The sequence below is a fragment of the Corallococcus sp. bb12-1 genome (genome assembly GCF_026626765.1).
In the GTDB taxonomy this organism is placed as follows: domain Bacteria; phylum Myxococcota; class Myxococcia; order Myxococcales; family Myxococcaceae; genus Corallococcus; species Corallococcus terminator.
The window spans coordinates 171,674-229,081 of record NZ_JAPNJZ010000024.1; the positions used below are offsets into that span (position 1 = coordinate 171,674).

Consider the following 57,408-nt stretch of genomic DNA (forward strand, 5'->3'; position numbering starts at 1 on the left):
CGCGGCGCTGGCCACGGTGTACCCGACGCGGGGCGTGCGCGGGGCGAAGCAGGACCCCTTCAGCCTCATCCTGGACGTGGGCGCCACGGTGGAGGCCACCGCGGAGGACCTGGTGGCGTTCGCCGTCATGGGCAGCGCGTACGCGCGCATCATCTCCCGCAACGAGCGGCCCAAGGTGGCGCTGTTGTCCAACGGCATCGAGCCGCAGAAGGGCCCGCCCCGGGTGGTGGAGGCGCACCAGCGGCTGTCGCAGATGACGGGGCTCAACTTCACCGGCAACGTGGAGGGCATCGACATCCCGCGCGGCACGGCGGACGTCATCGTCACGGACGGCTTCGTGGGCAACGTGTGCCTGAAGATGCTGGAGGGCGTGCACGACACGGTGATGGAGCTGGCCCAGTACGCCTACAAGGAGAGCCTGCGCTGGCGCGCGGGCCTGGCCATGCTGTCCTCTGGCATCGAGCGGCTCAAGGACATCACGGACTGGGAGCAGTACGGCGGCGCGCCCATCCTCGGGTTCGACCGCATCTTCATCAAGGCGCACGGTCGCTCCAAGGCGCGCGCCATCGCGAACGCGGGCAAGGTGGCCGCGAAGGCGGTGGCGAACGAGCTGGGCACCGCCATCCAGGAGGGTTTGGCGCGGTGAGCCTGCCGGACCGCATCGACCCACGCCCACCGCGTCGCATCTACCGGTGGGACCTGGACAAGACGTACCTCCAGACGGACTTCGAGTCGCTGCGCGACCTGTTCCGCACCGCCTTCCAGAAGGCGCACGAGAAGGTCGCCGTGCCGGGCGCCTCCGCGCTCATCCGGGAGCTGGCGGAGCAGGGCGACTCGCGGCTGTGCATCGTGTCCGGCAGCCCCAAGCAGATGCGCGCGGTGCTGGAGGAGAAGCTCAAGCTGGACGGCGTCCAGTGGGATGAGTTCGTCCTCAAGGACAATGTCAGCAACCTGCTGCGCGGGCGCTTCCGGGCCCTCAGGGGACAGGTGGGCTACAAGCTGCCCGTCATCCTGGAGAGCCGCATCCACGCGCCGGTGGAGGCCGAGGAGGTGCTCTTCGGCGACGACGCGGAGGCCGACGCGTTCATCTATTCGCTCTACGCGGACCTCATCGCGGGCCGGGTGGACGAGCGCGTGCTGTCGCAGGTGCTGGAGGCGGGCGGGGTGTACCCGGACGACGTCGCGCGGGTGCACGAGGCGTGGAAGAAGATTCCGGTGGCGGACCCGGTGCGCCGCATCTTCATCCACCTGGACCGGCTGACGCCGCCCGCGCACTTCTCGGCCTACGGGCCGCGCGTGGTGCCCATCTTCAACTACTTCCAGGCGGCGCTGGTGCTGCTGGCGGACGGCCACCTCACGGCGCCCCAGGTGCTGAAGATCGCCGTGGAGATGGTGCAGACGGCGGGGCACAACATCATCACGCTGTCGAACTCGTTCCAGGACCTGCTGAGGCGCGGGCTGCCGCTGCAGCAGGCGGCCATCGCGCTGTCCCAGGCGATGGAGGGGCCCAACGCGCTGCTCAAGGCGATGCGCCCCGTGCCGGACATCCTGGCCGCGTTCAGCAAGCGCCTGGCCGCGCTGGGCACGCAGCCGCCTCCGCCCCGCGTGCAGGCGGTGGACTACGTGTCGCTCATCTCCCACGCGCTGCCCCGGACGCATAAGGGACGCTCGACGAAGCCCTCGACCTGAGCTTCTTCCTCCTGTCGGGGCCTTCCAGGGCTCCCGGGACAACTGAAGCCTGCCTGCCCATGTGGCAAGCGAGAGACCGGGGGCCTGCCCGGAACCGGGGGCCTGCCCGGATGGGGTGGGCTCTGACTGTTACCCCTGGCAGGGCGCCTTTCGCGGGCAGCGGGGCGCCCTGGGAGGGCTCTGGGCACCGGGTGACACCGGGAGCCAGGAGGGCGGGCGGGGGGCCCCTGGTGGACCCTCGACGTCCTTGAAGAATGTCCTTAAGCGCAACCCCCATGGGTGGGATGATGCGTGATAGACGGCTGCCCTTCCGAGGCGAATGACGCGAGACCCGACCCATCCCCCGCCCCCAGGCGGAACGCTGCCAGCCGCGCCCGGAGACGACGCGCGCGGAGAGGCCTCCTTTGAGGCGGCAGCGGTGGAGTCCTCCGGGTCCGCGCACGAGGTTTTTTCTATGTCTTCCCCCCTGGACCTGACGGGCCAGGAGGAGCGCACCGCGGCCACCGAGCCGGCGGACTCCTCCGCGCGTCCCAGTGAACCTGAAGCCCGGGCCCCCGAGGCCCCTTCCGACAACGGCACCGAGCCCTCCTACTCCGCGGACGCGGGGGACGACGAAGGCTTCGATGATGACGACGACACCGAGGAGGCAATCCCGGTCGACCCCGAGGTGAGCGACGAAATCCGGCGCGCCACCGAGGCCCTGAAGGCCGCGGAGGCCGAGGACGCCCTGGCCGCCGCTGAAGCCGGCGACGAGGCGGAGGAGCCCGAGGCCGTCATCTTGGAGCCGGAGCCCGCGGCGAACGAGCCGGAGCTCCAGGCGCCCACCACCACGCGCACCGGCGAGCCGGCGGAGATCGACCCGGACGAGATGGATCCGGACGCGCTCAAGGTGGTGCTCCGGCTGCACCAGCACGGCCACCAGGCGTACCTGGTGGGCGGCTGCGTGCGCGACCTGCTCCTGGGCAAGAAGCCCAAGGACTTCGACGTGGCGACCAGCGCCCACCCGAACGAGGTGCGCGCCGTCTTCCGCAACTGCCGGCTCATCGGAAGGCGCTTCCGGCTGGCGCACGTGTACTTCAAGGGCGGGAAGATCGTGGAGGTGTCCACCTTCCGCGCGAACCCGACGGAGCTGGAGCCCGCTCCGGGCGCGGCGACGGAGGAGGCGTCGGGTGAGGACCTGCTCATCACCCACGACAACGTCTTCGGCACCGCGCAGCAGGACGCGCGCCGCCGCGACTTCACCATCAACGGCCTGTTCTACGACGCCGCCGAAGGTCGGGTCATTGACTACGTGCGCGGCCGGCGCGACCTGGACGAGCGGTTCATCCGCACCATCGGTGACCCGGAAGTGCGCATGCGCGAGGACCCGGTGCGCATCCTGCGCGCGGTGCGCTTCGCGGCGAAGCTGGACCTGGACATCGAATCGCGCACGTACGCGGCGATGGAGGGCGCGGTGGAGGACCTGCCGCGTTGCGCGCCCGCGCGTCTGCTGGAGGAGACCTTCCGGCTCATCCGAGGCGGCGTGTCCGCTCCGGCGCTGAAGCTGCTGGCGGCGCTGGATGCGCTGAAGCTGCTGCTGCCGCCGGTGGACGAATACCTGCGGGAGAACGGCAAGGAAGGGGAGAAGACCTTCTACGCCTTCGCCCAGGCGCTGGATAAGCGAGTGTCGGCGGGCGAAGTGCTGGACGACGCCATCCTGCTGGCGACGCTGCTGGTGCCCATTGGCCGCACGCAGCCGGCGGAGGAGTCGCAGGACGAGGGCCGCGCGTCAGTCGCGCACGTCATCGAGGACCTGCTGGCGGGCTTCGTGGAGGCCGCGAGGCTGCCGCGCCGCATCGCCGAGCGCTGCCGCATGTTGCTCTTGATGCAGCGCACGCTGTCCGGGGAGCGCCGCAAGAAGACGGGCGCCTTCCGCCGCCATCCGCTCTTCAACGAGGCGCTGGCCGTCTTCGCGATGACGGTGGAGGCCACGGGCGAAGGACGTGAGGCGCTGGAGGCGTGGCAGTCCGGAGAGGTGCCCCCGCAGCGCGCGAGCGCGAGTGGCGCGGCGGACGCGGAAGGCCCCCGCCGCAAGCGCCGCCGTCGTCGTCGCCGTCGCACCGGTGGTGGGAGCGGCGAGGGCGGCTCCGGCGCGGAACGTCCGGCGTCGTCCTCCGGTTCCAACGGCGGCGAGGGGTAGTCGTAAAGAGGCCGGAGCGCTTGATGCGCTTCGGCTTCTTCCGTTGTGGGTCGGAGCGGTGAGCAGGGCGCTGATGGTTCGCGCCCTACCGCTTGGGCTTCTCCACCGGCCGTTCGGAGCGGTGGTCGTCATCGTCCGGTGCCTCCGCGCCCGCGATGTCCGCCATGGTGATGGCCTTGCTCCCGAAGCGCGCGGCGATGCGGTCCATCGCTTCATTCAGCTTCGAAGTCTTCGGCGCCGCTGCCGGAAACAACCCGAGCTGCGCCTCGTCCTCGTCCAACTGCACGCTGACGCCTGTGAGCCGCATCGCCTTGCCCTCGTGCGCGCGCTCCAGCAACTCCAGCGCCGCGCGGTAGAGCACCTGCCCGTCGTCCGTCGCCTCGCGCAGCGTGGTGCGCCGGGTGATGAGCGTGAAGTCCGCGAACTTCAACTTGAGCTGCACCACGCGGCCCTTCAGCGCTGCCCGCCGCAGCCGCCGCGCCACCCGCAGCGCCTGCGCGTGCACGTGCGGCTTCAGCGTCTCCAGGCCCGTCAGGTCCTCCTCGAACGTGTCCTCCGCGCCCACGCTCTTTGCCGCGCGGTCCGGCACCACGTCCCGCGCGTCGATGCCGTGCGACAGCTCCCACAGGTGCCTGCCGCTGGAGCCGAAGCGCTCCTCCAGCCACCCCATCTCCCGCGCCGCGACGTCCCCGATGGTGGACAGCCCCGCGCGCTTCATCGCCTCTTCCGTCTTGGGCCCCACGCCCCACAGCCGCGACACCGGCAGCCCCGCGAGGAAGGCCACCGTCTCCTCGGGGCGCACCTCGCGCTGGCCGTTGGGCTTGGCCAGGTCGGAGGCAATCTTCGCCACGAACTTCGCCGTGGCGATGCCCGCCGACGCCGGCAGGTTCAGCTCGTGGGCGATCTCCTTGCGGATCCGCTTCGCGATGTCCGCCGCCGCGCCGAACAGCCCCACGGACGCCGTCACGTCCAGGAACGCCTCGTCCAGGGACAGGGGCTCGATGAGCGGCGTGTAGCGCTCGAAGATGGCGAACACCTGCTCGCTGGCCTCCGCGTAGGCGGAGAAGCGGGGCTTCACCACCACCGCGTGCGGGGCCTGCTTCACCGCGCGCGCCATGGGCATCGCGCTCTTCACCCCGAAGGGCCGCACCTCATAGGAGGCGGCGACCACCACCCCCCGCTGTGCATGCCCGCCAACGATGACGGGCTTGCCCCTCAGGGACGGGTTGTCGCGCTGCTCGACGGACGCATAGAAGGCGTCCATGTCCACGTGGAGGATGGCTCGCATGGCGTGAGTCACTCTAGTGGCCCCCTCTGACAGTGCGGCCCATGAAGACCCTCACCGAATACCTCTGGTTCGAGACGAAGTCCCGGCGCGAGCTGGTGCGCCTCACCGACACCGTGGCGGCGCTGGTGAAGAAGAGCGGCATCCAGGAGGGCATGGTGCTGGTGTCCGCCATGCACATCACCGCGGGCGTCTTCGTCAACGACGACGAACCCGGCCTCCACGAGGACATCTGGGACTGGCTCCAGCACCTGGCGCCCTCCGGCCCCGACTACCGCCACCACCGCACCGGCGAGGACAACGGGGACGCGCATCTGAAGTCCATGCTCGTCCACCATCAGGTGCTGATTCCCGTCACCGCCGGCAAGCTGGACCTGGGCCCCTGGCAGCAGGTGTTCTACGCCGAGTTCGACGGCCAGCGGCGAAAGCGCGTCATCCTCAAGGTGATGGGGGAATAGCCCCGGCCCCGGCTCCAACCTCGGGCGCGGGAAGCGTCAGGCCATGCCGCCCCAGCTCCGCCACCAGGTCCTGGGGCAGGGGGCTCTCCACACGCACGGGCTCCTTCGTGACGGGGTGGGGCACGGTGAGCGAGCGGGCGTGCAGGAAGAAGCGGCCCAGCTCCGGCGCCTCGCGGCCCCCGTAGAGCGCATCCCCCACGAGCGGCGCGCCGATGCCGGCCAGGTGCGCGCGCACCTGATGCAGCACGCCGGTGAGGATCTTCACCTCCACCAGGCTGTAGTCCCCTGAGCGGCCGAGCACCCGGAAGTGGGACAGCGCCTCGCGGGCATCCTCGGCACCATGGGGCGCGGGCTCCACGCGGTCCGGATGGCGCGGGTGGTGGCGCAGGGGGACCTCCACCTCGCCCTCGTCGGCCAGGGGCCCCGTCACCAGCGCGATGTAGCGCTTGTCCACGGCGCGCTGGCTGAAGGACTCGCGCACGGCGGTCCAGGCTTCGCGCGTGCGGGCCGCGGCCACCACGCCGGAGGTCTCCACGTCCAGGCGGTGGCACAGGCCGCCCTCGCGCGGGTCCAGGGACGCCTGCGCGCACTCGGGGTAGCGGGAGACCAGCGCGTTGGCCACGGTGCCCGTCTCGCCCGGTTGCAGCGGGTGCGAGGCCCGGCCGGCGGGCTTGTCCACGAAGAGCAGGGAGGCGTCCTCGTGCAGGATGACCAGCGGGAAGTCCGCGTCGGGCACGGCCTCGCGTGTGGTTTCTTCCACCGTCACGGAGATCTGCTGGCCGGCGGCGACCATCAGGCCCTTCTTCGCGGGGCGGCCGTTGACGCGCACCTGGCCCTCGTCGAAGAGGCGCTTCATGCGCGCGCGGGACAGGCCCAGGGCCTCTCCCACGAACAGGTCCACGCGCTGGCCCGCCTTGGCGGCGTCCACGGTGAGGGTGTGCGTCGTCGCGGTGCTCACTCGGAGAGGGCCTCGTAGACTTCCTCGGCCGTCTGGAACCGGTCGTCCGGTTCCTTGCGGATGAGGCGATGGGCGACGCGCGCGAGCTGCGGGTCGCCATGCAGGTTGAGCGCGAGCAGCGGCGGTGCCTCCGTCTCCAGCACCTGACGCCACAGCTCGTGCGGCGTTTTCGCGTCGAACGGCGGACGCCCGCTGATCAGCTCGTACAGGATGACGCCCAGGCTGTACAGGTCCGAGCGCCCATCCAGCGGCTCCCCGAGAATCTGCTCCGGCGCCATGTACCGGTAGGTGCCCACGAGCTTGCCGTCCGCGGTGATCCCCGCGTCGTCGGCCAGGAACTTCGCGAGGCCGAAGTCCATCAGCCGCACCTGCCGGTCGTCGTCCACCATGATGTTGGACGGCTTCAGGTCGCGGTGCACCAGCCCGTGGCCGTGGATGTACGCCAGCGCCTCGCACACCTGGAGCATCGCGTCCTTCAGCCGGCCCATGCGCTCCGGGCGGTTCAAGTCCGCCATGCGCGGCGGGGCGGCGCGCGCCGGGGTGGACGGCTTGCGCGCCAGGTCGCGCCGCGGATCCACCGGCACGTCGTCCGAATCCGAGTCATCCTCCGCGCCTGCGCCGTGGAAGCTGGCCAGGTCCTCGCTAGGGGCTTCCTCCGCGAAGGCGTTCAGGCCGAACGTGCCGTCGTCGTCGTCCACGACCGAGTCGTCTTCCTCGTCCGGCCCGTCCACGCTGCCGAAGTCGTCGTCCTCGGTGCGGCGGATGGACAGCGGCGCGCGAGAGAGCGGCGTGGCGGAGTGCAGCTCGCCCGCGCTCACGTCCAGGTAGTGGCGCAGGGTGAGGCCTTCGATGAGCTCCATGGCTAGGTACGGCCAGCCCTCGTGGACGCCGGCCTCGAAGACCTTCACGACGTTGGGGTGGGCGAGGTCCGCGAGGGTCTCGAATTCGCGCACGAGTCTCCGTGCGGCGCGGTCGTCCAGGGACGGACCGGTCGACAGGAGCTTCAGCGCGACTTCGTCGTTCGTGCGGCGGTCCCGGGCCCGATAAACGGTCCCGGCCCCGCCACTTCCGAGCGTCTCCAACACGCGGTAGGGACCAATGGCCTTGGGGGGCATGGGAGCGCGGATCCTACGGAGCACGTCACGTCACGGTCAAACACCAGCGACACCTTGCGGGCCGGCGGACGCTCGACCCTCAAGGCCGTTTCACTTTTCCGGAAAACCGTGGGAAACCTCGCCGCCAATGCAACTCGGGAAGTACCAGCTCGTTCGCAAGCTCGCCTCGGGGGGCATGGCGGAGGTGTTCCTCGCCAAGGCCGCCGGGCCGCGTGGTTTCGAGAAGACGCTGGTGCTCAAGCGCATCCTGCCGCACCTGGCGGAGGATGAAGCGTTCGTGGAGATGTTCCTGGGCGAGGCGAAGCTGGCCGCGCAGTTGGACCACCCGAACGTGGTGCAGATCTTCGACTTCGGCGAGGCGGACGGCAGCTACTTCCTGGCGATGGAGTACATCGACGGGCCCACGCTGCGCCGGCTCATCAAGCGCTCCACGGAGCTGAAGTCGCCGTTGCCCCCGGCCCTGTGCGCGAAGATGGTGGCCGCCGCGGCGGAGGGGCTGGCGTTCGCGCATGAGCTGACGGACGCGGAGACGGGGACGCCGCTGGGGTTGATCCACCGCGACGTCAGTCCGGAGAACGTGCTGCTGTCCCGGCAGGGCGCGGTGAAGGTGGTGGACTTCGGCATCGCGAAGGTGGCGGGGCAGAGTCACCGCACGCAGACGGGCGTGGTGAAGGGCAAGGTCGCGTACATGCCTCCGGAGCAGCTCCAGGCCCGGGCCATGGATGCGCGCGTGGACGTGTACGCACTGGGGATGGTGCTCTACGAACTGCTCACCGGCCGCCGCCCCTTCGATGCGGCGACGGAGGTGGGCATGATGCAGGCCATCCTCTTCGAGCCGTTCGTGCCCGCAGTGGAGCGCCGGCCCGACCTGCCCCCGGCGATGCAGCGCATCCTGGAGCGGGCGCTCGCGAAGGACCGGGACCAGCGCTATCCGGACTGTCGGGAGCTCCAAGCGGACCTGGAGCGGTTCGTGCTGTCGCTGGGCGAGCCGGTGGGCGCGTATCAGATCGCCCGGCTGGTGGCGCAGTTGACGGAGAACGCCTCGACGCCGCCCATGTCCACGCCCGCGCGCGTGGACGCGAAGGTGCGCGAGACGGCGGTCCTGGGCGCGGAGGAGCAGGGGAAGGCGAAGCCCCGGCCGGAGGAGGCGCCCCGGGCGGCGGAGGGGTTGACGACGCCGATGCCTGTCCGGCAGGGCGGGGCGGGGAGGGAGGAGGCTCGTGGACGGGACCCCATGGAAGCCCCCGCGATGACTGCGGAACGGGCGCTGGAGCTATCAGGTGCTCCCGACGCGGCGACCGATCCCGCGACGCCGTCCGCGGGCAATCTGCTGCCGCGAAAAGCGTCGTCCGCGCGACCCGTGGTGGTGCCGCCCGTCGCCGCACCGGTCGAGGTTTCGGTGCCCGCGAGCCCGGTGGGGAAACCCCCTTCGCGTCGTGGGGTGGTGGTGGCCTCGGTCGTGGCCCTGGGCGCGCTGGTGTCGGTGGGCGGATGGGTCGTCCTCGGTTCGGATTCGAAGCCCGTGGAGCCCAAGGTGAAGGTCGCGGCGGCCTTGAAGGACCCGACGCCGAGCGAGCCTCCTGCTCCAGTCGCGGTCACGAGGTTCGCGGCTGTCGAGGACGCAGGCGCTCCTGCGATAGACGCGGGTTTGATGGATGTCGTCGCGGACGCGGGGCTGGCGCCCATGGCGCTGGATGCAGGCAGTCCCCGGACGCAGACGAAGCCTCGCTCCCTGGGGGGGAAGCCCCCGGTGGCCAGGGGACGGGTGGAGTTCCGGATCCGTCCGTACGCCACGGTGTTCCTGGATGGGAAGAGCCTGGGGCAGACCCCGTTCGGCGCCGTGGAGACCACGGTGGGGTCGCACCAGATCCGGCTCGTGAACGGTGACTTGAAGAAGGACGTGACGCGGACCTTCGAGGTGAAGGCCGGACAGGACAACGTCTTCAAGCTCAACCTGCTGGCGGAGTGACGGGTGGGTTCAAGAGGTCGTCAGTTCCAATCCCCCGAACCCGCGATCCGCTTCGGTACGTAGATGTCCATGCCCGAATCGTCGATCAGTCCGTGGGCATTGAACCCCCAACTCCAGACGCTTCCGTCTTTCTTCACTGCGAGCGAATGGTCATTGCCCGCAGCCAGGGTGGCGACGTCCGAGAGACCTGTGACTTGCACCGGGACCTCTCGTTCCTGGGTCGTCCCGTCTCCGAGCTGGCCACTGCCGTTGCGCCCCCATGCCCAGACGGTGCCGTCCTGCTTCAATGCGAGCACATGGGCTCCACCGGCGGCAATGGCCGTGACAGCCGACAGGTTTGGCACCTGCGTTGGAACCGGACCGGCGAAGCCGTCCCATTGCCAGACGCTTCCGTCCGCTTTCAATGCCACCTTGCGACTGTATGCTGATTCGATAGCCACGACTCCCGTCAGGCCTGGTATCACGGCTGGGATGCCACCGGCCCCCTCGTCACTGAAAAGCCAGACGGTGCCATCCGCTCTCAATGCGATTGTATGGAAGCTCTTCGCTGCGATGGCGATGACACCTGTCATGCCTCGGGCTTGGACTGGCGCCAGGCGGCGCTCGTAGGTTGTTCCATCACCCAGTTGGCCCTCGGTGTTATCCCCCCAGCCCCATACGGTACCATCGCGCTTGAGTGCCACCGAGTGAAACATCCCGGCGGCAAGGGCTGTCACATCTTCAAGTCCCGGTATTTGTGCTGGCGGGGATTCTCCCCCCTGGAAGCCATGCCCGAGTTCCCCGTGGCCGTCCGATCCCCAGGAGGTGACCTTTCCGTCCTGCCGCAAAGCCAGGATGTGGGTCTCGCCGACGGCCAGTGTCGTGACGTCTTCGACCTCTGATGCGAAGATATACTTGGGATATGAGTGGTCGGATTCATCGCCAAGCTGATGGCTTCGGTTGATGCCCCACCCCCAAAGCGTCCCGGCGGCGGTGATGGCGAAATTGGTCTCCAATGCTGAGAACATGCGCGGGCCTGGGTAGAGCCGCTCGTTGATGGCGCCGTTGCAGTTGTTGTCCTTGAGGTCCAGCAACTCCGCGACCCCGGGGTGGATGGTTGCATCGGCATCATTGCAGTCAGTGGGTTTCGCCACATGGCCGGACGGCGGCGCGCAACCCGAGACGGCCTGCGTCACGTCGCCATATTCGTCCCCATCCGCGTCCCGGTACCACGTCAGGATGGGCAAGCCTTCGTCCGCCGTGCCGTCGCAGTTGTCGTCCTGGCCATCACAGCGAAACTCGCTCCGGCCTGGATGGATGGATGCATTCGCGTCGTTGCAATCGCCCCCTTCACTGAGGGTTCCGGTCGGTCGTGTACAGGTTTTGAGGGCGGAACCGCCATATCCGTCCCCATCCTGATCGATGTACCAGGTCCGATCATCCAAGGCGTCCTCCTCGCCGTTGACGCAGTTGTCATCCACGCCGTCGCAGCGTTCCGTGGCACCTGGATGGATGGCGGCGTTCGCATCGTTGCAGTCGGTGCCGCCGCTGCTCGTGGCGACATAGCCGTCGTCGTCCGCATCGGTCGCCGCCAGCTCCAGTCGAACCTGGCTCACGCGTCCCTTCGCCGCAGGTGCGGCATCGAGCGACTGCTTCGTCACCGCGACCGCGTCGCAGGTCTGCTCGAAGGCTTCCGCTCCGAGTCGCAGGTTGCCCTTCCATGCCTCGGACAACTGCACACCGACGCGGAGGGTGTTTCCCGCCACCGTGGAGGGCCTGCCACTCACGAGGGTGGAAGCGCTTCGGGATCCGTCGGGCGTTCCCACGGTCACGCGGACGCAGCCGGGCTTGAAGCCCGTGGACTGGACCGTGAGCTCCATCCCCCGGTCGCACGCCTTCGGATCCGCGCGCAGCACGCCATCCAAAGCCTGCGCTCCCCGCCCCGCGCACAGCCGCTCCACCGCCACCTGCTCCGCGCTCGGCACCGTGCAGCCCACCCCGAACCAGAGACCGAAGGCCACCGCGACCCAGGCCCTCACGGCGTGCCCGCCGAAGTCATGGGCTCGCTCAGGAAGTACGCCGTGACCGCGCCCGCCGCCGCCGCGAACGCCGTCCCGAAGAGGACGTTCGCCACCACCGCCTGCCCGCGAGCATCGTCCAGGCGCCCCTCCACGGACGTGGACAGCTCCGCCTCCCGCGCGGAACTCACGTTGCCGCGCGACTGAAGCCCGAAGTAGGTCCCCACGCCTCCCGCCGCCACTCCCGTCCCCAGCAGCGCCCACGACAGGGTCGGCACCTTCCGCACGGAGGTCCGCTTCGCATCCACCTTCAGGTCCACGCCGGGCGAAGCCACGGGTGCGGAGGCCACAGGCCACGAAGGCAACGTCGGAGGAGCTTCGACCGTCGGCTGCACCGGCGCATCCGCCGGACGGGGCGGAACCTCAATGACCCCAGGAGGCGGCACCGGCGCCGCCGCCACCACCGGTCGGTCACGCAAGACCTCCTTGCGCACCGACTCGAAGTCCCCCTCCACCTTGGGAGACACCCTCACCGGAAGTTTCGCCTCCGGCATCAACAGCAGTCCCGCCCGGAACGCAGCCATCGCCACATCACGCTGGCCCATGTCCGCCAACACGACGCCCTCATAGATGGCCGCCGACGCCCGCTCCGACTCGGACCGGGCCAGCCGCTTCGCCCGGGTCACCGCCGCCAGCGCCTGCTCGTACTCCAGGTCGTCATGGAGCCGAGCCGTCTCCGCCATGGCCGCCGTGAAGTAATCCCGAGGCGCCACCTGCCCCCCGGAAGCCGAAGCACCGCCCGCCTGCCCGAAGGCCGGACCCGCTCCGAACAGGCACAGACCCAACAGGCCGCCGAGCAGCCGGAATGGGGGCCGGACATGAGGAGTTTTCATGGAAGACCACTCTAATCGGCCCGCGTGTCCCGTCATGAACCGTTCAACCCCGGCAGGCGACCGGCCAACAGGGGTGGGGGACCGGCCGGCCACGCGCCCGTGGACGCGACGGCTAGCCGCCGCTAGGGTGCGCGGCTTCATGGATCGCCCCACCGTGTTGCCCACCCCTCTCGAGGTCCAGGTCAAGGCCCGGCCTCTCCCGCGCCATGTGGGCATCATCATGGACGGCAACGGGCGCTGGGCGGAGCTTCGGGGCCAGCCGCGCCTGGAAGGCCACCGCGAGGGCAGTGTGAGTGTGCGCGAAGTCACGCGCGCCGCCCGCCGCATAGGCGTGCAGGCCCTCACCCTCTACGCCTTCTCCTCCCAGAACTGGGCCCGCCCCGCTGAAGAGGTCGCCGGGCTGATGGAGCTGCTGCGCGAGTACCTGGAATCCGAGCGCGCGGAGATCCTCGACAACGGCATCCGCCTCAACGCCATTGGCGAGGTGGAGAAGCTGCCCCGCTACGTGAAGGAACCGCTGGAGCGGCTGATGGCCGACTCCGCCCACAACACCGGCATGGTCCTCACCCTGGCGCTCTCCTACGGCGGCCGCGAGGAGCTGCTGCGCGCCGCGCGCTCCCTGGCCGAGTCCGTGGCCCGCGGCGAGCTGGACCCCGCGCACCTGGGAGCGGACGACCTGGAGTCGCGGCTGTGGACCTCCGGGCTGCCTCCCGTGGATCTCGTGGTGCGCACCAGCGGCGAACAGCGCATCTCCAACTTCCTGCTCTGGCAAGTGGCGTACGCCGAGCTGTGCTTCACCGACGCCCTCTGGCCTGACTTCCGCACCGAAGAGTTCCTGCGCTGCCTGTCGCAGTACCAGGGCCGTGAGCGGCGCTTCGGGCTGACGTCCGCCCAGTTGAACCGGGACGAAACACCCCAGCGGGCCAAGGCGTGAACGAGAAGAACAAGAACCTCCTCATCCGGATCCTCACGGGCATCACCCTCCTTCCGCTGGTGCTCCTCCTGCTGTTCCTGGGCGGGTGGTACAGCGCGGTGCTGCTCGGCGCCGCCGCGGCCGTGTGCACGGGTGAGTACTACCTCATCACCCAGAAGCGACTGGGCGCCGCCGCCTGGGTGGGCATGGCCGCCGCCTTCCTCATGCCGCTGCTCCCCCTGAAGGACGCCGCCCGCACGGGCGAGACGGCCTTCTGGGTCACGTCCGTCTTCTTCTTCTTCGCGTGGATCTACAACCTGTTCCGGGGCGCGCTCGCGGAGGCTCCCACCCGCGCCGCGCACCTCGTGACGGGCTTCCTCTACGGCGCCATCGGCCTCACCGCGCTGTCCGCGCTGCGGCTGCTCCCCGAACACGGCCTCGCGTGGGTCATCTGCGCGCTCACCATCACGTGGGCCAACGACACGCTGGCGTACTTCGCGGGTCGCTTCCTCGGGAAGCACAAGCTCTACCCCGCGGTCAGCCCGAACAAGACGTGGGAGGGCTTCTTCGGCGGCATGGTCGGCTCGGTGCTGGGCATGTTCGTCGCACGGGGCTTCTTCTTCCCTGTGTTCACCGTGTGGGACTGTGTGCTGCTGGGCTTCTTTGGTGGACTCCTGGGCCCCGTGGGCGACCTGTGCGAGTCCATGCTCAAGCGCGCGTACGGCGTGAAGGACTCCGGAAAGCTCATTCCCGGACACGGCGGTGTGTTGGATCGCATCGACGCGCTCGTGTTCAACGCGCCGCTGGTGTTCGTCTATGTGCAGTTCGTGAGGCACCTGTTGCCGTAAGTGCCCGTTTTCGCGCCTGCCCGTCTGCCACGCGCCCGTCGTTGCGCGTTGTCCAGGTCGGGGGGCGCGATTACTGTTGGGCCCATGCTCCAGAACCTCGGGTTCTTCATTCTTCTCCTGGGCGTGCTCGTGACGGTGCACGAGCTTGGCCACTTCCTCGTGGCCAAGGCCTGCGGGGTGAAGGTCCTCAAGTTCTCCATCGGGTTCGGGCCCAAGCTCATCGGCTTCACCAAGGGTGAGACGGAGTACCAGGTGGCCCTGCTGCCCCTGGGCGGCTTCGTGAAGATGGCGGGCGACTTGCCCCATGAGGAGCTGTCGCCGGAGGAGGCCTCCCGGGGCTTCCTGGCGGCGCCCCCCTGGAAGCGCGCCCTCATCGTGTTCGCGGGGCCGGCCTTCAGCCTGGTGTTCCCCGTCTTCGTCTACTTTTTCGTCTTCCTGGGCCCCCAGGAGACGCTGTCCACCCGCGTGGGCATGGTGTCTCCGGACATGGCCGCCGCCGCCGCGGGCATCCGCCCCGGAGACCGCATCCTCAAGGTGGAGGGCGAAGCCGTCCGCACCTTCGACGACATGCGTGACGCGTTCGTCGGCAAGTTCGAGCGCCCCGTGCCCATCACCCTGGAGCGCGATGGCCAGGAGCGCGTGGTGCAGGTGACGCCGGAGCGCAGCTCGGAGGTGTCCCCGGTGGACACCGTCGAGCGCGGGATGATTGGCGTGAGCCCCTATCCGCAGCCGCCGGTGGTGGGCGTGCTCGCGGACTCGGCCGCGGCGAAGGCGGGCCTCAAGAGCTTCGACCGGGTGCTCTCCGTCAACGGCGTGCACGTGCAGGACGAAGCGGCCCTCTACCGCGAGGTCGCCAAGGTGCCCGAGGGCACGCCGCTTTCGTTGAGCGTCGCGCGGCTCGCGCCCGTCGCGGTGGGCGCCGTCTCCGGCCGGGTGCCGGAGGTGACGCAGGTGTCCCTGCCGCGCCAGCCCGGTGAAGGCCCCGCGGCGCTGGGCGCCGAAGCCGTGGACCTCTACGTCGCGACGGTGGCGTCGGGCAGCGTGGCGGAAGGCGCGGGCATCCAGCCGGGTGACCGCATCGTGGCCATCAACGGCACGCCGCTGAAGTCCTTCAACAAGCTGGCGACGGTGCTCAACGGCCTGCAGGCGCAGCCCTTCACGCTCACGTGGCGCGGTGAACAGGGCGAGCGCACGGAGAAGCTGGCGCAGGCGCCGCTCAAGACACGTGACGACTACGGGCAGACGAGCGCGCCGCTGGTGTTCGGCGTGCGCCCGTGGAACTACAGCAGCGCGGACCTGCCGCCGGTGGAGAAGGTGACCATCGACCTGGGTCCGGTCGCCGCCTTCAAGGAGGCCGCGCTCATCGTCCCGAAGATCATCGGGCAGATGGTGCAGGTGCTGGGCGGGCTGGTGGTGGGCAAGGTGTCCCCCAGCACGATTGGCGGTCCCATCATGATGTACCAGCTCGCCGCGAAGAGCGCCGAGCAGGGCATGGACAGCTACCTCAACCTGATGGCCGTCATCTCCATCAACCTGGGCGTGATGAACCTGTTGCCCATCCCGGTCCTGGATGGCTTCGCGCTCCTGTCCGCCATCTGGGAGGGCATCCGCCGCCGCCCCATCCCCGTGCGCGTGCGCGAGGTGGCGAACATGGTGGGTCTGGCGCTGCTCGTCTTGCTGATGCTCCTGGCAGTGACCAACGATGTGACCCGCTAACCAAGAGGTGATGATGCGAGGACGCACCGCGCTCCTGCTGATGGGCATGGGACTGTTCGCTGGCTGCGCGACACGCGCGACGAAGCCCCAGCCCCCGGAGACGGATTCGGGCTCAGGCAAGGACGACCCGAAGGTGACCCGCCGGGAGAAGATGCCGGGCACGTACCTGGGTGAAGGCCTCGCTTCCTTCTACGGCCCCGGCCTCCACGGCCGGCCCACCGCCAGCGGGGAGAAGTTCAACCAGAACGCGATGACCGCGGCGCACCGCACGGCGCGCTTCGGCTCCTGCGTGAAGGTAATGAACATGGAGAACGGCCGCCAGGTGGAGGTGCGCGTCAACGACCGCGGCCCCTTCGTGGACGGTCGCATCATCGACCTGTCGAAGGCCGCCGCGAAGTCGTTGGACATGCTGGACAAGGGTCTGGCGCGCGTGCGGCTGTACCGGTGTGGCGTCCGCGTGTCAGAAGTGCCGCTGGACCTGTGGGCCATTCCGGCCTGAGCGCCGAAGGAAGGGACGTTGCCCGTGTTGCTCGCGCTGGACACCTCCACGCTGACGCTGTCGCTTGCCCTGGTGGAACGCCAGGGGAACGACGTGCGCACGGTGGAGCACGTGGTGGTGCTTCCTCCGGAGAAGCAGAGCGAGGCGCTGCCCGGCGTCGTCGGTGAGCTGCTTGCGCGCCACGGCCTGAAGCTGACGGACCTGGAGGGACTGGCGGTGGGCCTGGGGCCGGGGTCCTTCACGGGCCTGAGAATCGGGCTCGCCACGGTGAAGTCGCTCGCGTACGCGACGGGCCTCAAGGTGGCCGGCGCGTCGTCGCTGGCGGCGGTGGCGCTGGAGGGGCCGGAGGGTGTGCCGCTCTACTGCCTCGCCGTCGCGCGCCGGGACGACCTCTACCTGGGGGCCTACCGCCGCACGGGCCATACCGTGGAGGCACTGGAGCCGGAGACCGCGATGTCGCCGGAGGAGGTGGCCCAACGCATGGCCGCCGAACCCGCCGCGGTGGCGCTGGGGCCGGCGCTGACGGACTACCGGCAGGCCCTGGAGAAGCACGGAGTGTCACCCCACCGGCTCTTGTCCGGGCCTGCCTTCCCGTCCGCGGTGGAGGTGGGGCGGCTGGCGCGGCTGCCGGACGCGTATTCGATGCAGGCCCTGTTCGCGATGGAGCCGCACTACGTCCGGGCGTCGGAGCCGGAGCGCAACCCCAAGTTCCCGCCGCTGCCGGGCCCCGCGCCCACGTCGCGGTTCAAGGAAGACTGACCGCTTTTCAGGAGGGCCCCGCGCGTCGTGCTCGCGCCCCTGGGGGCGGTGGCGTAAAGGAGCCCTCATGAAAGAGAACCTTCAAATCGCGGTGGTGGGTGCCACGGGCGTGGTGGGCCGCGAGGTGCTGGCCGCGCTGTACGCGCGCGACGTGCCCATGGAGCAGGTGCGGGCCTTCGGCTCGGAGCGCTCCAAGGGCCTGGAGGTGGAGTACGGCGAGGACACGCTGGAGGTGGAGCTGGCCACGCCGGATGCCTTCAAGGGCATCCACCTGGTGCTGCTCGCCACGCCGGCGGAGGCCTCCCGCACGCTCGCCCCGGCAGCGCAAGCCGCTGGCGCCTGGGTCGTGGACGCGAGCAACGCCTTCCGGAGCGACGGCAACGTGCCCCTGGTGCTCCCGGGCTTCAACACCGAGGCGCTGGGGCCGGGCTTCACCTTCAAGGGCCGGGTGGTGTGCCTGCCGGGCATCATCACCAGCGCCACCGTGCACCTGGTGGAGCCCCTTCGCCGGGCGTTTGGCGTGGTGCGCGCGCAGGTGACGGCGCTGATGGGCGCCTCCAGCGCGGGCGTGCGCGGCATCTCCGAACTGGAGAAGCAGACCGCGGACCTGCTGTCCGGCCGGGAGCCGGAGCCCCAGGCGTTCCCCCACCGGGTGGGCTTCAACCTGGTGCCCCAGGTGGGCGGCTTCATGGTGAACTCCCCCTGGACAGAGGAGGAGGGCGGCTGGACGCTGGAGGCCGCGCGCCTGTTCGCCGCCCTCGGCGAGGTGCCCGTCCTGGCCGGCACCGCCGTGCAGGTGCCCACCTTCCACGGCCACGGGCTCTCCGTGAACGTGCAGCTCAAGAAGCCCGGCCCGGTGGAGCAGGTGCGCGCCGCGCTGAAGACATCCCCGTCTCTCAAGGTGCTGGATGCCCCGGGCGAGCGCATCTACCCCATGCCCATGCTGGTGATGGCCGACCCCGCCATCCATGTGGGACGGGTGCGCGCCTTTCCCCAGGCCCCGGAGTGGGTGACCCTCTTCGCCTCGGTGGACAACGCCGGCCGGGCCGCCGCCCAGTTGGTGGAAGCCGGCCTCAAGCTCACCGAACGCCCCTCCTGACAATTTGGCACGGCCCCTGGGGACCGCGTGTCTGTTTGGCGCGCGAACCGGGGGCTTTTGCCGCTGAATGGGCCATCCGGAAGGGTGTTGTCGGTGGCCCCGCGCTTGCTAGCTTCCGCCCCATCCATGCGCCTCCCTCTTGTTGTCGCCTTCCTGTTCTTCGCCCTCCCGGCCGTGGCCCAGACGGGAACGGCGGTGACGTTCACCACGACGGCCACCGCGCCCAACAACATAGTGGTCTCGGCCCGGGGTGACTGCGGCTCGACGCTGCGCTTCAACTGGAGCCGGACAGGGAACCTCTGCAACGGAGGAAACCTCTACTTCTATGTCACCACGGGGACCTGTGGGTCGCAGCCCGCGGCGACGGACCTCCAACTGGATGCCGTCACGGGCAACACCACGACGACGGGCGTCCTGACCTTCACCGTGGCCAGCGTGCTCGCCAAGCTGGCGACGCCGACGACGTGTGACTCGCAAACGACGGAGGTCACCTTCAAGCTGTGCGCCTCCACGCCGACCATCTCGGACTCCATCAACCTGACCTGCTCGTCGACGTACTCCAGCGTCGGGACCCCCCCTTTTCAGGTGAACTACGACCCCGAACCGCCCTCGGCGCCCTCGATTGGCGACATCATCGCCCGGGACTCGGCGCTGTCGGTCCAGGTGGACAACGCGGAGGCCGACTCCCTCGTCATCGTGGAACTCAACGCGCTGACGACGGCCGGCACGGATGACGCGGGCACGGGCGAGGTGACGGAAGGGCCCACGCTCAGCTTCCGCAAGGCCTCCAGCGAGGGGAACGTGGTGGCGGACGGGCTGATCAACGGGGTGACGTACCGGGTCCGGGCCAAGGTCCAGGACGAGGCGGGCAACGTGAGCGAACCGTCCGCCGCGCTGGAAGGCACGCCCGTGAAGAGCAATGGGTTGTTCGACGCGTACAAGAACGCCAACGGCCAGGAGGAGGGCGGTTGTTCGTCCACTGGCGGAGGTCTCGCGGGCGGTGCGGTGCTGGCCGCGCTGGGCCTCTGGCTTTCGTCTCGGAGGAAGGTGTCATGAGCAGCACGGCAGTGGGCCTGGGAGTCGCGGCGCTTCTCTTGGCGGTTCCGGCGGTGGCGCAGGAGGTGACGATCCCCACGCGCTCTCCGCGCACCGGCGCGATCATCTTCCGGGGTGGCGGCTACAAGCCGCGCATCGACTCCGAGAAGGACCTCCAGGGCACGCCCTACAAGGACACCTTCGGGGATGCGTCGCTGCTGCTCGTCGAACTGGAACTGCAGCGCTTCTTCTACCAGGGCATCGGTACGGCGGGCCTGGGCCTGTCGGCGGGCTACGGGGAGAAGTACGCCAACGCGGTGCTCGCGGATGGTGGCGGTGCGGCGGCGGACAAGGCGGCCCTCAAGGTGCTGCCCCTGCAGCTCAACGCCTTCTACAAGTTCGACTACGCCGCCTTCAAATGGGGCGTGCCGCTGGTGCCCTACGGCAAGCTGGGGCTCGTCTATTCGCCGTGGTGGATGACCAAGGGCAGCTCCACCGAGGTGGTGGACGGTGTCACGGCCAAGGGCGGCAAGTGGGGCTACGCGGGGACCCTGGGCGTGTCGTTCCTCCTGGACGTGCTGGAGCCGCGCTTCGCGCGCGACTTCGACTCCGACCTGGGCGTGAACCACTCGTACCTCTTCGCCGAGTACACCTACGCGGAAGTGAACAACTTTGGCGGTGGCGGCCTGAACCTGGGCAGCCGGCGCTGGATGTTTGGTCTGGCGTTGGATTACTAACGGAACGCCCATGGCGTCCCGTCCCCGCGCGCTCCCGAACTTCCCGCTGTTCCTCCTGATGGTCGCCGTGGGGCTCGTGGCCCCCGGCTGCCGGAGTGTGAGGCCCGACCTGGGCCCGGAGCGGACGCTGGAGGCGGGCGTGCCGGAGTCCTTCGGTTCGCCGAACGCGAAGGCGCCCTCCGTCACCTGGGACTTCGGGGACGGAACGCCGCCCCAGACGGCGCCAGGCGTGCGCCACGCGTGGGACGCGGCGGGCCGCTACACGGTGCGCGCGCTGGACGGGGAGAAGGAATTGGCCCGTGTCGTGCTCACCGTGGTGCCGCGCCCGGTGCTGCGCGCGGTGCCCGAGGATGCGCAGACGGTGCTCTGGGTGCCCCGCCTCCGCGGCAACGTGGAGGGGCTGGTGGACTTCTACGAGCGGCTCGTCGGCTCCCGCAACGCGCGCAGCTCGCTGGAGGATGCGCCGCTGGTGCCGCTCTTGCTGCGCAGCCTTTCGGGCGGCCCCACGGAGGTGGATCCCGAGGAGGGCTTCGGCTTCTTCCTGCTGCCGGGCTTCGACGGCGTGGTGGCGCTGCTGGGCGTGACGGACATGCGCGCGGCGTTGGAGGCGGTGTCGCGCGAACTGCGCAGCGCGGGCCACCGGGTGCTGCCCCAGGAGGACGGCAGCGCGCGCGTGGATCCAGTGGACGGCGGGCGCTCCATGCTGCTGTTCGCGGACCGGGGCTACGTGTACCTGGCGGTGCCGGACTCCCCGGACGCGCCCGAGCCCGGGGAGACGGTGAAGGCGCTCGCCGTGGTGGAGGATTCGCCGGACGTGAACGTCGTGCGCCGCCGCGTGCAGGCGCTGTCGGGGCCGGGCGTGTCGGAGAACGCGCTCCTGGGCGAACTGCGCGGCAAGGTGCGCGACGGCAGCGTGTTCCTCTTCTCGGCGCCGCCGGTGCCGGAGGCGGAGAAGGAGGACATGCCGGTGCGCGGCTTCTTTGGCGCGCTGGCGGTGCAGGCGGATCAGGTGGAGCTGGATGGGTTCTTGTCGTCGTCCCGGCCCCTGTTGGGCGCGACGCCGGGCCCGGCGTCGGCGCTGCTCGGGCGCGCGGCCGCGGGGCCGGTGGCGGCGGCGCAGCTGTCGGTGCCTCCGGAGGAGCTGGCGCGGCTGGTGTTCGGCTCGCCCGGTTCTCCCCGGCGGCAGCGGACACTGGAGCGCTGGCGCACGCAGGAACTGGACGCGGAGGCGCTCCTGAAGTCGCTGCGCGGGGACGTGGCGATGCTCGTCTACTTCGACGCGGCGGCCTTCTTCCAGAGCTTCATCCGCGACCAGCGCCCGGCCCCCAAGGGGACGGTGGTGATGGAGGCGGGGCTCACGTCGCTGCCGCCGGTGCTCCAACTCGTGCAGAAGCAGCTCCAGGACAACAAGCTCGTCTTCCAGAAGGACACGCAGGGGAACACCACGCGCTTCCGCACGCGGCTCCAGGAGCAGCCGGTGTCACTCACGCTCAGCCCCGAGCGCGCGACGCTGGAGGCGGGCGAGGTGCTCTCCGGCCGCGAGACGGGGGACGTGGGCGCCACGCTGCGCACGCGCTTCGGCGCGGACGCGTTCGGTCCTGGCCACCTGTCGCTGATGGTGGACCTGGGCCGGTTGCGCGCGGACCTCGCGGGCACGCGCTCGGTGCCGGGCGTGGGGCAGGGGCAGTTGCTCGCGAGCCAGGTGTTCGTCGGCGCGCTGCTGGAGCGGCTCACCCCGCTGGAGTACGGGTTCCTCGACTTCGCCCCCGCCGAGGGTGGAGGCCGGCTCCGGGGCCGCGTCGTGTTGCGCGAGCGCTAGCGCGCGGGTTTCGTCCGGGTGGAGCGAAGGCACTGGCGAGCGCCCCTGCCTTCGCGTTGGAACGCATGGCTCCCTGCCGGGGAGCTTGAGGAGGGCCTTCAGGCCATGTCCGTCACGGTGCTGTACTTCGCCGCGGCCCGCGAGCGCGCGGGCGTATCGCGGGAGTCCCTGGACGTGCCCGACGGCGCGCGCGTGTCGGACGTGCTGGCGCTGCTGGCCGCGCGGCACCCGGCGCTGACGCCGCTGCTGCCGCACCTGCGCGTGGCGGTGCAGCAGCAGTTCGTGGGCGCGGACGCTCCCGTGCCCCCGGACGCGGAGCTGGCGTTGATTCCGCCCGTGGCTGGAGGCTCGCCGGGCCTCTTCTCCGTGGTGGACCGGCCGCTCGTCCTGTCGGAGGTCGTGGACGCGGTGGCGGGTGAGTCCTGCGGCGGGCTGGTGACGTTCTCCGGGGCGGTGCGCAACCAGACGAAGGGCCGGCGCGTGCTGCGGCTGGAGTACGAAGCCTACGCGCCCATGGCGGAGGCGAAGCTCGCGGAGATTGGCCAGGAGGTCGCTCACCAGTGGCCGGGCACGCGGCTGGCCATCATGCACCGCGTGGGCACGCTGGTGCCGGGCGAGCTGGCCGTCGTCATCGCCGCGGCATCCGCGCACCGCAAGGAAGCCTTCCGGGGCTGCGAGCACGCCATCGAGCGGCTCAAGCAGGACGTGCCCATCTGGAAGAAGGAGTTCTTCGAGGACGGCGAAGTGTGGGTCGGCCTGGGGCCCTGACGCGGCCCCGGAGTCGTCCCACGAACAGCCCTACCGCACGCCCAGGCTCGCGGGGACGGTGATGCGCGCGCCGCCGTCCTGCTGGCGCGAGGCCTTCTCCTCGGCGGACAGGGGCTTCATCGGTTGATCCAACCCGAGCGCCTTGCGCCGCGCCTCCTCCTTGTCGTGGGCGGACTGGAGCGCGCGCGCGTTGCTCGCGGCGATGCGCTGCGGATCCGGCCCCATGGCGAGGAAGGCGACGGGCACGCTCAGGAAGAGGAGGGCCGCGATGATGATCCACGCCACGTCGCGCACGCGGAAGCGGTCCGCGCGCTCCTTCACCACCGAGGGCTGCACGAGCAGCCGCAGCTCTCCCTCCACGAGCCGCAGCGTCATGCCCTCGCGCAGCTCCAGCGACACGCGGCCGGGCGCGCCCGTGAGCTCCTCGGGGGCCACGTCGTGGAAGGCGTCGCCCTTGAGGCTCTTCTCCACGCGGGCCGACGGCGGCACGTGGATGCGCCAGCCCTTCGCGGTGCGCTCGGCGAGGAGGAAGGGCTCTTCGGGCAGGGTGAAGCCGTAGAGGGGCAGGGGGGCCGTCTCGTCGGGCGCGGCGTGGACCTGGCGCAGCTCGGGGCCATAGCTCCAGGCCTCCGCCAGGGAGGTGCCCCAATACAGCTCGCAGAAGAGTCCGCCGTCCGCCACGTTGGCGGAGGGCGCGGGAACGGTGGCCATGTCGGGTCGGAGCATAAGGCCTTCGCTCCCTTCGGGCCCGGCTTCCTGCTGGGGGCGTCCCCTGGCGGACGCCACCGAGCCCGGTCGCCCGCCAGGAGGACGGCCCCGGCTCAGGTCTCCGTCAGGGCCTTGAGCAGCGTCTCCAGCGTCTCGAAGTGCAGCGGCTTCACCAGGTGCGCGTCGAAGCCGGCGGCCTTGGAGCGCTGGCGGTCCGACTCCTGGCCATAGCCCGTCACCGCCACCAGCTTCATCGCGCGGGGCTCCTCCTGCTGCCGCAAGAGCCTCGCCAGCTCGTAGCCGTCCATCACCGGCAGGCCGATGTCCAGCAGGGCGATCTCCGGAAGGAAGCCCTTCGCCGCCTCCAGGCCACTGGGGCCGTCGTAGGCCACGCGCGTGTCGCAGCCGAGGAACGCCAGGGATTCGGAGAGCACGTCCGCCGCGTCCTTGTTGTCGTCCACGATGAGCACGCGCGCGTTCACGGAGGTGGGCTCCGTGGGCACCAGGGCGCCGGGCTGCGGCACGGGCAGGGCGGCGGGCACCTCCGCCTCCAGCGCGGGCAGGCGCACGGTGAAGGTGCTGCCGCGTCCCCGGCCCGCGCTGTGGGCGCTGATGGTGCCTTCGTGCAGAGACACGAGGCTCTTCGCGATGGCGAGCCCCAGTCCGAGCCCGCCCTGGGAGCGATCCAAGGCCTGGTGCTCCTGCACGAAGAGGTCGAACACGCGCGGCATCATCTCCGGTGCGATGCCCACGCCGGTGTCGCGCACGCTGATGACCAGCTCCTTGCCCTCGCGCGAGCCCGTCACCGCGATGAAGCCGCCCGGTTCGGTGTACTTCGCGGCGTTGGTGAGCAGGTTGGCGAACACCTGCGCCAGCCGCGTGGAGTCTCCGTCCAGGGCCGTGCCGTGCTCCGGCAGGTCCACCTCCAGCGTGTGCTGGCGCTGCTCGATGAGGGGGCTCGTCTGTTCAATCGCCTTGGCCACCACGTCGGTGAGCGTGGTGCGCTCGCGCTTGAGGGTGACCTTGCCCCGGGTGACGCGGCTGACATCCAGCAGGTCGTCCACCATCCGCACCAGGTGCGTCACCTGCCGCTCGATGAGCGTGCGCTCGCGCTCCGCGACGGTGTCGCCCCTCAGGCGCATGAGCTGGAGCGCGGTGAGGATGGGGGCCAGGGGGTTTCGCAGCTCATGGCCGAACATCGCCAGGAACTCGTCCTTGGCGCGGTTGGCGGACTCCGCCTCGCGCCGCGCGGTGGCCAGCTCCGTCACGTCGAAGACCACGACGATGATGGCCTCCACCTGCCCCTGGGCGTCCGTCATCGGCTGGTAGACGAAGTCGAAGAAGATCTCCTGGGCCTGATCCGGGGCGTGGTTGAAGACGATGCGCACGGAGCGGCCGATGAAGGGTTCGCCCGTTGAATAGACGCCGTCCAGCAGCTCGTAGATGCCCTGGTGGGCCAGGTCCGGCAGGGCCTCGCGGATGCCCTTGCCCATCACGTCGCGGTGGGCGATGAGTCGCAGATAGTTCTGGTTGGCGAACTCGTAGATGTGCGTCGGTCCACGCAGGATGGCGATGCCCACGGGGGCGTGCTGGAAGATGCGCGCCAGCCGCTCACCGTGCGCGGCCTCCAGCGCGCGCAGGCGCGAACGCGTGAGCTGGGCGGTGACGCGCGCGAGCAGCTCCCGGGTGGAGAACGGCTTCACCAGGTAGTCGTCCGCGCCCGCGCGCAGGCCCTCTTCCTGCGCCTCCTCGCCCGCGCGCGCGGACAGCAGGATGATGGGCACGTGCCGGGTGCGCTCGTCGGCGCGCAGGGCCTGGATGAGGCCGAAGCCGTCCAAGCGCGGCATCATCACGTCGGTGAGGATGAGGTCCGGGGGACGGGCGCGCGCGGCCTGGAGCGCGTCCTCGCCATCCGCCACCGCCTCCACCGTCCAGGTGGCGCCGAGCAGCCGGCCCACGTAGTCGCGCATGTCGGCGTTGTCGTCCGCGAGCAGGATGCGGGAGCGCTCCACCGGCCCCAGCGCGGAGGTGTCGACGCGCGTCGCGGGCGCGCCATCCTCCGCGAGCGCGGGGGGACTTCCGGGCATCCATCCCAGGGCGTCGCGCACGTAGGGATCCGCGCCGGCCAGCGGGGCGCGGCGGTGCCGGGCGGACATCACCTGCTCCTTCGGCAGGTGGGTGAAGCCCGCGGGGATGCGCACGGTGAACGTCGTGCCCCGGTCCACCTCGCTCTGCACGGAGAGGGTGCCCCCGTGCAGGCGCACCAGCTCATGCACCAGCGCCAGCCCGATGCCGGAGCCCTCGTGGGAGCGCGCGCGGGCGTTCTGGATGCGGTGGAAGCGCTCGAAGACGCGGGGCAGCTCGTGCTCGGGGATGCCGGTGCCGGTGTCGGTGACGCGCAGCTCGGCGTGCCCGTCGTGCCAGCCCTGCGCCACGCGGATGCTGCCCGTGAAGGTGAACTTCAGCGCATTGGACAGCAGGTTGAGGACGATCTTCTCCCACATCTCGTGGTCCACCCAGGCCGGCTCCGGCAGGGGAGGACAATCGACGTCGAGCACCAGCCCCGCGCGCTCGACGGCGGAGCGGAAGGCGCTGGCGAGTCCCGCGGTCAGGGTCGAAAGGTCGGTGGGCTCATACGCGGCCTGCACGCGGCCGGCTTCGATGCGCGCGAAGTCCAGCAGCATGTTGACCAGCTTGCGCAGGCGCACGGCGTTGCGGTGCACCGTGTCCAGCGAGTCGCCCTGGAGCGCGCGCTCGGGGGTGGCGAGCGCGTCCTCGGTGGGGCCCAGCAGGAGCGTGAGCGGCGTGCGCAGCTCGTGGCTGATGTTGCTGAAGAAGGCCGTCTTCGCTCGGTCGAGCGCGGCGAGCGACTCCGCGCGCTGGCGCTCCTCCTCGTAGGCGCGCGCGTTGGCGAGCGTGGAGGCGACCTGTTCGGCGGTGAGCTGGAAGAACGTGTGGTAGCGCGCGTCGAGCAGGCGCCGGGGGCTCACCCCACCGACGAGGAAGCCGTAGGGCCGCGTCTGGCCCGGCCGCGCCAGGGCCCGCACCACCGCCCTGGGAGGAGGACTGTTCCAGCGACCTCCGGGCAGCTGCCCCATGCGCCGTGGCAGGTCCTCCACGACGACCGCTTCGTTGGTGCGGGCGGCCTGGGCGAAGGGCCAGTCGGTGTCGTCCTCGTGGGTCAGCGATTGCCGGAGCGTGACCGTGGCCAGCGTGGGTTCCGCCAGCAGGCTGCTGCCCACGCGGCGGACGGTGAAGCCGTCACCGTCCACCAGGTAGAGCAGGGTGAAGGGCAGGTCCCGGTCATTGCCCGCGAGCACGTCCATCGCGATGCGGCAGGCCTGCTCGGAGGACTTGGCGTCGGCGGTCCGGGCGGCCAGGTCCCGGAGCATCCGCAACTGCCGGTCGTGCTGCACCTCCTCGGTCGTTTCGCGCACGGTGTTGAGCACGCCGCCCACGCCCCCCTCTTCATCGGGGATGGGGCTGTACGAGAACGTGTGGAACGTCTCCTCCATGAACCCGCGGCTGTTGATGAACAGGGGAAGGTTCTCGTTCCAGGTGGCGGACGCGCCTTCGAGCACGCCCCGGGCCATGGGGCCGACGACGTCCCAGATCTCCTTCCACACCTCGCCGCCGGGAGCACCGAGGGAGCCCGGGTGCTTGTGGCCGAGCACCGGCCGGTAGGCGTCGTTGTAGATCTGGATCATCTCCGGGCCCCACCACATGAGCATGGGGAACCGGTTGTTGAGCACCACGCCCACCATCGTCTTCAGGCTGATGGGCCAGTCGCGCGACGGACCGAGCGGCGTTTGGGACCAGTCCAGCGAGCGCACCAACGCCCCCATTTCGCCGCCCCCCGCGAAGTGGCGGTCTTCGGAAGGAGTGGGGGACAGGGGCAAGGGCAGGGGCATGCGAGCCTCTTGGAATGCGCGGAGCGGGAGAAAAGAGCGCCCCGGCTTCTAAGGGGTGAGCACGGGCCTCTGCAATCGACGCGGAGGCCGGCAGGCATGAAGGAACGGCCATTCCCTCAGGGGCTCTGTGCGCCGGATGCAGGGCGGAGGAGCAGGCAGGCGGCTTGGTCCAGGGCCTCAGGGAGGCGTCGGGGTGACGACGCGCTTCGGCTCCTGCGCTGGGGAGGGGGAGCCAGCGTCCTGCGCCAGCCCGGAGGTGGCGGTCGTGGGCGTAGCGGGGACCATGGGCGCGGGCTTGCCAGCGGAAGGAGAAGCGGGCGTCACCGCCTGCGGGGTGGGCGTGGAGGCCGCTGAACCGACCATGGCGGTCGGGGCCACCGTGGAGGCCGCAGCCCCGACCGTGGCGGTCGAGGCAGTCACCGCCCGCGGGGCGGGAGTGGCGGCCGCAGCTCCGGCCGTGGCAGGCGGCGTCGCGGCCTTCTGCACCGTGGAAGGGGCCGCTGCTGCAATCCCTGTCGTGCCTCCGTCCACCGTCGGTGTCGTGCCTCCCGCTGAAGCCGGTGGGGGCACGGCATGCGCGGTCGCCGCGCCGCCCATCGTGGCATGCGGAGCCACGGGCGCGGACGAAGGCAACGCGCGACGGATCTCCGCGCCCGCGGTGGCCACGATGCCAATCGACAGGAAGAGGAACCCGGCCGTCTGCGCCACCGTCTCCACGCGCGGCGGAATGCGCCGGCCACTCACCGCTTCGACGGCGAGCAGCAGCACCCGGCCTCCATCCAGCCCCGGCACCGGCACCATCGTCAGCAGCGCCAGCGCCACCGACGCCGCCACCATCGCGCGCACCAGGGCATCCAGCCCGGACGCGGTGGACGACGCGACGTCGGAGGACTCCTGGCGCATCAGCGCGCCCGGCCCGCCCCGGCCCGTGACGCCCGGTCCCCGCACCAGCGTGACCAGCGTGGACAGCGCCTCGGAAGCCACGCGCCCCGTGTGGACGAGGGCCTGCCTGAAGGCCTCGCCGGGCGCGTGCGTGCGGAACACGTACTGCTGGCTCACGCCGATGCGCCCCGTTCCCCGCTCATCCGCCCGGGGCCGCACCTTCACCGTGCGCGGCTCACCGTGGCGCTCCACCGCCAGGTCCAGCTCGCGACCCACGCCGTCCGCCACCCGCGTGACGAAGCCCGACCAGTTCTCCAGCGGCTTGCCGTCCACGCGCATCAGCCGGTCCCCCGGCAGCAACTGCGCGCGCGCCGCCTCCGAACCGGGCAGCACCGTGCCCACCGTCAGCGGCACCACCACGTGCGTGCCCGACGAATACAGGGCGAACAGCAGGCCCAGCGCCACCGCGTAGTTCGCCACCGGCCCGGCCAGGATGATGGCCATCCGCTTGAGCGGCCCCAGCGTGCCGAACCCCGTCGTGTCCTCTTCCGCGGAGCGGTGCGGGTTCATGCCCTGCAGGTTCGCGGACGCACCCAGCGGAATCGCGCCCAGCACGAACTGCGTGCCGCCCAGCCGGAACGACAGGAGCGGCGGCCCGAAGCCCACGGTGAAGCGCGGCACCCGCACGCCCAGCAGGCGCGCGGCCACCAGGTGCCCCAGCTCATGCACGATGAGCAGCGCCCCGAGGGCGAGCAGGACGAACAGGTAGTGCATCCGGTGCCGTCCGCGCCTACAGCTTGCGGCGCTTCCCGGTGCGCTTGTACGTCACGTAGTCGGACAGGATGGTGCCGTGGTCGAAGCACAGGTCCTTCGGCAGCGCGTCCAGCGTGAAGGTCTTCGCCTCCGCCGCGTCGTCCGCGCCCACCGGCTCACCCTTCGCCTGCGCGATGAACACCGTGGAGATGGTGTGCAGCCGCGGGTCGCGCTTCGGATCCGAATAGCTGAAGAACTGCTCCTCCAGCGTCACGTCCAGCCCCGTCTCCTCCTTCGCCTCGCGGATGGCCGCCTTGTCCAGGGGCTCGCCCTCGTCCACGAAGCCGCCGGGCAGCGCCCAGCCCACGGGCGGGTTCGCACGACGGATGAGCACGATGCGCTCGCCGGACAACTCGATGATGCAGTCCACGGTGGGTTTGGGGTTGCGGTATTCAGGCATGGCGTCGCACTCTACCCTCGCCCCCACCCGAGCGCCCGCTTCGGATGCCTCCCGTGGGCGATGGTGCGTGCCGTGTCTACCCTCCGACGCCTCTGCTTCGCTGTCTTCGCGCTCGCGGCCCCTTCGCTGGCGGGCTGCCTGCCGTACAGCCAGAACGAGGGCGAATACGAACTGACCCCCGTGGAGGTGCTGCGGGACGACTGCGGCCTGCTGCCGCAGGTGGTGAGCAACTTCCAGCTCGCCCTCCAAATCTCCGGTCGCGTGGTGCGCGCGGACTTCGGCGTGCAGAACATGCAGCTGCTCGGCTACTTCCTGGAGGAAGGGGAGGCGTTCACCGCCGACGGCAGCGTGGCCAACGTGAGCACCACGACCAACGGTCAGGAGTGCCTGCTCGATCAGGTCCGCGTGCACCTGGACGCCACGACGCAGTGCCAGACGCAGTTCAATGGTCAACTGCGGCTCGCCTACGACTCCAACGGCGTCACCAGCTGCACCTGCGAGCTGTGGGTCCGCTTCGAAGGCGTTCAGGGCAACACCCGCTGCGAAGAGTCGCCTTGAGACTCGGGGGCCGGGCCCCTACAACAGGAGGGCTGTTCCCACGCGCAATGGAGGGACGCCCATGGCTGACCCGCAGGCAATCGACTCGGTCCTGACCGAGTCCCGCGTCTTCCCCCCGCCCGAGGACTTCTCCCGGCGGGCCCACATCCGCAGCATGCAGGACTATCAGCGGCTGTGGGACGAGGCCGAGAAGGACCCCCAGAAGTACTGGGGGGACCGTGCCCGCGAGGAGCTCTATTGGAAGGAGCCCTTCCAGACGGTGCTGGAGTGGAAGCCGCCCCACGCGCGTTGGTTCATCGAGGGCCGGACCAACCTCTCCTACAACTGTCTGGACCGGCACCTGCCGAAGCTTTCGGACAAGCCCGCCATCCTCTTCGAGGGGGAACCCGGCGACCGCCGCGGCGTCACCTACGGTGAGCTGTCGAAGCAGGTGAACCGGCTGGCCAACGGCCTCAAGTCCCTGGGCGTGAAGAAGGGCGACCGCGTGGGCATCTACCTGCCCATGGTGCCCGAAGCAGCCGTCGCGATGCTGGCGTGCGCGCGCGTGGGCGCGGTGCACTCCGTGGTGTTCGGCGGCTTCTCCGCGGAAGCGCTCCAGGAGCGCATGAAGGACATGGGCGCGAAGGTGCTGCTCACCGCGGACGGCGGCTGGCGCAAGGGCGCCGTGGTGCCGCTGATGAAGAACGTGGAGGCCGCGCTCCCGAACGCCCCCAGCATCGAGAAGGTCGTCGTCCTCACGCGCACCGGCGACGGCAAGCTGCCCGAAGGACCGAAGTTCCTGGCCTGGGATGCGCTGGTGAAGGCCCAGTCGGACACCTGCGAGCCGGAGTGGGTGGAGAGCGAACACCCGCTGTTCATCCTCTACACGTCCGGCTCCACCGGGAAGCCCAAGGGCGTGCTGCACACCACGGCGGGCTACGCGATGAACGCGTCGCTCACCACGCGGTGGGTGTTCGACCTGCGCGAGGACGACATCTACTGGTGCACCGCGGACGTGGGCTGGGTGACGGGCCACACGTACGTCGTCTACGGCCCGCTGATGAACGGCATCACCACGGTGCTCTACGAGGGCGCGCCCACGCAGCCGGGGCCGGACCGCTTCTGGGACATCATCGAGCGCTACAAGGCCACCATCCTCTACACCGCGCCCACCGCCATCCGCGCCTTCATGCGCCTGGGTGACGGGCCGGTGAAGCAGCACGACCTGTCCTCGCTGCGCCTGCTGGGCAGCGTGGGCGAACCCATCAACCCCGAAGCGTGGATGTGGTACCGCGACGTCATCGGCGGCGGCCGCTGCCCCATCGTGGACACGTGGTGGCAGACGGAGACGGGCAGCATCATGATCTCCCCGCTGCCCGGCGCCACGCCCACCAAGCCCGGCTCCGCTACCTTCCCGCTGCCCGGCATCCACGCGGAGATATTGGACCGCGATGGCAAGCGGGTGCCGAAGGGGCAGGGCGGTCTGCTGTTCGTGACGAAGCCCTGGCCATCCATGCTGCGCACCGTCTACGGGGACCCGGAGCGGTACGTGAGCACGTACTTCAGCGAACTGCCCGGCATGTACTTCACCGGCGACGGCGCGCGCACGGATCCGGACGGCTACATCTGGCTGATGGGCCGCGTGGACGACGTGGTGAACGTGGCCGGCCACCGCCTGGGCACCGCGGAGGTGGAGAGCGCGCTCGTGTCGCACCCGAAGGTGTCGGAGGCCGCCGTGGTGGGACGCCCGGACGACCTGAAGGGCACCGCGCTGGTCGCCTTCGTGACGCTCAAGCAGGGCAACGCCCCGTCGGACGCGCTCAAGAAGGAGCTGGCCACGCACGTGGGCAAGGAGATTGGCGCCATCGCCCGGCCGGATGACATCCGCTTCGCCGAAGGGCTCCCCAAGACGCGCTCGGGGAAGATCATGCGCCGGCTGTTGCGCGACGTGGCCGCGGGCAGGAAGTCCACGCAGGACACCACCACGCTGGAGGACCTCAACGTCCTGGCCGCGCTCAGTCAGAACGACGAGTAGGCCCGCGCGCGCTGCTCAGGGACGGCCGTCCTCCGCGCCCTTGCGGGGGCGGCCGTGCTTGTCCTTCACGTTCTCCCGGTCTTCCTTGCTCCACCAGATGCGGGAGCTCCACAGGGCGGGGCCCAGGACGACCGTGAGGACGAAGAACACGACCAGGCCCACCACGATCTCCGTCAAGGCTTCCTCCAGGGGTCCGTGGCAACGGGTGCGCAGGGACCGGAAAAGGCAACCCTAGCGTCCCCGTCCCGTGGGTGCCACGAGAGGCGGTCGGGCAGGAAGTAGCTCGGAGCGACGCGCCCATTGCCCCTGTGCATGCCGCAGGGCGGCGAGCTGGCCTCCGCCGACCTTTCAGAGTCCGGGAGGCCCCACTCGGACGGCGAGGGCCCGGGTGCTTCGCGGTCGGGCAACCTGCCTGGGCGGGCAGCGGGCGGCAGTCCTGCTAGATTGCGCCCCCATGAACCGATTCTCCTCGACCCTGTTCACCGCGCTGCCCCTGACGGCGGTGCTGGTCGCCCCTGTCGCGGATGCCTGCACCAGCATGCTGGTGACCAAGGGCGCCACGACGGACGGCTCCACGTTCATCACCTATTCGGCGGACTCGCACGAACTGTACGGTGAGCTGTACCACACGCCCGCGCGCCGCCACGCGGCCGGGGCACAGCGCGACATCGTCGAATGGGACACCGGCAAGTTCCTGGGGCGCATCAAGGAACTGCCCGCCACGTACTCCGTGGTGGGCAACATGAACGAGCACCAGCTCTCCATCAGCGAGTCCACCTTCACGGGCCGCAAGGAGCTGGAGGGGCCCTCGGGCCTCATCGACTACGGCTCGCTCATCTACGTGGCGCTGGAGCGCGCGAAGACGGCGCGCGAGGCCATCCAGGTGATGACGGACCTGGTCGCCGAATACGGCTACGCCTCCACGGGTGAGACGTTCTCCATCGCCGACCCGAAGGAGGCGTGGCTCCTGGAGATGATTGGCAAGGGAGCCGGCCAGAAGGGCGCGGTGTGGGTGGCCCGCAAGCTCCCCGACGGCGTCATCTCCGCGCACGCCAACCAGGCGCGCATCCGCCAGTTCCCGCTGGGTGACCCCGCCACCACGCTGTACTCGCCGGACGTCATCACCTTCGCGCGCGCGAAGGGCTGGTACACGGGCGCGGACAAGGACTTCAGCTTCGCGGACACGTACCACCCGCTGGACTTCGGCGGGCAGCGCTTCGGCGAAGGGCGCGTGTGGAGCATCTTCCGCCGCGCGGCCCCGTCCCTGAAGCTGGGCCTGGAGTACGCGGATGGCGCGGACCTGAACAAGCGCCTGCCCCTGTGGGTGAAGCCGGACAAGAAGGTGTCCGTGCAGGACGCGATGGCGCTCATGCGCGACCACTTCGAAGGCACCGCGCTGGACATGTCCAAGGACGTGGGCGCGGGCCCCTACGCGGCGCCCTACCGCTGGCGCCCGATGACGTGGGACGTGGACGGCAAGAACTACGTCCACGAGCGCGCCATCTCCACGCAGCAGACGGGCTTCTCCTTCGTCGCGCAGATGCGCGGCTCGCTGCCGGACGCCATCGGCGGCGTGCTCTGGTTCGGCGTGGATGACACGTTCACCACCGTCTACACGCCCATGTACGCGGGCATCCGGCAGGTGCCGAAGAACTTCTCCCAGGGCGTGGCCAGCCGAGGCGACTTCTCCTGGGATTCGTCCTTCTGGGTCTTCAACTGGGTGTCGAACCAGGCCTACGGGCGCTGGAGCGACATGATCGTGGACGTGCAGAAGGCCCAGGGCGAACTGGAGGGCCAGTTCCTCGCGGATCAGGCCAACGTGGAGAGCATCGCGCAGACGCTCTACAAGCGCACGCCCGAGCAGGCCCGCCAGTACCTCACCGAGTACTCGCTCCAGCAGGGCGACAAGGTGCACGCGCGCTGGCGCAAGCTGGGCGAGCAGCTGCTCGTGAAGTACATCGACGGCAACGTGCGCGACGCGACGGGCAAGGTGAACCACCCCCGCTACCAGGACGCGTGGTACCGCCGCATCGCCGCGGACAACGGCGCCCGCCTGGAGTCGCGCGAGAAGCCCGAGCCGAAGCCCCAGGCCCCCGCGGCTCCGACGCCGGCCCCCGCCGCGGCTCCGGCGACCCCGAAGCCCACCGTCGCTCCGGCCCCCTGAGGTTGCCCCTCGGGGCGAGGCACACCGGGAGCCCCCGCCCGGTGTCCCGCTCCGGTCCGCGGGTCGCGGCTGTGACGCGGCGTCCGCCCCCGACCCGCGCGGTGCGAAGCCGCGCGGGTCCTTCACGTTCACGCGTGTGTCCACGCGTGGCTTGTGGCAGTCACGGGCCCGGGCGGAAGCGCGCCCCTTCGCGAAGGACGGTTCCTTGAGTGACGCTTCCCTGGTGACAGCCCCTCCGCTTCGGGACGACGAGCTGGCGGACTTCCTCGTACGCACCAGCCGCACGTTCGCGCTCGCCATCCCGTTGCTGGAGGAGCCCCTGCGCCGCGAGGTCGGCCTGGGCTACCTGCTGCTGCGCGTCGCCGACACGCTGGAGGACGCCGCCCCCTGGTCGCGCGAGGAGCGGCGCGAGGCCCTGGCCGGCTTCGAATCGCTGCTCCATGAGGACCCGGCGGCGGACGTGGGGGCCCTGGTGAGTGGCTGGCTGTCGCGCCGTCCGACGGAGAACGCGGGCTACCTGGAGCTGTTGGAGCGCACCCCCGCGCTGCTGGCGAGCCTGGACGCGCTGCGCACGGAGGCCGGCGCCATCCTGCGCCACTTCGTGCTGAAGACGGTGCGGGGCATGCGTGACGTGCTCGCGGGCGCCACCACCGAGGGCCTGCTGACGCTGCACTCGCTCCAGTCGCTGCGTGACTATTGCTACATCGTGGCGGGACTCGTGGGGGAGCTGCTCACGGACCTGTTCGTCCTGGATCCGCGTCTCGCGCCCTATTCGCCGAACCTGCGCGCGCTGGCCCCGCTGTTCGGCGAAGGGCTGCAACTGGTCAACATCCTCAAGGACGTGCGGCAGGACCGGCAGGAAGGCCGCGCGCTCCTGCCCGCGAACGTGGAGCTCCAGGACGTGGAGCGGCTGGCGGGCGAGGACCTGGTCGCGGCGGCCCGCTACGTGAGGGCCCTCTACGGCGCGGGCGCCCCCCGGGACGTGCTCGCCTTCACCACGCTGCCCCTGTTGCTGGCGCAGGCCACGCTGGAGCTGCTGATCCGCGACGGCGCCGGCGCCAAGGTGTCCCGCGCCGTGGTGCACGCCCAGATGGACGCGCTCCAGGCCTCGCTGGACCGGGGCATGCTCCCCGAGTCCGTGGAAGCGCTCGCCGGCCCCGTGCCCGGCAGCCCCTGAAAAGCGTTGGGAAGGCCGCAACTTCCAGGCGCCTGCATCGGATAATTCCAATGCAGGTGTTTCCCCCCTCTGGAGTGCGTCCCCCATGAACTGCGCCCGCTCGTCCCCGGCGGTCATCGTGTACTTCCCCGCGCGTCCGGACGCGGCGCCCGCCCGGGTGCAGCGCCGTATGCTGCGGGCGGCGCGGGACGGCCAGGATTCGGGGGGGCTGCCCTTCGCCGCCACGCGTCAGCGTGGGCTGTGGACGTTCCAGACGGCGACGGGGCCGGAGCGGTGGTTGCCGGGTCGGGTGCGGGGGCAGGCGCGGATGCACGCGTTCCTGGTGGAGGTGCTGGGCTTTGGCGGCTTCATCCGGGGCTACGACGTGGCGGCGGACACGCGCAGTGATTCGATTCCGGGGCACCCGGACTTCGCGAAGAACTTCGACCTGTTCCTGCACCACTACGCGGGCGCGCTGCTCAAGCGGGTGGCGCCGGAGTCCGCGTTCGGGCGGGCGCTGGGGCAGGTGGTGATGCTCAACGGCCAGCAGTGGGCCGGGCTGGGCTTCACGTTGACGGACGCGGGCCAGCGTCTGGTGGACGCGTGGCTGGCGGAGCAGGGCGTGGTGCTCAGCGCCGCGGCTTGAGTGACCCGGGTGGCCCGCGTGGCTGCCTGCTTCCGGAGGGGTTTGGGGGGGCCCTCCGGGAGGCCTCTGGGCGGACGGCGGGCTTTTCGGATAGGGAAGGGGGGATGACTGCCCTGGCCTATCCCATGCCGCTGTGTGTCGCGCCGATGATGGACTGGACGGACCGGCACTGCCGGTACTTCTTCCGTCAAATCACGCGCCACACCCTGCTCTACACGGAGATGGTGACCACGGGCGCGGTGCTGCACGGCAAGCGCGACCGCCTGCTGGGCTTCACGCCAGCCGAGCACCCCGTCGCCCTCCAACTGGGAGGCTCGGAGCCGGAGGATCTGGCGGCCTCCGCGCGCATCGGCGAGGAGTGGGGCTACGACGAGATCAACCTCAACGTGGGGTGCCCCAGCGACCGCGTGCAGTCCGGCCGTTTCGGCGCGTGCCTGATGGCGGAGCCGGACCTGGTGGCCCGGGGCGTGGCGGCGATGCGGGAGGCGGTGCGCATCCCGGTGACGGTGAAGTCGCGCATCGCCATCGACGACCTGGAGGAGTGGACGACGCTGGAGGACTTCGTGCGGCGTGTGTCCCAGGCAGGCTGCACGCGCTTCATCGTGCATGCGCGCAAGGCGTGGCTGAAGGGCCTGAGTCCCAAGGAGAACCGGGACGTGCCGCCGCTGAGATACGACCTGGTGTACCGGCTGAAGCAGGAGTTCCCGCACCTGGACATCAGCCTCAACGGCGGGGTGAAGACGCTGGACGCGGCGGCCGAACACCTGCCCCGCGTGGACGGCGTGATGATGGGCCGGGCCCCCTACGAGTCGCCCTACCTGCTGGCGGAAGCGGACCGGCGCTTCTTCGGAGGCACGCAGGCGCCTCCCACGCGGCATGAGGTGGTGGACGCGATGATGCCGTACATCGAAGCGCAGCGGAGCCAGGGCGCGCCGCTGGGCGCCATCACCCGGCACATGCTGGGCCTCTTCCAGGGCCTGCCGGGCGCGCGCGCGTGGCGCCGGCACCTGAGCGAGAACGCCCACCAGGATGGCGCGGGCCCAGAGGTGGTGCTCGCCGCCGCCGCGAAGGTGCCGCGCGAAGCGGCGCTCCAGGCCGTGGCCTGACATCCGCCAGCCGGTGTGTGTCTTTGGCGGGGCGCATTGTTTTCGTGGCGTGAATCGCGGCCTCCAATGTATCGAGGGCAAGCCGGGTCTGTTTCACGTCGCACGGTTCGTGATGAACGGTCGGAAGCCGCCGAGCGCTAAAGGGCATCCCTTTAAACCTCTTGCTTGACGTAATCGACGGTGCCGGCAGCGAGGACGCGTGATGTCGCGACCTGCCGGCGCACCTCGCTCCCCGGGGCGTAGCCTTTCTTCGTCCGTGGTTTCGGCCCGCGAGGGTGCTTGAGGAGCATCGCTGGGTCGACGTGCCTTGCCATTTTCACGAGCGTCCGGGCCAGTTGCCCCCTGTGTCAGGGAAGTTGTCGCCTCGGCTGAGCGGCCGGGATGACCACTGCCTGGGTGCGAGCGGAGGGGGGATACATACTTGGAGGCCCGGAATGCGCGGGCCACTCCCAGCCTGGTACTGCGCGCCGCCACCGCGCGACGCGCAGCATGAGTCCCACCGAGAACCGCGAGCGGTCGTTAGGGAATGGGGCGCCTCGGTTGGTGGGCGAAGGCCTCCTTCAGGCACTTCAGCTTGGAAAGGCCATCTTTGAGACGCGCCTGGGTGCGGACGCCATAAACCTTGCTCGTCCAGTAGCGAGTTCCACCAGTTCGAAACCCTGCTTCGGTTCGAATGATGCGATGAGGTCGCTCAGGATTTCGAGTGTTTGGATGCGTGTCGTTGCGCTGCCCTCGCGCAGGAACTCGCCCAGGAACGGCACGACCGCCAGGACCACGGGAAAGTAGGTCCCGGCGTGGTTGTTCCCGAGCGCGTAGAGGACGCGCGAGTAGACCGCGTCGGCCGTTTCCGGGGTCGCGGCCGCCAGTGCTCGCAGCGCCTGGGGGACTTCATCCGCCGGGTTCCAGGAGGGTTGGCGCTCCTGAGCCCAGCGGACATGTTCGAGCCCCTTCAGCACGGTGCTCAGGCGGGCAGGGACTTCAGGAAGGAAAGCAGCGCGGCATTCACCTCCGCGACGCGTTCCTGCTGGATCCAATGGCCCGCGCCCGGGAGGACAAGGATGTCCTGGAGGTTGGGAACCAGCGCCTTCATGGGCTCGACAGGGGCGAAGGCGCGACCCGGGTCCTTCTCCCCGATGATGAAGAGGGCCGGCTGCTCAATCTTCGCCGTGGCGAGTTCGGGCAGCTCCGCCCAGTCGCGGTCCATGTTGCGATAGCGATTGAGGCCGCCACGGAAGCCGCTGCCCTGGAGCTCCTTCGCGAAGTACGCGACGTCCTCCTCCTTGAGCCAGCCCGGCAGCGTTTCAGGCGCGGCCAGCCCCGTGAGGAACCCGTCGCCCTGCTTCCTGCCCTGGACGGCGGCGGACTTCGTATCGAAGCCGGGGACGCCGGCGAGGATGGTCCGCACCGTCTTCGGGATGTCCGCTTCGAGCTCCGCCTCTGCGACTCCGGGCTCCTGGAAGTACAGGATGTAGAACCACTTCTCGCCGAAGGCATGCTTGAAGAGCTGCGTGGGCGGCAGCGGCGTGCGGCCCATGTGCGGGACGCTCATGCCGACCACCGCGCGAAAGCGGTCGGGGTGGAGCGCGGCGAGGTTCCACGCCATCGCGGAGCCCCAGTCGTGGCCGACCACGACCGCCGTCTTCTCCCCCAGCGCGTCGAGCACCCCGACGAAATCCGCCATCAGGTGCTTCATGCTGTAGTCCTCGATCTCCCGAGGCTTGTCACTCTGCCCGTAGCCGCGAACGTCGGGCGCGACCGCGTGGTAGCCCGCCGCGGCGAGCGCCAGCAACTGGTGGCGCCACGAGTACCAGGACTCCGGCCAGCCGTGGAGCAGCAGGACGAGGGGGCCTTCGCCCGCCTCGGCCAGATGCAGGTGGATGCCGTGGGTCTCGACGGTGCGGTGTGTAATCCCAGCCATGGTGTTCGCTCCCTTCCTGGAGCCGCAGGTGTGCCCGTGAATGACTCCGATGTCCCGGCCACCGTGCCGACCACCAGAAGATCGTCTTCCCGGTGACAGTGAAACCGCCACCGGCGGTTTGTTCCCCTTGAGCAACGCCGTGCCCCACGCGTCGTGGCTCTACCTGGGAACGCTTCACGGCCAGGGCATCGCGCGCGTGCCGGTGCCTTGAGCCGGCGCAGGCTGTCTGGGAGTCTTTTTCGCTCCCGGCATGAATGAAGCCCTCCTGCGCGGCACCTATGGCACGGCGCTGGGAAACCAGATGCTGGGCTTCGCGCTCGCCCGTGGTTTCGGGGAGCGCGATGTGCTGCGGCTGATGCAGACCGACCGTGTCACCCTGGCGGATCCGGACGCGCGGCTCTCCTTCGGCCCTGCGTTACAGTTCTGGGAGCACGTGGTCCGCACGCTCGCGGACGCTTCGGTGCCCATCCAGTTCGCGGAGATGATCTCCCCGGGAGAACTCGGGTTGGTCGGCTTCGCGGCCATCACCTCCGCCAGCGTCCGCGAGGGCATCCACCAGGCGGTGCGCTACTACGCGCTGCTGGCCGACACCGCGCGCATCCAGGTGTCGGAAGTGCACGAGGGGCTCCGGCTCGAATTCATCCGCGCCAGCGAGCCTGGCCTGGGCATGCGCGTGATGAAGGAGAACTCCATCGCAAGCATCCTCCAGGTGATCCGCCTGGCGAGCGGCATCGACTTCGATCCAGTCGAAGTCGCCTTCCGTCATCCCGCGCCGCATCCGCTGGTCGCGCACCGGCCCTGGCTGACGGGCGTGACGAAGAACTACGGGGTGAGCCAGCAGCTTGTGGTGCCGGCGTCCTCGTCAACGGTGACGTACCTGTTCCCGGCGGGCAGCAGCCCCGCATGGACGTCGCAGCCCGGTGTGGTGGCCTCCGGAAACGCGAGGGCGCGCTTCACCGTGCTGCCCGGCACCCACCTCGACTGCTGGAGCCAGCAGTACGACAACTCCGCGTTCTGGGACTGGCTCCTCGCGCAGCAGCGCACTTCCACACCCTGAGCGGACGTGCGTGCGCCGTCACGGGTGCGTCGACTAGCTTCACGCGCCATGAACGCCCGTCTGCCGCTCGTCGTCCTCGCCAGTCTGCTTTGCGCATCCAGCGCGTGGGCCCGGCCCTACCGCGCCATGGTGACGCGCACCGCGTCCACCACGAAGAGCGGCAACCTGGAGCTGGGCCTGCGCTATCAGGGCTTCTTCGCCCTCGACCTCGACGAATCGCAGCCCTACCAGCAGCTCTCGCCGAGCCTGCGCTTCGGCATCGTCGACAACCTGGAGGCCAACCTCTACGTGGAGCTGCTGGCGCTGGGACTCCCCGGGGACGACGACTTCAAGGTCGCCTTCGGTGACATTCCCCTCGGGCTCCAGTGGACGTTCCTGGAGTCCGGCAAGGTGGCGCTGGCGGCCTACGGGCGCGTCACGCTGCCCACGGGGCCGAGCGACGAGGACGGCATCCTCCCGAGCCTCTCCGACGGCACCTGGGACTGGGAGGGCACCCTCATCGGCGAGCTGCGCGCGACCAAGGACCTGCGCTTCATGCTCAATGGCAGCTACCTGCACCAGGGCACGCGAGACCGGGGCAGCCTGCCCGAATTCGATGTCCCGGACGCGGTCCAGCTCGCGCTGGCGGCCACCTACAACCTCGACAAGTTCACGATGCTCGGGCTGGAGGTGGTGGGCCGCCTCTACTTCGAGGACGTCATCACCCCGGTCTGGCGCGACAACGCCACCCAGGTGGAGATCCTCCCGGTCGTGCGCCACGAGGCGTTCCCCGGTCTGGTGCTGGAGGCCGTCGCGGGCATCGCAGTCACCGAGGGCCTGAGTGAAATCTACCAGTTCCGCCTCCTGCTCGGCGCCACCTACGAGTTCGACCTCGCCTCGGGGCCGAAGCTGCCGAAGAGCAAGGCGGACCTGCGTCCTCCCAAGCCCGCGCAGCGCCGCCGCCGCTGACAACGCGCTCAGCCGTCCTTCAGCTCCCGCCTTCGTCGACGACCGCCTGGATGGCCTGCTCCAGCCAGCGGCGGGTGGAGGTGTTGCCCGACGCGGACAGGTGATAGCCGGGCATCAACCGGCAGCTGATGAGAAAGCCGCTCCAGAGGATGTTGAGCCGGGCCGCGCGCCCCTCGCCATCCGGTGGGCCGAGCCAGCGCGCCAGCGGCTCCAGCGCCTTCTCCCACAGCAGTTCGACCGTCGTCGCGTATGCCTCGGGATCCGTCGCCGAGAGGATCAACATCGCCAGGGGCCCCGGAGCGTCCTCCGCGCCGAAGAAGAGCGACACCACCTCCTCACCGAAGCGCTGACGCTCCACCTGCAACAGGGGGGTGATGTCGAGCACCTGCTCCAGCGTCGCCCGGTACAGCCCCTGCTTCGAACCGAAGTAGCGGCCCACGAGCGAGGAGTTCACCCCCGCAAGGTCCGCGATGTCGCGCACCCCCGTGCTGGCGAAGCCACGCGTGGAGAACAGCGTCCGGGCGGCATCGATGAGCGCGGCACGCGTGCGCTCGGCATCGCGTTGACGCGTCGAGGACCTGGGGTCGGGCGGAGGCGGCATATCCACGGTTGTTTACCTATGCTAGGAATTCAGGTATGTCCAGCTATGTACACGGCCGTGTACATCGTGCGCGGCCGCCCAGCCGAAGGGACGTGCGCGGATGACTGCGACGACGAAGGGCGAGCTGTCTTTCTCTCCGGAAGCGTTGAAGGAGAAGTACCGGCAGGAACGGGAAAAGCGGCTGCGCGCTGATGGCAATGCCCAGTACCGCCCCCTTCAGGGCGTCTTCGCGGACTTCGACAAGGATCCCTACGTCGAGCCCGGCTTCACCCGTCCGGCGCTGACCGAGCGGACGGACGTGCTGATCGTCGGCGGTGGCTTTGGCGGCATGCTGGCGGGCGCTCGCCTGCGTCAGGCGGGGGTGGAGTCCTTCCGCATCGTCGAGAAGGGCAGCGACTTCGGCGGCACCTGGTACTGGAACCGCTACCCGGGCGCGGCCTGCGACGTGGAGTCGTACATCTACCTGCCGCTGCTCGAGGAGACGGGCTACATCCCCAAGGAGAAGTACGCGAAGGCGCCGGAGATCTTCGCCCACTGCCAGCGCATCGGCCGGCACTTCGACCTCTACAAGGCCGCCTTGTTCCAGACGCTGGTGCGGACGATGGACTGGGACGAGGGCACCCGTCGCTGGAACGTCACGACGGACCGGGGTGACCTCATCGCGGCGCGCTTCGTGATCATCGCGGGCGGCATCCTCCACAAGGCGAAGCTGCCGGGCATCCCGGGCATCGAGACCTTCCAGGGCCACTGCTTCCACACGAGTCGCTGGGACTACGCATACACGGGGGGCAGCCCGACGAGCCCCATGACGAAGCTGGGCGACAAGCGCGTGGGCATCATCGGCACGGGCGCGACGTCGGTGCAGGCCATTCCTCACCTGGGCGCCACGGCTCGGCAGCTGTATGTCTTTCAGCGCACCCCCTCGGGGGTCGGCGTGCGAGCCAACCAGCCGACGGACGAAGCCTGGGCGAAGTCGCTCCAGCCGGGCTGGCAGCAGGAGCGCATCCGCAACTTCTCCGCCATCGTCTCCGGCCGCCAGCAGCCCGTCGACATGATCAACGACGGCTGGACCTACATCTTCCAGGGATTGGATCTCACCCAGGCCCGTTCGGCGGAGGAGGCCGCCGAGCTCGCGCAGCTGTCTGACTTCCGCAAGATGGAGGAGCTCCGCGCGCGCGTGGGCGCCCTCGTGAAGGATCCCGCGACGGCCGAGGCGCTCAAGCCCTATTACAACCAGATGTGCAAGCGGCCCTGCTTTCACGACGAATACCTGCCGACGTTCAACCGGCCCAACGTCCAGCTCGTCGACACCGAGGGGAAGGGCGTGGAGCGCATCACGCCCACCGGCGTGGTGGTCAACGGAAGGGAATACCCGGTCGACTGTCTCATCTACGCCTCGGGTTTCGACGTGGCGGGAGAGTTCACCCAGAAGCTGGGCTTCGACATCCGGGGGAGGGGCGGCCGGTCGCTGCGTGATGCCTGGGCCCAGGGCCCGGCCACGCTGCACGGCATGCACAGCCGCGGCTACCCCAACCTGATGTTGTTCACCACGACCCAGAGCGGCTGGGCGATCAACTTCGTGCACATCCTCGACGAGCAATCACAGCACGCCGCCTACATCATCGCGCGGTGCTTGCAGCAGGGCGTCGAGGTGTCCGAGCCCTCGGAGCAGGCGCAACAGCAGTGGTGGGACGTCATCCTCGGCCGGCTCAAGACGAGCGCCACCTTTGGCGGGGCCGAGTGCACGCCGGGCTACTACAACAACGAGGGCGTGACGGCGGGCCCGGAGATGATGAAGTTCGCCACCTTCGGCGGCGACACGCTCGCGTTCATCGACGTGCTGCGCGAATGGCGCAAGGGCGAGGAACTCGTGGGCCTGGAGCTCACGCGCGGCGGGGCGGAGGTCCCGTCATGAGCGCTCCCATGTTCCGATTCCTCTCCAGGTCCCTGGCCGCCAGTCTGGTGTTGGCCGGGGCCGCGGTGCTGGCCGCTCCGCCCAGGACCTGGCGCCAGGAGGTGGTGGTGGCCGGCTCCCCCTTCCAGGGCGTCCACGGGCTCGTCGTCGACGGCAAGGGCCACCTGCTGGCCAGCAACCTGTTGGGCCAGACGGTGCACTCCGTGGACCTGAAGACGGGCGCGGTGAGCACCCTGGTGGGGCCTCCGCTGGGCGGCGCGGATGACGTCACCCTGGGGCCTGACGGCTCGGTCTACTGGACCGGCTACTTCACCGGCCAGCTGATGCGGCGCACGCCGGATGGCAAGACGCGCGTCATCGCCCGGGGGCTGCCGGGCCTCAACTCGCTGGCCTTCCGTGGCGATGGTCGGCTCTACGCCACCCAGCTCGGCGCGGCGGATGTGCTGTGGGAAGTGGACCCGAACGGCAAGAAGCCGCCACGCAAGGTCATTGACGGGCCCGGCTTCCTCAACGGCTTCGAGTTCGGCCCGGACGACAAGCTCTACGGCCCCCTCCTGCTCAAGGGGCAGATCGCCCGCATCGACGTGGACACGGGCGGCATCGAGCCCGTGGCCCAGGGGTTCGCGATGCCAACGGCCGTCAACTTCGACGCGCGGCGCGAGAACCTCTACGTGGTCGACGCGGCGCGGGGCGAGCTGGTGCGGGTGCGGCTGCCCTCGGGCGACAAGGAGGTCGTCGCGACGCTGCCCACCGGACTCGACAACCTGGCCGTGGGTCCCGACGACCAGGTGTACGTGTCCAACATGGTCGACAACGACATCCGCGTGGTCAACCCCGCGGATGGCTCGGTGCGGGTGCTGGTCGAGGCGCGCTTGAGCGTGCCCTCGGGCATCGCCGTGGCGCCGGATGATCCGGACGAGCGGGTCTACGTGGCGGATGTGTATGCCCTGCGCCATGTGGGCGGCCTGGATGGGAAGATCCACCAGACGGACCGGGTGCTCTCCTCCCCGACGAACTTCCCCATGAACGTGAGCGTGAGCGCGCAGCACGTGGTGCGCAGCACGTCCTATCTGGGCGGCCACAGCAGCGTGCAGGTGCTGGAGCGGGCCACGGGAAAGCTCCTGCGGACCCTGCCCAACACCCACGGCGTCCAGGGCGTGGTGGAGCTCGCCGACGGCACGCTCATCCTCGCCGAGGGCGCCACGGGCCGGCTCGTGCGAGTGGACACGGCCGAGCCCGCGGTCACCACGGTGCTCGCCGAGGGGCTGGAGGGCCCGGTGGGGCTCGCGGCCGATACGGACGCCAGGGAGCCCGGCGTGTACGTCACCGAGGTGCGCTCGGGGAAGGTGACCCGGGTGCGGCTGTCGGATGGCGCCAAACGCACGGTGGCCAGGGGCCTCAAGGGCCCCGAGGGCATCGCCCGACATCCGGACGGTGGGCTCTTCGTCGCCGAGGTGGGCCGCAAGCAGTTGGTGCGCATCGATCCAGCCACGGGCAGGTCGACGGTGGTCGCGAGCAAGCTGCGCATCGGTCTGCCCGAGAGCGCTCCCTTCCCGCCGGGCTACCTGCCCACGGGCGTCGCCGTGGGGCGCTCGGGCACCGTCTACCTGACGTCCGACATCGAGAGCGCCCTCTACCGCTTCGTCCCCGAGCCCTGAGATAGGATCGGGCGGCGACGCGACCGGGAGCATGGGGCCCGGGTCCGTGGGTTGAGGGGAACATCCGATGGGCGCTGTCTTCGCGGGAGTGTGTCTGCTGGGGGAACTCGCCCTGGGCGTGGCGCTGGTGATTGGCGCCTTCTTCACCCTGGCCTTCAGCAGCGAGGCGTACCGCCACAACGCCACGCCGCTCCATCAGGCGTTGAACATGCTGGCCTTCGCCCTGGCGGTCCTCCCCACCTTCGTCACGCTCTGGGTCGGCTGGCGGCGCTTCCTGTCGGACCGTCCCTGGGAGGCGGTGCCGCTGGGCATGGGGCTGCCCCTGGTGGCGCTCGTGGTGTGCGCGGGCGCGGCCTTCCTGGCGGTCACGGGCGGAGAGTTGTCGACGTCGCGCCACCGCGAACAGGAGGTACGGGCGGCGCTGGCCGCGCTCCGTGCCGAGGTCGACGGTGGGGCGCGGCACAAGGTGTGCGACCTGGTGGCGCGGGATCCTCGCGCCTCCGCGGAGGACATGCGCCGCTGCCGCGACTTCATCGAGTCCCGGCCCGGGGTCGAAGCCCGCTGGGCGGAGTTCTCGAAGTTCTTCGATGAGCAGATGGGCTTCCAGACCTGGAAGCTGGGGGAGGTTGGACTCGCTCCCGCGTTTGAGTGGAGCAAGGCGGTGCCGGTGATAAGGCACGACCAGGAGTGGTTCCTGCGCGCGTTCTATGAAACCTGGCTGGCCCGGCCTCAAGCCCTCGCGTCCATGGAAGACCTGGGCCGGCTGCGACTGGCGCTCCAGAGCAGCACCCGCTACCTGGGCTGGGACGCGCGCGCCGTGGAGACCCTCCGCACCCAGGTGCTTCCCGCGCTGAGCGGACGGCTGGATGCGCAGGAGCCACGGCTGCGCGCGTTGCCGGACATGGACGCGTGGCTGCTGGGTTCGGTGCGCGAGAAGATCCAGAACCTCCAGACCTCGCCCGAGGATGGGGTCGAACCTCTGCCCCCGCTGCCGGGCTCGCCGTCATCGGGCACCGTCGGCGTGGCGCGGATGGGAGACGACGGCGCGTTGGATCTGTGGCTGCGCGCGTCGCCCACCTCGGGGGCGTTCGGAGACGTCTACCTCCGACGCGCCTCGTATGATCCGGAGTACGGGGACTGGTTGAAATACCTGGGAGGCGCCCCGCGCCCCGGGGAGCTGCGGTTCATCCCCGCGCCCTGAAACAGCCCTGGCGTCAGGCCGGCTTCGCGAGCGCGGCGTCGATGGCCTGGACGAGGCGCGGATCCTCCGCCGTCACATCCGGGGCGAAGCGGGCCGCGACGCGACCATCCCGGCCGATGAGGAACTTCTCGAAGTTCCACTGCACTTCCGGCTTCGGGTTGGCGACGATGCCGTAGCCCTTGAGGTTCTCGCGCATGGGCCCTTCGCCGGTGGCGTCGGGGAGGGCGCGGGTGAGCTCCTGGTAGAGCGGGTGCTTCTTCTCGCCGACCACGGCGATCTTCGAAAACAGCGGGAACTTCACGTCGTACTTCAGGGTGCAGAACTCCTGGATCTCCTTCTCGCTGCCCGGCTCCTGACCCATGAAGTCGTTGGCGGGGAAGCCGAGCACCTCCAGGCCCTGGTCGTGCTTCTGCTCGTAGAGCTTCTCCAGGCCCTCGTACTGCGGGGTGAGCCCGCACTTGGACGCGACGTTCACCACCAGCAGGACCTTGCCCTTGAACTGGCCAAGGTTGCGCGCGGTGCCGTCGATGGCGGTGAGGGGAATGTCGTAGAGGTCGTGGGCCATGCGTTCGCTCGCGGGTGAAAGAGGGGGCGCAACCCTAGCGCCTCCGGGAAGCGGGCGCCCGTGGAGATCGCGTCGCGAGGTCAGGGCCCTGGAGCCCCCAGGGCGATCGTGCCCACGACTCCACTGTCGGACGTGCTGCAGACCAGGGCGCGATTCGTCAGTGCGTAGCCTCGCGCCCACGACCTTGCCGCGATGCAGACGCCGAGTGCTCCGCTCGCGGCCCCCACATCCCCGAGCGACGTGGCCGGAACCACCTCGCGAATCGACTCCAGGACGGGTGTCAGTCGCACTCGCGCGTGTCCCCATGCGTTGGCTCGCCACGACTCGCCGTTCAAATCGACCACCAGGTCTCCAGAGAACGTCGCGCCTGTCTTCATGCGTCCGAGGGCGGCGCGGACCGTGGCGTCGAGGTGGCCCGCCATCTCCGGCACCGCTCCTGTCCGCCACCGTACAGCATCGTCGGGATCGATCGCCGTGGAGGGCCTGGCCACTTCGACGCCCGCGAGTCGCGCGGCCACGGTCGCGTTCCTGCGCTGGACGGCCGACTCATCCTCCACCAGGAGACATGCGGCGGCCTCACCCGGCCGAAGCCCGGTCGGAAGCTCTTCCGAATGCAGTCGGCGGTCATCGGAGAGCCACTGGAGGCTGATGGCGTCGAGCCAGGAATCCACTGCGATGAGGAGCACGCGGGCGCACCGGCGCTCCGACAGGAGTCGCGACGCGCGCTGGAGTCCAAGAGCCGTGGCCGCATGCCCCCCCAGGATGAACTCGTCGGCCACCGCGCCTCGCGCAAGCCCCGTGAGCTTGCGAAGCAGGTCCCCGCACGAGCGCTGGAGCGCCGTGGCTGTCTCAGGCTCGGGCCATCCGAAGCGCCGCTCTCCGAGTTCCGGAAGGGCCCACACGAGGCCTGTCTCGCCCCAGAACGCGTCCTCGGCCGGCGGAAGCTGGCCAAACCGGATGACGCCCTCCACGGCGACCTGGGCGAGCCGGAGCCATGCGGCGGTCTGGATGAACCCCTCGGTCAGGGGCCACGCCGGTGAGCCCATGAGTGGAGCCTCTTCTTCGTCCCCGTAGACGGTAGGCCCCGCGATGGGACGGACCCGGACGATGCCCGCACGCAACGCCGCAGCGGAGGAGATGACGTCGTACCCGACGGCGGTCACCAGCCCGAGGGAGGAGATCACCTGCCTCATGGACGCACCTGTGGCTTCTCGAACGCCCGCGCGGTTTCGACGGCCTTCCAGGAGTCAGGGGAGGGGAGTCGCATCCCCTGGAACTGCCTCGCGAGGCCGGGGGCCAGCGGCGAGTCACGCTCCACGGAGAGCCCTGCGCGCACCGCCAGTTCCAGCCAGGCCAGGACCTCCGTGGAAACATGGGCGAACGTCGCGGCGTCGTCGGCGCTCAAGGCGTCCCGGGCACGCATGGCTTCGGTGCGCGCCTGGAGCTCCGCGATGGCGGTCGCAAGGGCGACCTCGAATGCGCGCGGGTCGCGGCGGTCCAGCGCCGTGCAGACCGCGAGACGGAAGTCATCCGGAGCCAGCGCGGCCCATGCATCCAGCCACTGCTGGGCGGACCCCTCGGAGGCTTCCACGAAGAACCGGTCCATGAGGAAGCGGACATAGAAGAAGTCCTCCTCGTACTCCTTGCCCTTCGCGAGCGTCTTTCGAGAGTGCTTCGCCAGCTCCGCCGCGCCAGCGTCATCGCGACAGGCGATCGCGTCAAAGAAGGGTTCGGACCTGGAGGTCAGCTTCTCCGCGTCGGGTGCGCTCTGGAGGAAGTGCAGGAACGCGCGTCCGCTCTTGAAGAGGTTCGGGAAGAAGGTGCTCGGATCCGCCGTGCTCAGCAGGCCCGCGATGGCCATCCGCCGGTACAGGGTCGAAACCCTCAAGTAGTGCTGCTGGCGCGGTGGCGCGGAGAGAACCTGCGGGAGCAGTTCCTCGAGCGTCACCGCAGCGTTCTTTCCAGCGAGTGGCGCGAACGTGGGGGGCATGAAGCCGCCTCGGGAGGTCAGGTGGCGGGGACGTCCAGGATGAAGAACGTGATGTTGGTGGGCTTCGGGACGATCTTCCGCCACGCATCCAGGACGCGCTCGCTCACGACATAGGATTCAGGCTCCTCCTTGAGGCGGAAGAGGTCCGGTGCCTGGGCGATCTTCTTCGGGTCCAGGACGTAGTGCGTGATCTGCACGACCTTCCCGTCGAGGTATTCAATTTCGGAGGCGGAGGTGTCCAGAACATCCACTGTGCCCAGCGGGTTGACGATGAAGTAGTCACTGGAGGCCAGTCGCTTCTTGTGATTGTAGATGGAGAGCGGCAGGTATTGCACGGGCCCTCGGTTGATCTCCTCCATCCCGTCCCTCAAGCGCTTGCTGACAATGAGCAGTTGCACGGTATTGGGGATGAGGTCCGGGATCTCGATACCGGGCTCTTCGTCCGACATGAAGATCTTCGCACCCTGGGGGTACTCGTCCCCCTGGAGTTCGACGCCATCGCCGAGCTTCCAACTCTTGAGGCCCATGTCTTCGGGGAAGTTGAGGAGGACGCAGAACTCCGGTCGGGTCTGTTCGAGCGTCTTGAGCAAATAATATTTCACATCTGCTCCGTCGGGAGGTTTCTAGAGCGTGTCGGACTTGTTCTTGGCCTGAGGCTGAAGCTTGTTTGCATGCTTGTCTAGCGATGCGCCGGGTTCACTCTGGCCCCAGGCGATGATCTGGTTCATCAGATTTTTAGAGAGGTTTTCGAGTTTCTTCTTGATCAGTTCTGTCTCTGGAAGCTCGTGGCCCTCCTGTTTGGCTTTGTCGCAGAGCGACTTGTAGGTCCTGATGATGCCAGTCAAGGTGTTTCGCACATGGCGGTTGTAGACGGGGTGATCGGTGCAGATCTCATCGACACCCTCTCCCCCGTGCTTGAGTTGGATGTGTCTGGTGAGGCCGAGGATTCGCGCGACCTCCTTGTCCTGTGGAAGCATGAACATGTTGAGCTTGTGGTTGATGTTGTACTTCGCCATCATCAACGACTTGCGCATCACATTCGGTACATTTTTGAGTTGCTCGGAGATGAGCGTATTGAAGAGGCCCTTGGGGATGAGGTGGTGGGCATTGTTCCAGTAGGGCCAGGTATCCTGCGAGAAGTTCATCCCAGCAGGGATTTTTATCATCAGTCCATGGATGCTCTTCCGCATGACTGACTTCGACGGCCCACCTACGTCCCAATCGCCCTGTGCGGGCGCCGGCAATTCAAGGGCGTAGTACGCGGGCGCCCACCCCCCGGCGTTCGTTTCATAGACCGAGGTCTTCACCGGTGTCGTGCGGCTGGCGTAGTCGTGGAGCCGCTCCTTGATCTTCGCCTCCGCCCCCGCCTGCTCGTAGGCCTGATAGCGGTAGTTGCAGGTGACCTTGTTCTGCTTCTTCCGGAACGAGGCCTCGTGCCCCGTCAGGCATGCGCCGCCCTCGGTCGTGCTCTTCTGCCGATGCTGCTTGTGCAGGTCTTCGAGCTCAACGTCCGCGAGATGTCCGTCGTCTCCCATGAAGCCTCCTGGCAGGGCGTCGCCAGGAGTCTAGCACTCTGGGTGCGGGGCGTGAACGGGTCGCCACGGCGGACTCGTCCATCCCTCTCACTCCTCGATCGTCGTCTTGTGCCACTGCTGGCCGTTGAGCGCGGGATCCCGGTTCGGGTCGTAGTTCGGGTCGTTCGCCGGCACGTATTGCCCGTTGCCATTCATCCAGTACTGCTTCGCGCCCGTCTGCACCTGATGGCGCTTGCCGTCGGTGGGGCTCCGGACCGTCTCCTCGTCCTTGATGTAGTTCAGGAACCGGTGGTGGTTGCGGTCCGAGGCGGCGTCGCGGTCGGCATGATTGGACGCGATCAGGGTGTTTATGGCGTCGTTCTTCTCATGGAAGGCCCGCTGCTGGGCTTCGAAGGCCGACTTGTTGGCCTGCATGCGCTGGTTGTGCGCCGCCCAACTGGAGCGCTCCCTGGCCATTTCGTTCTGGTTGTAGGCCTGGACGTACTCGGGATTGTAGCGGGTGTTGGACAGGGCGTTGAGGACGACCTTCTTGCTCTCCTCGTAGCGCTCCGGAGGGGCATCCAGCGCGTGACAGTAGTAGTTCCAATTGACCATGTTGCCCATGTCCGTCGCGTTCAGGTGCATGACAATCATGTAGGGATTGCCCTTCTTGTCCGTCCACTCCGTGACCCGGGCGAGGAAGAGCTGCCGCATCGGGCCGACCTTGTAGAGCAGGTCGGAGAAGCCCTTGTTGGCGGCGGCGATCTGCGGAACGTCGTACTGCTTCACCAGCTTCGCGCCATCCCGCTGCGCGACCGGCGCCAGATCCTCCTGGATGACAGCGTCGATGGAGTTGAAGAACCGCATCTTGTTGCCGGACCTGCGTGACCATTCCTGCATCATCGGGTCATTGGAATACATGAATGTCTTCAGCGGGAGCATGTAGACATTGACGTTGCCCGGACCGCTCATGGCCGCCTTGCCATTGTTCAGGACCCAGTTGTCGGGCAGCGGCATGTTCCCCATCTCCTGGAACTTGTCGTCGAACATCTTGTGCGCGATGAGCTTCCCGTTCGGAGCCACCTGGGGCACGGCCGGGGCTGACGCCGCCGCGCTGCCGTCCGCCTTGGGCTTCTCTTTTTCATCGCACGCCGGGGTCGTTGTGATCAGGGCCATGAGCAGGATGGGGTGGGTTTTCATGGAACTCCGGGGTGAGGCTTGAATCCCCAGGCTATCAGAAGGCAGGACTCCACGAGGGGGTGCGGACGCACGGACCGCATGGGTGGCCTTGACTCGAAGGGGAGGACGGTCTCAATGAACCACCATGCGACACGTCCTTCTCCTTGGCACCCTCCTGCTGTCCCAGTCCGCCCCTGCCGCCGAGCCCGCTCGCGCCCAGGTCCTCAAGGCCGCGCGCCTCTTCGACGCGAAGACGGGGAAGGTCGTGACCCCGGGCGTGGTGGTGGTGGCGGAGGGAAAGGTGGTGGGCGTGGGACCGAAGGCCCCCGTGCCGGAAGGCGCGACGGTGGTGGAGTTGGGGGACGCCACGCTGCTGCCGGGCTTCATGGACGCGCACACGCACCTGACCGTCGCGCCCGGGCCGGACTGGCGCAAGGACGTCGTCGACAGCTTCCAGCGCACCATCCCCGAACTCACGCTGGACGCGTTGCCCTGGGCCCGCACGACGCTGATGGCGGGCTTCACCACGGTGCGCAACCTGGGCGCGGAGCACTTCATCGACGTGGGACTGCGCAACTCCATCGCTCGCGGCACCGTGGTGGGGCCGCGCATCCTCGCGGCGACCTCCAGCGTGAGCTCCACTGGCGGGCACTGTGACTACGGCAACTCGTGGCGCAAGGGGCTGCTGGCCGAGGACTCCAGCCCCGGCGTGGCGGATGGGCCGGACGCGCTGCGCGCCCGCGTGCGCGAGAACTTCAAGTACGGCGCCGACCTCATCAAGGTGTGCGCCACGGGGGGCGTGATGAGCCTCAACGCGGATGCGGACGCGCCGCAGTTCACCCAGGCGGAACTGGACGCGGTGGTGGACGAGGCCCACTCGCGCCGGCGCAAGGTGGCCGCGCATGCCCATGGCGCGGAAGGAGCGAAGCGCGCCATCCGCGCGGGCGTGGACTCCATCGAGCACGGCACCCTGATGGACGACGAGGGCCTGGAGTTGATGAAGCGCAAGGGCACCTGGTACGTGCCCACGGCGTTCGCCTTCAACGGCATCCAGGAGCTGGCGGCCCAGGGCAAGCTGCCGCCGGCGACCGTCGTCAAGCTCCAGACGGTGGCCGTGCGGCGCGAACAGGTGCTGCGCAAGGCGATTTCCATGGGGGTGCGCATCGCCTTCGGCACGGACGCGGGCGTGTTCGCCCACGGGCGCAACGCGGAGGAGTTCGCGGCGCTGGTGTCGTTCGGCATGACGCCCGCGGAAGCGCTGCGCACCGCCACGGTGCACGCGGCGGAGCTGCTCGGGGTGTCGGACCGGCTGGGGACGCTGGAGCCTGGGAAGGTGGCGGACGTCGTCGCCGTTCCCGGCAATCCCCTCCAGGACATCCGCGCCACCGAGAAGGTCTTCTTCGTGATGAAGGACGGCGTCATCCACCGCAACGAAGCGGCGCCCTCCATCCCCGCTCCGCGCTGAGCCCCGGCCTCACGGTCGGAGCAGCACGTCGCACAGCAGGAAGTCGAGCTCGCTTCCGGACAGCCATTGGGCGCTCACCGTCGCGAAGTCGGGCTCTGAGCCGGCGTCGCTCTGCCGCCAGAGGTCGTCCAGGCGGTGGCGCGCGGCGGTGCAGAAGATGTCCGCCAGCGCGTCGGCGTGGGGCTGGCCCCGGGAGGCCAGGGCCGACGCGTGGGCCAGCGTGACGGACATCGTGAACAGCTCGTTGCTGAGCTGGTTCAGCAGGATGAGCGTCCGCTGCCGCGCGTGGAGCACGCTCGCTTCCGGATGGTGGCGCGTCAGCTCCACGCACCTGCGGGCCAGCCGGTGGACCTCCTGGGCCGTGAACTGGAGGTGCTCCCGGTTGCGCTCGGACAGGTGCTCCTCCACCGGGAGCGGCGCGGGAGGAGCTTCGAGCCGCGCGGCGTGCTCGGGCGACGCGGAGTGGAGGGACAGGAGACCCTCGCGCGCGGCCTTGTGGTCCACGAGGAAGTCCACGCCGCCCGCCACGCGGAAGGCCCGGGCGTCCCGCAGGGCGCGCTCCACCGGCGCTGGCACCGCGCCCCGTGCCGCCTTGCTCTCGGAGGTCTCGTAGCCCTCGGCGGCGAGGAGCGACACGGTCCGGTCCACGATGCGCGCGCACGCCAGGGAGGCGATGTTCTTGGCCGCCACCTGTTCGAACCAGCGCACGGGCAGGTTCTCCGCCGTCACGCCCGTGAGGCTCCAGCGGGCCACGCTCTCCAGGGCGAAGACCTCCGCCGCGGTGGTGGAGACCTGTCGCTGGATTTCGTCGAACTCGCCGAGCGCGCGCCCCTGGGCGAGGCGCCGGTGGAGGAACTCGCGCGACCACTGGAGGCACTTCTTGGAGAGCGCCAGGGACGCCGCCACGATGATGTACATGCGGCCCAGGGCGCTGAGGGGCTCCAGCAGCGGCGTGTTGCGCCAGTGCTCCTGCGACATCGCCAGCATCCGCTCCTTCGGCACCCGCACGTTGTCGAAACCCAACGCGGCGATGGGCAGTCCGCGCAGGCCCATCAGCCCGTGCTCGGCCCGCACGTGGAAGCCGGGGCTCGTCGTCTCCACCACGAAGAGGCTGATCTGCTCCCTGCCGCCTTCGCAGAGCGTGGCGGTGACGTTCAGGACGTCCGCGATGGAGCCGTTCCCGATGTAGACCTTCTCCCCGTTCAGGACATAGGCCGTCCCATCTTCCGTGGGCGTGGCGGTGGTGGAGGCCCTCCGCGCGGAGGCTCCGGTGGGCTCGGTGTCCGCCCAGCCGGAGATGGCCCCTTCGGCCATCCGGGCGCGGACGTAGTCCTTCAGCGGACCGTCCTGGACCGCCTCGATGATGGCACCCGCGCCCAGGCCGCTGTGGATGGCCAGCGTGTAGCCCACCGGGAGACACCGGCTCATCACCGCTTCGATGACGCGGAAGGTGTTCAGCATGGAGAGCCCCCGGCCCCCCAGCTCGCGCTCCACTGGCAGTTTGTAATAGCCCCTCGCGCGCAGGGCTTCGCGCAGCTCCGGGGAGATGCGGCCCGTGCGCTCCACCTCGTCCGGGTCGACGTGCTCCTTCAGGAACTGTTCGACCTCCGCGATGACGGCATCGCCCTGTTGGCGTTCCTCGGGCGCGTGTTCAGGGAACTGGCGGATGAGGTCCCAGCGGAGCGTCCCCGCGAAGAGCTGGCCCAGGAAGCCTTCGCGGGCGCGGGTGGCGGGATGCAGGGGCTCGCTCATGGCTTCAGGTCCTTGGTGGAAACGGTGGGGGGACGGTCCTGACGCAGGGGCTCGCCCAGGAGGCGCAGGAGCGCGGCCTTCTGCTCCCGCAGGTAGAAGTGGCCGCCCGGGAGCAGGTGGAGTTCGAAGGGCCCGGTGGTGTGGATGCGCCACGCCTCCAGGTCCTCGCGCGCCAGGTCGTCTTGCGTGCCGCCCGTGACCGTCATCGCGCAGGGCAGGGGTGCGCGGGCTTCGTACGGGTAGGACTCCACGAGCGACAGGTCCGCACGCAAGCCTGGCAGGAGCAGTTCGCGCAGCTCGGCGTCTTCCCGCAGCTCCTGGATCAGCTCGCCGTAGGTGGGTTCCAGAGCGGTGAGCAATCCGGCCTCGTCCAGGTGGCTCGACGGGATGGCACGCGGAGGAAGCTGCGGGGCGGGAGCCGCGGAGAGCATCAGCGCGTCTGGCATTGCACGGCCCAGCTCCCTCAAGCGCTGGGCTGTCTCGAAGGCCACGAGCGCTCCCAGGCTGTGCCCGAAGAATGCGAAGTGCGTCCCGAAGTCCACCGCGGCCACCAGGGAGTCCACCAGCTCGCGGATCCGCGTGAAGGGAGCTTCTTCCGCCCGCGCGCCACGGCCGGGAAGCTGTACGCCCCACACCTCGATGTCTGGGAGCAGGTCCGCCCAGCGCACGTATTCACCCACGGATCCACCGCTGTGGGGGAAGCAGAAGAGGCGCATGGGGGCCTCCGGACGCCGCAGCCGGCAGGCAAGCCAGGGAGAGGGATTGAGGGTCATTGCGAAGAGGAACCGGTGGTCGGGCTGGCGGTGGACGCTGCCTCTTCGAGGAAGCGGGCCAACCGGGCCACGGTGGGGGCGCGGAAGATGGCCTTCACCCGCAGGGGCGTGGCGACATGCGGGCGCAGCCGCGCGATGAGCTGCGCCGCCATCAGCGAGTCGCCTCCCAACTCGAAGAAGTTGTCGTGGAGTCCGACCCGGGGCAGCCCCAGGACCTCCGCGAAAGCAGTGGCGATATGGCGCACCGTCGCATCGTCCCCAGCATCAGGCTCCTCCTGTTCAGCGGTGATGGTGGAAGCCGTATGCGCGGGCGGGCTCGCCCCGGTCTCGGCCTGCCTCGCCAAGGGAGTGGCTGGGTTTGGAGCCTCGACAAGGTAGCGCTGACGCTCGAATGGATACGTGGGCAGCGGCACCCGCTGGCGTCGAACACCCGCGTGAAGTTCCTGCCAGGAGAGTGGCACGCCCGCCGTCCACAGGCGCCCGGCCGCGGTGAGCGCGCTCACCAGGTCGGAGGTGTTGTCCGCGGGGTGGGGGAGGGTGGCCACGGTGAGGTGCGTGCCTGCGTCGGGATGCTGGCGCGCCAGGGTCGCCAGCGTTCGTCCAGGGCCCACCTCCAGGAAGAGGCTGGCCGGGCCCGCGAGCAGCGTTCCCAGCGCATCGCCAAAGCGGACGGTGTGGCGCAGGTGCGCGGCCCAGTACGCGGGATCCACGGCCTGCTCCGAGGTGACGGCGGCGCCGGTGAGGTCGGAGATCCACGGCAGCGTGGGGGGATGCCGTTCGATGCGTTGGACGCAGTCGGTGAACGCGGCCAGCGACGGTTCGACGAGGTGCGAGTGTCCGGCGCCTGGAATGCGCAGCAGGCGCGACTCCACTCCGCTCCCGTTCAGCCGCGCCTGGAGGGCTTCGATGTCCGCCACCGGACCGGACACCACGCACTGCGCCGGCCCGTTCACGGCCGCCAACGAGAGTCCGGCATGGAGTAGGGGGCGCAGCTCGGACTCGGGCAGGGGCACGGCCAGCATGGCGCCCGCGGGCAGGCTCGCGAGGATGCGCGAGCGCTCCAGGACCAACCGCAGGGCATCCTCCAGGCAGAACACGCCGGCCACCGTGGCCGCCGCATAGGCCCCCAGGCTGTGACCCACCACCGCTACGGGCTTCACGCCCCAGCGCTCCCACAGCCGCGCCACCGCGTACTCGATGACGAAGACGCAGAGCTGGCCGGTGACGAACTCGCCCATCCGGGCGGAGGCCTGCGCGCACGCGACGCCGTCCGAAGGCTCCGGATGCAGCACCGTCCCCAGGTCGAATCCCAGCAGGGGCGTGAGGTGCGCGCGGCACGCGTCCACGGCCTCTCGAAAGGCCGGCTGTGCGGCGTACAGCTCCCGGCCCATGCCCACGTGTTGTCCGCCGTGGCCGGGGAACATGAACACCACCGGGCGTGGCGCGGGCTCCGGCCGCGCGTCGCTCGCGGGGCCCTGCTGCTCCGCCAGCGCGCGGAGTACGTCGGCGGTGTCCTGGCCCACGGCGAAGGCGCGGTGCGCGAGCGCGGTGCGCCCCACCTGGAGCGTCCAGGCCACGTCGCCCAGGGGAACGTCCGTGTGCGCGCGCAGGTGGCCGCCGAGCCGGTCCACGGCCCGGGCCAGCGCGGCGGGCCCGTGGGCCGACAGCACCAGCAACCGCGGCGTGCGCGTGCGTTCGGGCTCAGGCGACGCCGGTGCTTCTTCCAGCACGACGTGGGCATTGGTCCCGCCAATGCCCAGGGAGCTGACGCCAGCCCG

General features: G+C 69.7%; 49 protein-coding genes (2 of these 49 only partly in view). 27 read left to right on the plus strand and 22 right to left on the minus strand.

Going from position 1 to position 57,408, the window contains the following annotated elements; translation table 11 throughout:
- From plsX to pcnB, 3 genes are all read left to right on the plus strand, one after another.
- Positions 1–646 carry the 3' portion of a phosphate acyltransferase PlsX gene (gene plsX / locus OV208_RS28305; protein WP_120538377.1) on the plus strand. The gene continues 389 nt to the left of window position 1, outside the view, so the window shows 646 of its 1,035 coding nt (coding positions 390–1,035); its start codon lies off the left edge, out of view; it ends in the stop codon at positions 644–646.
- On the plus strand, positions 643–1,689 hold the full coding sequence (locus OV208_RS28310) for a phosphatase domain-containing protein (protein ID WP_267577031.1): 1,047 nt from the start codon (positions 643–645) through the stop codon (positions 1,687–1,689). Before plsX ends, OV208_RS28310 begins: the two co-directional genes overlap by 4 nt.
- A gap of 454 nt (positions 1,690–2,143) precedes the next feature.
- The gene (gene pcnB, locus OV208_RS28315) at positions 2,144–3,868 is read left to right on the plus strand and encodes a polynucleotide adenylyltransferase PcnB (RefSeq protein WP_267577032.1); all 1,725 of its coding nucleotides are present in this window, start codon (positions 2,144–2,146) and stop codon (positions 3,866–3,868) included.
- An 85-nt stretch (positions 3,869–3,953) separates the two neighbouring features.
- Here the strand turns inward: pcnB and dinB are convergent, their stop codons facing one another.
- Entirely contained in the window at positions 3,954–5,156 is a 1,203-nt protein-coding gene (gene dinB, locus OV208_RS28320; protein WP_267577033.1) for a DNA polymerase IV, read from the minus strand.
- A 41-nt stretch (positions 5,157–5,197) separates the two neighbouring features.
- Between dinB and OV208_RS28325 the strand changes: the two genes are divergently transcribed.
- Positions 5,198–5,611, plus strand: coding sequence for a secondary thiamine-phosphate synthase enzyme YjbQ (locus OV208_RS28325; protein ID WP_267557138.1), 414 nt, complete (start codon positions 5,198–5,200; stop codon positions 5,609–5,611).
- On the opposite strand, the gene OV208_RS28330 is transcribed toward OV208_RS28325, so the two are convergent.
- Both OV208_RS28330 and OV208_RS28335 read right to left on the minus strand, forming a co-directional pair.
- Entirely contained in the window at positions 5,592–6,569 is a 978-nt protein-coding gene (locus tag OV208_RS28330) for an RluA family pseudouridine synthase (RefSeq protein WP_267577034.1), read from the minus strand. The two genes, OV208_RS28325 and OV208_RS28330, sit on opposite strands and share 20 nt — an antisense overlap.
- A complete protein-coding gene (locus tag OV208_RS28335; protein ID WP_267577035.1) occupies positions 6,566–7,684 on the minus strand; it encodes a serine/threonine-protein kinase in 1,119 nt (372 codons plus the stop codon). The genes OV208_RS28330 and OV208_RS28335 overlap by 4 nt, the downstream gene beginning before the upstream one ends.
- Before the next feature lie 127 nt (positions 7,685–7,811).
- On the opposite strand from OV208_RS28335, the gene OV208_RS28340 reads away from it, so the two are divergent.
- Positions 7,812–9,653, plus strand: a complete 1,842-nt coding sequence (locus OV208_RS28340; RefSeq protein ID WP_267577036.1) for a serine/threonine protein kinase — start codon at positions 7,812–7,814, stop codon at positions 9,651–9,653.
- Between the two features lie 20 nt (positions 9,654–9,673).
- Here the strand turns inward: OV208_RS28340 and OV208_RS28345 are convergent, their stop codons facing one another.
- Both OV208_RS28345 and OV208_RS28350 read right to left on the minus strand, forming a co-directional pair.
- Complete coding sequence (locus OV208_RS28345; protein WP_267577037.1) at positions 9,674–11,653, minus strand: MopE-related protein; 1,980 nt, start codon at positions 11,651–11,653, stop codon at positions 9,674–9,676.
- Between the two features lie 14 nt (positions 11,654–11,667).
- Positions 11,668–12,543 (minus strand): hypothetical protein, encoded by an 876-nt coding sequence (locus OV208_RS28350; protein WP_267577038.1) that lies wholly within the window; start codon positions 12,541–12,543, stop codon positions 11,668–11,670.
- 139 nt (positions 12,544–12,682) lie between these two features.
- Between OV208_RS28350 and uppS the strand changes: the two genes are divergently transcribed.
- The 10 genes from uppS to OV208_RS28400 all read left to right on the plus strand — a co-directional run bounded on the left by uppS (position 12,683) and on the right by OV208_RS28400 (position 22,736).
- Positions 12,683–13,477 carry a polyprenyl diphosphate synthase gene (gene uppS / locus OV208_RS28355; protein WP_267577039.1) on the plus strand — a complete coding sequence of 265 codons (795 nt, stop codon included), beginning with the start codon at positions 12,683–12,685 and terminating at the stop codon, positions 13,475–13,477.
- Positions 13,474–14,304 carry a phosphatidate cytidylyltransferase gene (locus OV208_RS28360; RefSeq protein WP_267577040.1) on the plus strand — a complete coding sequence of 277 codons (831 nt, stop codon included), beginning with the start codon at positions 13,474–13,476 and terminating at the stop codon, positions 14,302–14,304. Before uppS ends, OV208_RS28360 begins: the two co-directional genes overlap by 4 nt.
- Positions 14,305–14,388: 84 nt before the next feature.
- Positions 14,389–16,020 (plus strand): RIP metalloprotease RseP, encoded by a 1,632-nt coding sequence (rseP, locus tag OV208_RS28365; protein WP_267577041.1) that lies wholly within the window; start codon positions 14,389–14,391, stop codon positions 16,018–16,020.
- A gap of 13 nt (positions 16,021–16,033) precedes the next feature.
- Entirely contained in the window at positions 16,034–16,519 is a 486-nt protein-coding gene (locus OV208_RS28370; RefSeq protein WP_267577426.1) for a septal ring lytic transglycosylase RlpA family protein, read from the plus strand.
- A 24-nt stretch (positions 16,520–16,543) separates the two neighbouring features.
- Positions 16,544–17,278 (plus strand): tRNA (adenosine(37)-N6)-threonylcarbamoyltransferase complex dimerization subunit type 1 TsaB, encoded by a 735-nt coding sequence (tsaB, locus tag OV208_RS28375; protein WP_267577427.1) that lies wholly within the window; start codon positions 16,544–16,546, stop codon positions 17,276–17,278.
- Positions 17,279–17,345: 67 nt separating this feature from the next.
- Positions 17,346–18,377: an aspartate-semialdehyde dehydrogenase gene (locus tag OV208_RS28380; RefSeq protein WP_267577042.1), complete on the plus strand. Its 1,032-nt coding sequence runs from the start codon at positions 17,346–17,348 to the stop codon at positions 18,375–18,377.
- 126 nt (positions 18,378–18,503) lie between these two features.
- Positions 18,504–19,433 carry an MXAN_2561 family MXYO-CTERM-anchored protein gene (locus OV208_RS28385; protein ID WP_267577043.1) on the plus strand — a complete coding sequence of 310 codons (930 nt, stop codon included), beginning with the start codon at positions 18,504–18,506 and terminating at the stop codon, positions 19,431–19,433.
- A complete protein-coding gene (locus OV208_RS28390; protein ID WP_267577044.1) occupies positions 19,430–20,149 on the plus strand; it encodes an MXAN_2562 family outer membrane beta-barrel protein in 720 nt (239 codons plus the stop codon). The genes OV208_RS28385 and OV208_RS28390 overlap by 4 nt, the downstream gene beginning before the upstream one ends.
- Before the next feature lie 10 nt (positions 20,150–20,159).
- On the plus strand, positions 20,160–21,968 hold the full coding sequence (locus tag OV208_RS28395) for a PKD domain-containing protein (protein WP_267577045.1): 1,809 nt from the start codon (positions 20,160–20,162) through the stop codon (positions 21,966–21,968).
- Between the two features lie 105 nt (positions 21,969–22,073).
- Complete coding sequence (locus OV208_RS28400; protein ID WP_267577046.1) at positions 22,074–22,736, plus strand: molybdenum cofactor biosynthesis protein; 663 nt, start codon at positions 22,074–22,076, stop codon at positions 22,734–22,736.
- A 30-nt stretch (positions 22,737–22,766) separates the two neighbouring features.
- Here OV208_RS28400 and OV208_RS28405 read toward each other — a convergent pair whose 3' ends face one another.
- From OV208_RS28405 to OV208_RS28420, 4 genes are all read right to left on the minus strand, one after another.
- Positions 22,767–23,462, minus strand: a complete 696-nt coding sequence (locus OV208_RS28405) for a hypothetical protein (RefSeq protein ID WP_267577047.1) — start codon at positions 23,460–23,462, stop codon at positions 22,767–22,769.
- Between the two features lie 95 nt (positions 23,463–23,557).
- Positions 23,558–27,355 carry an ATP-binding protein gene (locus tag OV208_RS28410; RefSeq protein WP_267577048.1) on the minus strand — a complete coding sequence of 1,266 codons (3,798 nt, stop codon included), beginning with the start codon at positions 27,353–27,355 and terminating at the stop codon, positions 23,558–23,560.
- Positions 27,356–27,532: 177 nt separating this feature from the next.
- A complete protein-coding gene (locus tag OV208_RS28415) occupies positions 27,533–29,011 on the minus strand; it encodes a site-2 protease family protein (RefSeq protein WP_267577049.1) in 1,479 nt (492 codons plus the stop codon).
- A 16-nt stretch (positions 29,012–29,027) separates the two neighbouring features.
- Entirely contained in the window at positions 29,028–29,450 is a 423-nt protein-coding gene (locus OV208_RS28420; protein ID WP_120539453.1) for an NUDIX domain-containing protein, read from the minus strand.
- Between the two features lie 72 nt (positions 29,451–29,522).
- Between OV208_RS28420 and OV208_RS28425 the strand changes: the two genes are divergently transcribed.
- On the plus strand, positions 29,523–30,008 hold the full coding sequence (locus tag OV208_RS28425) for a hypothetical protein (protein WP_267577050.1): 486 nt from the start codon (positions 29,523–29,525) through the stop codon (positions 30,006–30,008).
- Between the two features lie 61 nt (positions 30,009–30,069).
- Positions 30,070–32,022, plus strand: coding sequence for an acetate--CoA ligase (gene acs, locus OV208_RS28430; RefSeq protein ID WP_267577051.1), 1,953 nt, complete (start codon positions 30,070–30,072; stop codon positions 32,020–32,022).
- Between the two features lie 15 nt (positions 32,023–32,037).
- Here acs and OV208_RS28435 read toward each other — a convergent pair whose 3' ends face one another.
- Entirely contained in the window at positions 32,038–32,199 is a 162-nt protein-coding gene (locus tag OV208_RS28435) for a hypothetical protein (protein ID WP_267577052.1), read from the minus strand.
- A 277-nt stretch (positions 32,200–32,476) separates the two neighbouring features.
- Between OV208_RS28435 and OV208_RS28440 the strand changes: the two genes are divergently transcribed.
- From OV208_RS28440 to dusA, 4 genes are all read left to right on the plus strand, one after another.
- Positions 32,477–34,186 (plus strand): dipeptidase, encoded by a 1,710-nt coding sequence (locus OV208_RS28440; protein WP_267577053.1) that lies wholly within the window; start codon positions 32,477–32,479, stop codon positions 34,184–34,186.
- A 205-nt stretch (positions 34,187–34,391) separates the two neighbouring features.
- Complete coding sequence (locus OV208_RS28445; RefSeq protein WP_267577054.1) at positions 34,392–35,363, plus strand: squalene/phytoene synthase family protein; 972 nt, start codon at positions 34,392–34,394, stop codon at positions 35,361–35,363.
- An 85-nt stretch (positions 35,364–35,448) separates the two neighbouring features.
- Positions 35,449–35,988, plus strand: a complete 540-nt coding sequence (locus OV208_RS28450) for a hypothetical protein (protein WP_267577055.1) — start codon at positions 35,449–35,451, stop codon at positions 35,986–35,988.
- Positions 35,989–36,092: 104 nt separating this feature from the next.
- Positions 36,093–37,094, plus strand: coding sequence for a tRNA dihydrouridine(20/20a) synthase DusA (gene dusA / locus OV208_RS28455; RefSeq protein WP_267577056.1), 1,002 nt, complete (start codon positions 36,093–36,095; stop codon positions 37,092–37,094).
- Positions 37,095–37,663: 569 nt separating this feature from the next.
- Here the strand turns inward: dusA and OV208_RS28460 are convergent.
- A complete protein-coding gene (locus OV208_RS28460; RefSeq protein WP_267577057.1) occupies positions 37,664–38,050 on the minus strand; it encodes a hypothetical protein in 387 nt (128 codons plus the stop codon).
- Positions 38,051–38,055: 5 nt separating this feature from the next.
- Positions 38,056–39,012 (minus strand): alpha/beta fold hydrolase, encoded by a 957-nt coding sequence (locus OV208_RS28465; protein WP_267577058.1) that lies wholly within the window; start codon positions 39,010–39,012, stop codon positions 38,056–38,058.
- A gap of 250 nt (positions 39,013–39,262) precedes the next feature.
- Here OV208_RS28465 and OV208_RS28470 point away from each other — a divergent pair, with 250 nt between their 5' ends.
- Positions 39,263–40,069, plus strand: coding sequence for an AraC family transcriptional regulator ligand-binding domain-containing protein (locus OV208_RS28470; RefSeq protein WP_267577059.1), 807 nt, complete (start codon positions 39,263–39,265; stop codon positions 40,067–40,069).
- A gap of 48 nt (positions 40,070–40,117) precedes the next feature.
- Positions 40,118–41,017: a transporter gene (locus OV208_RS28475; protein ID WP_267577060.1), complete on the plus strand. Its 900-nt coding sequence runs from the start codon at positions 40,118–40,120 to the stop codon at positions 41,015–41,017.
- Between the two features lie 19 nt (positions 41,018–41,036).
- On the opposite strand, the gene OV208_RS28480 is transcribed toward OV208_RS28475, so the two are convergent.
- Positions 41,037–41,618, minus strand: coding sequence for a TetR/AcrR family transcriptional regulator (locus OV208_RS28480; protein WP_267577428.1), 582 nt, complete (start codon positions 41,616–41,618; stop codon positions 41,037–41,039).
- 100 nt (positions 41,619–41,718) lie between these two features.
- Here OV208_RS28480 and OV208_RS28485 point away from each other — a divergent pair, with 100 nt between their 5' ends.
- The 3 genes from OV208_RS28485 to OV208_RS28495 all read left to right on the plus strand — a co-directional run bounded on the left by OV208_RS28485 (position 41,719) and on the right by OV208_RS28495 (position 46,392).
- On the plus strand, positions 41,719–43,533 hold the full coding sequence (locus OV208_RS28485) for a flavin-containing monooxygenase (RefSeq protein ID WP_267577061.1): 1,815 nt from the start codon (positions 41,719–41,721) through the stop codon (positions 43,531–43,533).
- Positions 43,530–45,191 (plus strand): SMP-30/gluconolactonase/LRE family protein, encoded by a 1,662-nt coding sequence (locus OV208_RS28490; RefSeq protein ID WP_267577062.1) that lies wholly within the window; start codon positions 43,530–43,532, stop codon positions 45,189–45,191. Before OV208_RS28485 ends, OV208_RS28490 begins: the two co-directional genes overlap by 4 nt.
- 67 nt (positions 45,192–45,258) lie before the next feature.
- Positions 45,259–46,392, plus strand: coding sequence for a hypothetical protein (locus OV208_RS28495; protein WP_267577063.1), 1,134 nt, complete (start codon positions 45,259–45,261; stop codon positions 46,390–46,392).
- Between the two features lie 13 nt (positions 46,393–46,405).
- Here the strand turns inward: OV208_RS28495 and OV208_RS28500 are convergent, their stop codons facing one another.
- From OV208_RS28500 to OV208_RS28525, 6 genes are all read right to left on the minus strand, one after another.
- Complete coding sequence (locus tag OV208_RS28500) at positions 46,406–46,957, minus strand: glutathione peroxidase (RefSeq protein ID WP_267577064.1); 552 nt, start codon at positions 46,955–46,957, stop codon at positions 46,406–46,408.
- An 80-nt stretch (positions 46,958–47,037) separates the two neighbouring features.
- Positions 47,038–48,150 (minus strand): hypothetical protein, encoded by a 1,113-nt coding sequence (locus OV208_RS28505; protein WP_267577065.1) that lies wholly within the window; start codon positions 48,148–48,150, stop codon positions 47,038–47,040.
- Positions 48,147–48,947: an Imm49 family immunity protein gene (locus OV208_RS28510; protein WP_267577066.1), complete on the minus strand. Its 801-nt coding sequence runs from the start codon at positions 48,945–48,947 to the stop codon at positions 48,147–48,149. Before OV208_RS28510 ends, OV208_RS28505 begins: the two co-directional genes overlap by 4 nt.
- Before the next feature lie 17 nt (positions 48,948–48,964).
- Entirely contained in the window at positions 48,965–49,549 is a 585-nt protein-coding gene (locus OV208_RS28515; protein ID WP_267577067.1) for an imm11 family protein, read from the minus strand.
- A gap of 21 nt (positions 49,550–49,570) precedes the next feature.
- A complete protein-coding gene (locus tag OV208_RS28520; RefSeq protein ID WP_267577068.1) occupies positions 49,571–50,482 on the minus strand; it encodes an AHH domain-containing protein in 912 nt (303 codons plus the stop codon).
- An 87-nt stretch (positions 50,483–50,569) separates the two neighbouring features.
- Positions 50,570–51,661 (minus strand): hypothetical protein, encoded by a 1,092-nt coding sequence (locus OV208_RS28525; RefSeq protein ID WP_267577069.1) that lies wholly within the window; start codon positions 51,659–51,661, stop codon positions 50,570–50,572.
- Between the two features lie 124 nt (positions 51,662–51,785).
- Here OV208_RS28525 and OV208_RS28530 point away from each other — a divergent pair, with 124 nt between their 5' ends.
- The gene (locus OV208_RS28530; protein WP_267577070.1) at positions 51,786–53,105 is read left to right on the plus strand and encodes a metal-dependent hydrolase family protein; all 1,320 of its coding nucleotides are present in this window, start codon (positions 51,786–51,788) and stop codon (positions 53,103–53,105) included.
- Between the two features lie 9 nt (positions 53,106–53,114).
- Here OV208_RS28530 and OV208_RS28535 read toward each other — a convergent pair whose 3' ends face one another.
- The 3 genes in view from OV208_RS28535 to OV208_RS28545 are tightly spaced (at most 53 nt apart) and all read right to left on the minus strand, a layout consistent with a single transcriptional unit that may run on beyond the window.
- Positions 53,115–54,857, minus strand: coding sequence for an acyl-CoA dehydrogenase family protein (locus tag OV208_RS28535; protein ID WP_267577071.1), 1,743 nt, complete (start codon positions 54,855–54,857; stop codon positions 53,115–53,117).
- The gene (locus OV208_RS28540; protein ID WP_267577072.1) at positions 54,854–55,573 is read right to left on the minus strand and encodes a thioesterase II family protein; all 720 of its coding nucleotides are present in this window, start codon (positions 55,571–55,573) and stop codon (positions 54,854–54,856) included. Before OV208_RS28540 ends, OV208_RS28535 begins: the two co-directional genes overlap by 4 nt.
- A gap of 53 nt (positions 55,574–55,626) precedes the next feature.
- Positions 55,627–57,408, minus strand: the 3' portion of a protein-coding gene (locus OV208_RS28545; protein WP_267577073.1) for a non-ribosomal peptide synthetase/type I polyketide synthase. The gene runs 6,324 nt beyond the window's last position; only the last 1,782 of its 8,106 coding nucleotides appear in the window; the start codon falls outside the window, past its right edge; its stop codon occupies positions 55,627–55,629.

Coding starts and splice junctions, on each gene's coding strand:
- OV208_RS28385 (WP_267577043.1), top strand. CDS start 18,504: ATGCGCCTCCCTCTTGTTGTCGCCTTCCTGTTCTTCGCCCTCCCGGCC.
- OV208_RS28485 (WP_267577061.1), top strand. CDS start 41,719: ATGACTGCGACGACGAAGGGCGAGCTGTCTTTCTCTCCGGAAGCGTTG.
- OV208_RS28415 (WP_267577049.1), bottom strand. CDS start 29,011: ATGCACTACCTGTTCGTCCTGCTCGCCCTCGGGGCGCTGCTCATCGTG.
- OV208_RS28500 (WP_267577064.1), bottom strand. CDS start 46,957: ATGGCCCACGACCTCTACGACATTCCCCTCACCGCCATCGACGGCACC.
- rseP (WP_267577041.1), top strand. CDS start 14,389: ATGCTCCAGAACCTCGGGTTCTTCATTCTTCTCCTGGGCGTGCTCGTG.
- OV208_RS28510 (WP_267577066.1), bottom strand. CDS start 48,947: ATGCCCCCCACGTTCGCGCCACTCGCTGGAAAGAACGCTGCGGTGACG.
- OV208_RS28465 (WP_267577058.1), bottom strand. CDS start 39,012: ATGGCTGGGATTACACACCGCACCGTCGAGACCCACGGCATCCACCTG.
- acs (WP_267577051.1), top strand. CDS start 30,070: ATGGCTGACCCGCAGGCAATCGACTCGGTCCTGACCGAGTCCCGCGTC.
- OV208_RS28480 (WP_267577428.1), bottom strand. CDS start 41,618: ATGCCGCCTCCGCCCGACCCCAGGTCCTCGACGCGTCAACGCGATGCC.
- uppS (WP_267577039.1), top strand. CDS start 12,683: ATGGATCGCCCCACCGTGTTGCCCACCCCTCTCGAGGTCCAGGTCAAG.
- OV208_RS28450 (WP_267577055.1), top strand. CDS start 35,449: ATGAACTGCGCCCGCTCGTCCCCGGCGGTCATCGTGTACTTCCCCGCG.
- dinB (WP_267577033.1), bottom strand. CDS start 5,156: ATGCGAGCCATCCTCCACGTGGACATGGACGCCTTCTATGCGTCCGTC.
- OV208_RS28470 (WP_267577059.1), top strand. CDS start 39,263: ATGAATGAAGCCCTCCTGCGCGGCACCTATGGCACGGCGCTGGGAAAC.
- OV208_RS28410 (WP_267577048.1), bottom strand. CDS start 27,355: ATGCCCCTGCCCTTGCCCCTGTCCCCCACTCCTTCCGAAGACCGCCAC.
- OV208_RS28520 (WP_267577068.1), bottom strand. CDS start 50,482: ATGGGAGACGACGGACATCTCGCGGACGTTGAGCTCGAAGACCTGCAC.
- OV208_RS28490 (WP_267577062.1), top strand. CDS start 43,530: ATGAGCGCTCCCATGTTCCGATTCCTCTCCAGGTCCCTGGCCGCCAGT.
- OV208_RS28525 (WP_267577069.1), bottom strand. CDS start 51,661: ATGAAAACCCACCCCATCCTGCTCATGGCCCTGATCACAACGACCCCG.
- OV208_RS28405 (WP_267577047.1), bottom strand. CDS start 23,462: ATGCTCCGACCCGACATGGCCACCGTTCCCGCGCCCTCCGCCAACGTG.
- OV208_RS28440 (WP_267577053.1), top strand. CDS start 32,477: ATGAACCGATTCTCCTCGACCCTGTTCACCGCGCTGCCCCTGACGGCG.
- OV208_RS28400 (WP_267577046.1), top strand. CDS start 22,074: ATGTCCGTCACGGTGCTGTACTTCGCCGCGGCCCGCGAGCGCGCGGGC.
- OV208_RS28540 (WP_267577072.1), bottom strand. CDS start 55,573: ATGCGCCTCTTCTGCTTCCCCCACAGCGGTGGATCCGTGGGTGAATAC.
- OV208_RS28420 (WP_120539453.1), bottom strand. CDS start 29,450: ATGCCTGAATACCGCAACCCCAAACCCACCGTGGACTGCATCATCGAG.
- OV208_RS28395 (WP_267577045.1), top strand. CDS start 20,160: ATGGCGTCCCGTCCCCGCGCGCTCCCGAACTTCCCGCTGTTCCTCCTG.
- OV208_RS28335 (WP_267577035.1), bottom strand. CDS start 7,684: ATGCCCCCCAAGGCCATTGGTCCCTACCGCGTGTTGGAGACGCTCGGA.
- pcnB (WP_267577032.1), top strand. CDS start 2,144: ATGTCTTCCCCCCTGGACCTGACGGGCCAGGAGGAGCGCACCGCGGCC.
- OV208_RS28325 (WP_267557138.1), top strand. CDS start 5,198: ATGAAGACCCTCACCGAATACCTCTGGTTCGAGACGAAGTCCCGGCGC.
- dusA (WP_267577056.1), top strand. CDS start 36,093: ATGACTGCCCTGGCCTATCCCATGCCGCTGTGTGTCGCGCCGATGATG.
- OV208_RS28505 (WP_267577065.1), bottom strand. CDS start 48,150: ATGAGGCAGGTGATCTCCTCCCTCGGGCTGGTGACCGCCGTCGGGTAC.
- OV208_RS28350 (WP_267577038.1), bottom strand. CDS start 12,543: ATGAAAACTCCTCATGTCCGGCCCCCATTCCGGCTGCTCGGCGGCCTG.
- OV208_RS28390 (WP_267577044.1), top strand. CDS start 19,430: ATGAGCAGCACGGCAGTGGGCCTGGGAGTCGCGGCGCTTCTCTTGGCG.
- OV208_RS28340 (WP_267577036.1), top strand. CDS start 7,812: ATGCAACTCGGGAAGTACCAGCTCGTTCGCAAGCTCGCCTCGGGGGGC.
- OV208_RS28535 (WP_267577071.1), bottom strand. CDS start 54,857: ATGAGCGAGCCCCTGCATCCCGCCACCCGCGCCCGCGAAGGCTTCCTG.
- OV208_RS28380 (WP_267577042.1), top strand. CDS start 17,346: ATGAAAGAGAACCTTCAAATCGCGGTGGTGGGTGCCACGGGCGTGGTG.
- OV208_RS28495 (WP_267577063.1), top strand. CDS start 45,259: ATGGGCGCTGTCTTCGCGGGAGTGTGTCTGCTGGGGGAACTCGCCCTG.
- OV208_RS28475 (WP_267577060.1), top strand. CDS start 40,118: ATGAACGCCCGTCTGCCGCTCGTCGTCCTCGCCAGTCTGCTTTGCGCA.
- OV208_RS28370 (WP_267577426.1), top strand. CDS start 16,034: ATGCGAGGACGCACCGCGCTCCTGCTGATGGGCATGGGACTGTTCGCT.
- OV208_RS28530 (WP_267577070.1), top strand. CDS start 51,786: ATGCGACACGTCCTTCTCCTTGGCACCCTCCTGCTGTCCCAGTCCGCC.